We start from the raw sequence: 57,671 nt of genomic DNA, 5'->3' as shown, positions 1-57,671 counted from the left end.
ACGTCGGTCCGCATCCCCTTGCTCACGGCGATCACCGCGTCGGCGGCCTCCATCGCGGTCCGCTCGATCCAGGACGAGAGTGCGTACCCGCCACCGAGCTGCTCGGCCTTCCACGGCCGCAGCGGCTCCAGGCTGTGCGCGGTCACCACGTGCGGCACCCCGTGCAGCAGTTTCGCGGTGTGTCCGGCCAGGTTCGCGTACCAGGTGTGGCTGTGCACCACGTCGGTGCCCGCCGTTCCGGCGGCCATCTCCAGGTCGACGCCCATCGTCCGCAGCGCGGCGTTCGCGCCGGTCAGGCCGGGCGGTTCGGGGTACGCGGTGACGCCCGGCTCGGTGCGCGGTCGGCCGAAGCAGTGCACCCGGACGTCGGTGCGGCGGCGCAACTCCCGGGCCAGGTACTCGACGTGCACGCCCGCCCCGCCGTAGACCTCCGGCGGGTACTCGCGGGTGAGCAGATCGACGCGCAGCGGGGTGGGTTCCGTCATGACCCCGCACCCTAGTGCAGAAGACTCCCCGTACGAGTGGTGAAGTGCGACGCGGGTGGATAGCGTCGGGGCATGGCTGCCAAGGTGCTCGCGATCGTCCTGGCGGGTGGGGAGGGCAAGCGCCTGATGCCACTCACCACGGACCGGGCCAAGCCGGCCGTCCCGTTCGGCGGGATGTACCGCATGGTCGACTTCGTCCTCTCCAACCTGGCCAACGCCGGCTATCTCAAGATCGTCGTGTTGACCCAGTACAAGTCCCACTCCCTCGACCGGCACATCACCAAGACCTGGCGGATGTCCACGCTGCTCGGCAACTACGTGACCCCGGTGCCCGCGCAGCAGCGTCGCGGCCCGTGGTGGTTCGCCGGCTCGGCCGACGCCATCTACCAGAGCTTCAACCTCATCAACGACGAGCAGCCCGACTACGTGATCGTCTTCGGCGCCGACCACATCTACCGGATGGACCCCCGGCAGATGGTGGAGGACCACATCGCCTCCGGCGCCGCGGTGACCGTCGCCGGCATCCGCCAGCCGCTGTCGATGGCCGACCAGTTCGGCGTCATCGAGGTCGGCGAGGACGGCAAGCGCATCCGGGCGTTCCGCGAGAAGCCGACCGACGCGGTCGGTCTGCCCGACGCGCCGGACGAGATCTACGCCTCGATGGGCAACTACGTCTTCACCACCCGCGCCCTCTGCGAGGCGGTCGAGCGCGACGCGGAGGACAAGACCAGCAAGCACGACATGGGCGGCAGCATCATCCCGATGCTCGTCGAGCGGGGTGAGGCGAACGTCTACGACTTCCGCGACAACGAGGTGCCGGGCAGCACCGACCGGGATCGCGGCTACTGGCGCGACGTGGGGACGCTCGACTCGTTCTACGACGCGCACATGGATCTGATCAACGTGCACCCGGTCTTCAACATGTACAACTTCGACTGGCCGATCTACACCGAGCAGCCGCCGTGGCCGCCGGCGAAGTTCGTCCACCAGTGGGGTGAGCGGGTCGGCCGCGCGGTCGGCTCGATGGTCTCCCCGGGCGTGGTCATCTCCGGTTCGCTGGTGGAGAACTCGATCGTGTCGCCGAAGGTGCGGGTGCACTCCTGGGCGCACGTCGAGGGCTCGGTGCTGATGGAGGGTGTGGAGATCGGCCGGCACGCGGTGGTCCGGCGGGCCATCCTGGACAAGAACGTGTTCGTCCCGGAGGGCGTCGAGATCGGCGTCGACCTGGAGAAGGACCGGCAGCGCTACACCGTCTCCGACAACGGCATCGTGGTGATCGGCAAGGGCCAGAAGGTCGAGCCGTGACCGGCCCGTACTTCCCGAGGAGGATCCCGCAGTGACCCACCCCCGTGCCGGCCGGCCCGCCGAGCCCGCCGACCTGGTCGACGTGCCGCGCCTGGTCACCGCCTACTACGCCGAACACCCGGATCCCTCGGACCCGGCGCAGCAGGTCTCCTTCGGCACCTCCGGCCACCGCGGCTCCAGCCTGCGCAACGCGTTCAACTCCGACCACATCCTGGCGGTCACCCAGGCGCTCTGCGACTACCGGCGGGAGCAGGGCCTCGACGGCCCGCTGTTCCTCGCCCGCGACACCCACGCGCTCTCCGCCCCGGCCGCCGTGGACGCGCTGGAGGTGCTCGCCGCCAACGGGGTCACCGTGTTGGTGGACAGCCGCGACGGCTACACCCCGACGCCGGCGCTGTCGCACGCGATCCTCACCCACAACCGGGGGCGGACCAGCGGGCTCGCCGACGGCATCGTGATCACCCCGTCGCACAACCCGCCAGACGACGGCGGCTTCAAGTACAACCCCACCAACGGCGGGCCGGCCGACACCGACGTGACCCGGTGGATCCAGGACCGCGCCAACGCGATCCTGGCCGCCGGGCTCAAGGAGGTCCGCCGGATCACCTACGCGCGGGCTCGGGCCGCCGACACCACCGGGGAGTACGACTTCCTCGCCCACTACGTCGACGACCTGCCCGCGGCGATCGACATCGACGCGATCCGCGACGCCGGGGTGCGGATCGGAGCGGACCCGCTCGGTGGGGCGAGCGTGGCGTACTGGGGCGAGATCGCCGAGCGGCACCGACTCGACCTGACCGTGGTCAACCCGACGGTCGACCCGACCTGGCGGTTCATGACCCTGGACGGCGACGGCAAGATCCGGATGGACTGCTCCTCGCCGAACGCCATGGCGTCGCTGATCGCCGCCCGTGCGGATTACCAGATCTCCACCGGCAACGACGCGGACGCCGACCGGCACGGCATCGTCACCCCGGACGCCGGCCTGATGAACCCCAACCACTTCCTGGCGGTGGCGATCGGTCACCTGTTCCGTACCCGTACCGAATGGGGTCCGGCCGCCGCCGTGGGCAAGACGCTGGTCTCCTCGTCGATGATCGACCGGGTCGCCGCGGACCTGGGCCGACCGCTGCTGGAGGTGCCGGTCGGCTTCAAGTGGTTCGTGCCCGGCCTGCTCGACGGGGCGGTCGGCTTCGGCGGTGAGGAGAGCGCCGGGGCGTCGTTCCTGCGCCGCGACGGCTCCACCTGGACCACCGACAAGGACGGCATCCTGCTCTGCCTGCTCGCCTCGGAGATCCTGGCCACCACCGGGCGCAGCCCGAGCGAACACTGGGCGGAGCTGGCCGAGCGCTTCGGCGCCCCCGCGTACGCCCGGATCGACGCCCCGGCCAGCCGAGAGCAGAAGGCGGTGCTCGGCAAGCTCTCCCCGGAGCAGGTGACCGCCACCGAGCTGGCCGGTGAGCCGATCACCGCGACGCTGACGACGGCACCCGGCAACGGCGCGCCCATCGGCGGGCTGAAGGTCAGCACCGAGTCCGGCTGGTTCGCCGCGAGGCCCTCCGGCACGGAGGACGTCTACAAGATCTACGCCGAGTCCTTCCAGGGCCCCGACCACCTGAAGAAGATCCAGGAAGAGGCCAAGAACCTGGTAGACCAGGCCCTGACCCAGGCCTGACCCCCTGCGTCCGGCGGTGCCCACGCCCGGGTGTGCCCGGCCATCCCGCGGCGCCCAAGATCCGCGCAACTTCCCCGATCCTGCTGCCTCCCGGCTGTCGCAGGCAGCAGGATCCCCGATGTTGCGCGGATCTCGGTGACGAGCGCCCGGCGCCGTCGCCTCCGCGCCTCCCGCGCCTCCGCGCCTCGGTGATCAAGAGGTTTGCGTCATGCCCACCGGCGTGTCGTGACGCAAACCTCTTGATCAACCGCAGTGGCGCGGCGAAGCGGGGCCGGGCAGCGCAGGGGTGGGGTGGGTCAGCAGGGTGGGGGGTCGGCGGGTGGGGGGAGTTCCTGGCTGCGTCGGCGTAGCTCTTCGGGGAGCAGTTCGCGGAGCTGCTCGGGCAGGAACGGCAGGTCGAGCAGCGTCATCTTCAACTGGTTGCGCTCCTGGTAGCGCAACGGGTCGAAGCGGACCACCAGACCGGCGTCGCGGCGGTACGAGATGTCCACCGCCCCCTCCGTCGCCGCGTCGCGGAACACCAACCCGTCCATCTCCACGACGACCGGCGACGAGTTGGGCTGTAGCTCCAACCGGATCTTCTCGTCCGGTGAGAGCACGACCGCCCGGGAGATGCCGGCCATCGGCGCCGCCGGCGTGATCACGACCGAGTCCGCCGCCGGGGAGATCAGTGGACCACCGGCCGCGTAGCTGTACGCCGTCGAACCGATCGGGGTGCTGACCACCACGGCGTCGCTGCGGTAGTAGCCGTACTGCTGGCCGTCGATGGCGAGCGTGACGCTGACGAAGCCGGCGCCCGGCTGGCGGACCAGGGCGATGTCGTTGAACGCCACGACGTCGTCACCGCACACGTCGCAGGCGAGGCAGGCGTGCGATTCGACGGTGAAGTCCTTCGACAGCAGTCGGCTCAGCGCGTCGGGCAACTCCGGCGGCTCGACCTCGACAAGGAAACCCAGCCGACCCAGGTGTACGCCGAGCACCGGCTTCGGGTCGCGGACGGCGGAGCGCAGCGCGCCCAGCATGGTGCCGTCGCCGCCGATGCTGATCAACGCGTCGGCGCGGCTGGCGACCTCGCCGTCCGGCACCGGTTCGACGCTGGACGGGACGCGGTGCTGGTCCTCCTCGCGCACGAACAGCGTCTTGTGGTGGCGGGTGGCCCACCGTTCGATGATTTCGACCACCTCGGTGACATCCCGGGTGGGGTGCAGCACAAGTCCCAGCCCCGACACCCGTACAGCTCATCACATCGGTGGCCGGCGCACCCGCCGTACGCCGAAGGTGCGCCGGCGGCCCATGCGGCGTACGCCCGAGGTGCGCCGACGGCCCACGGACCGCCGGCGCACCTCCCCGCCGTCAGGGGCGGGGTTGACCGGTGAGGTGGGTCAACGACCGGGCGACCAGGTCATCGCGGGCCGCCGGAGGGAGACCCTCCAACCCGAAGCCCAGGTACACGGTGTCCCCGGTGACCACCACCGAGCCCTCCTCGAACGCCTGCTGGCTGCGTGACCAGTCGTTGGCGTTGCCACCGGAGCCGTCCGGAGGCCCGGCCACCGTCCAACCGCCCAGGTCGGCGGACTCGAACGAGGTCTCCGCCACGGTCGACCCGTCGACCACCACCCGGGTGTCGTCCAGGAAGACGCCGAGGCCCTGGGAGCCCCAGTCCGAGGCGTACGTGATCGACACCTCGACCTGCTTGCCGGCGTACGGGGTCAGGTCGACGACGAACTCCTTCCAGCCGCTCGACGTCCCGGTCGCCGCGTTCCAGCTTCCGGTGCTTCCGGTGGGGGAGCACCCGGGCCCTTGGTAGTGGGCGATGAACGGGTGCAGCTCGTCCCAACCCGAGGCGCAGCTCTCCCCGGTGACCGAGCTGGTCTTGCCGTTGACGTCCGGCAGGGTGGTCCAGTCGTCGCTGCCGACCTCGTGCGCCTCGACGAAGAGGAAGTCCCAGTTCTGCTCGATCTCATAGGAGGTGAAGAAGCGCAACTCTCCGCTGGTCGCCCCGCTGAGGTCCACAGTGCGGGTGAGCCGCTTGTACGACTCGTCGGCCTGCCCGCTGTGCAGATACCACTCACCCGTACGCGGGTCGAACGGCGCGCCACCCGGTCGGGTCCAGCCCACCGGCGCGGAGCTGGCGAACTGCGGGAACTCGTCCGGCGGCAGGAAACTCGACGTGGTCAGGAACGACGCGGTGTGCCCCTGATTCTGCGCCGAGCCGTCCGCGTTGAGCTGCCCCGCGAAACCGGTGAACGCGTCGTCGCGGCCGGCGACCGGGAACGGCTCTCCCTCCGGCGAGGTGCCGCCGTCACTGACGTAGGTGTGCGCCCCCAACCAGTACTGCTGGAAGTCGTTCAGCAGCGGCAGGCAGGTGGGGTCGTCGGCGTCGGTGCACTCCGGCGGCGCGTCCGGGTGGTAGACGTACGAGCCGTTGGCGCCCTGGGCGAACAACGCGTACTGGCCGCTGACCAGGAGCTTGCCACCCTCGTTGAGGTAGTCCCGGACGGCCAGCTCGGTCTCCAGCGCGGCCTTGGCCGCGGTGCCGGCGACCTGGCCGGGGGAGCGCATGATGATGTCGTCGCCGGTCTCCCACACCACGGCCGTGTAGTGCGACAGCACCCCGAGCGGGTGCGGCGCCGTGCGGCCCATCGCGTCGAAGTCGTACACGTCGCTGCTGCGCCCGGCGGCGCTCAGCGACGCCGCGACCTCGTCGGCGTACTTCGCGGTGGTGCCGGTCTGCGCCGGGCTGAGGCCGGTGACGTCCTCCGCGGCGAGGATCAGCACGTCTCCGCCGACGTCGGTGTGCACCCGGTAGGTGAAGTGGTCGCTGGCGACCACCCCGGTCCGGGGTTTGTTGCCGGTGAACCAGACCTCCACCCGGTCGCCCGGTTTCGTGCCGCCGACCGTGCCACGCAACTCCGCGTAGTAGTCGTCGTGTGTGCCGCCGTACCGCTCGCCGCCGCGCCACTCGCGGACCGCGACGGTCTTCGGTCGCCCGCCGTTGACCGTGTAGTGCATCTTCACGTTCTTCAGCGCCCGCCTGGTGATCGCGGCGACCTGCTGGGTGCGCCCGTACGACGTGTCGAAGGAGTCCACCACGAAGTCCGGGGTGCTCCGTCCGACCACCGAGACGGGCTCGTCCGGGTCCGCCGCCGACTTGGCCACGGCCAGCGCGAACGGCAGATTCTTGTTCACCTCGCCGGCGATCAACGTCTCGTCGTCGGGGAAGATGAAGCCGCTGACGCAGTCCTCCGGGCGCCACTCGTCGTCCGGGTCGACCGCCGAGGCGGCCTCACAGGTGGACATCTCCGGGGTGAAGCCCAGCGTGCCGTACCGGACGGTGGCGTGGCTGTCGGTGTCACCGTTGGTGGTGTACAGCTCGGCGGAGATGTCCGGGTCGTAACCGGGCACCGCCGGGTGCGCGTCGTCCCCGGCCATCGCCTTGTAGATCTCGTCATCCGGGGTGGGAGTGCTGACCTGCCAGCCGAGGCCGTAGAGCAGCAGCTCGGCCGCCGAGTGGTAGTTGACGAAGAACTCGAACCCGACCCGCTTGAACAGCTGGTCCAGGGCCTTGGTCTCCGGCTCCGAGTTGGGGCCCGGGCCCCGGTAGGTCTCGCTGTTCGTCTCCGGTGACGAGCCCTCGTTGTCGTACCCCCACTTGTAGCTGAAGTTGCGGTTGAGGTCCACGCCGTCGCCGGAGGTGATCTGTCCGTCGCCGTTGTTGTCCCGCAGGTTCTTGCGCCACAGCCGGTTGCCGGGGGTGAAGGTGAAGTCGTAACCGTCCGGGTTGGCCACCGGCAGGAACCACAGCTCGGTCGTGTCCAGGAGTTTCGTGATCTCCTGGTCGGTGCCGTAGCTGTCCAGGACGTGGTGCATCAACCGGCGGGTCATCTCCGGTGTGATCCACTCGCGGGCGTGCTGCGCGCCGGCGTAGAGCACGGCGGGCCGCTTCCCGTCGGCGACGGTCCGCGCGTTCTTCGTGACCTTCACGGCGACGATCGGCTGACCCTGCTGGGTGCGGCCGATCGTCTCCACCTTGGTCAGCTTGGGATAGCGGGCCGCCGTGGCGTTCAGTTCGTCGCGCAGACCGCCCGGCTCCCCGTAGGGCCGGAACGCCGTCCAGCCCGCCGCCGCCTGCTCCCGCAGCGCCTGCGACGCGTCCTTGCCGCGCACCTTCTTCACCGACAACGGGACGCCCTGGTCGGTCAGCCGCTTCGCCTGCCGGCGGCTGAGCACCGTCTCGACTGTCGTCTTGCCGGACGAGTCCGTCTTCGCGTCGTGGCCGAGGTCGACCCCCGCCGCGCGCAGCTGGTCCCGCTGTTTCGCGTCGACCGTTCCGACGTAGACCTCCAGGCCGTCGCGGGCGCCCGGTTCGGACGGTGGCTTCGCGCTCGCCGGCGGGGTCAACGCCAGTGCGCCGAGCAGGGTGACCACGCTGGCGATCGCCAGTCGTCTCGGTCTCATCGCGCCTCCTTGGGTGAAGGACCTGTAGGCGCGAGCCTTCTGGTGGAGGGTGATCGCTGTCAATCGGTCGATGGGCGAGAGGTTGCTGACCGTGTCGACGCAACGCCCTCGCGTGATGGCCGGGTGGCGTTGAGCGGGGTGCTGTGTCCTGTCCGGCGCCTGGCGATATCGCGCAGCGCAATTGGGCATTTCGGCCTTGAAGCGGCAATTCGCACGTACGCTCGCTCATGTCCGCAGCGGTGGTGACGAAGGTTGATGGGGAGAGTTGTCGATGCGTCGGATCTTCGGTCTGGCTCAGCGGTGCACGGTCGGCGCGGGGTGGTGTGACGCCTGATGCGGGTCTCGTCGCGCGGCCCGGGGCGCGTGATCGTGCGGATCGCCCGCCTGCTGAATCTGGTCTGGGTCAACGGCACGCGGGCTGGCAGAGCCGTCCGGGGTGTGGCGAGCGTCGGCCGCTTCGCCGCCCACGGGGACAACTTCACCTTTGACCCGGACGGCGTCTACACCTACGAGACGATCGAGGTCGGCCGCAACGTCGATCTCGGCTACCGTCCGGTTCTCATGGCGGCTCGATCCCGGATCAAGCTCGGTGACAACGTCATGTTCGGACCCGAGGTGACCATCCGGGGTGGCAACCACCGGATCGACCGCGTCGGCGTGCCGATGATCGCCGTCGAGAAGTGTCCTACCGACGGGGCCCTCGATCGGGGGGTGACGATTGGCGACGACGTGTGGGTGGGCACCCGTGCCGTCATCCTGCACGGGGTGACGATCGGTCGGGGCGCGGTGATCGGGGCGGGCGCCGTGGTGACCCGTCCGGTACCGCCCTACGCGGTGGCCGCCGGCAACCCGGCCCGAGTGATCCGGTTGCGCTGGCCGGTGGAGACGATCGTCTCGCACGAACAGCAGCTCTACCCGCCGGAACGCCGACTGACCGCCGACGAGTTGGCGGAGCTCGCTGCGCTCTCCATGCCGGAGCCGCGCGCCGCGGCGTCGCCACCGCCGATGACGAAGGCACTTACGACCGGGGTCCACACCCGATAGTCGAAGTCGTCGGCCCGCTCGCGGGCGCAGTGGCTCATCCGTCGCCACCCCTCGTCATCCATCGTGAGCGCCCGCAGCAGGGCCGTCCGGACATCCTCAGGGGTCGGACAGGGGAGCACCAACCCCTCTCGGCCGTCGGTGACGTAGCGCGCGAGGTCGGAGGTGTGGTTCAGCAGCACGGGACACCCGGCGGCCAGACTCTCCGGCACTTTGGAGGGGAAGCCCGCCCGGGAGTAGCCGACGTCGGGCCGGACCAGGATCGAGAAGTGTGCGCGCCGCAGCTCGGCGAGGACCTGCTCGCGCGGCACCCGGCCCAGGAAGGTCACCTGTTCGTCAAGACCGTCCAGGCTGGAGCTGTCCAGATCGGAGCTGCTAATGGCCTGGTCGCGGGTCATGCCGGCAATGGTCAACCGCACCCGGCTCCGCGGCGCCTCGGGTAGCCGGCGGATCCCCTCCGCCACCACGGAGAGCAGGTCCTTCGCGCTGGCGGTGCCGGCATAGAGCAGGCGGACGCCGTCGTCGAGCGAGGGCGGCGCGGGTGGTTCGTACGCGGCGCGGTCGACCTGGGGTGGGACCAGCAGGGTCGGCCGACGGTAGGCGAAATCGTGGTGCAGCGCGCTGGAGATGGCGATGATCCGGTCGGCCAGCCGGAGCGCGAGGAACATGCCCCACCGGTGGCGAATGAAATAGGGGGTGAGTCGTCCTCGGCCAAACTGCTGGGGGTCGTGCCGCTCCACTATGTCGACCGTCACCGGGCGGCGTACCGCGAGTCGGAGCACGGCCCAGGTGGTGAGGTTCCACAGCCCGAGCGGCAGGCAGATCGCGCTCAGCTGACGCCGGTCGATGCCAGCCCGACGTAGCGCCGCGAGCACCCGCAGCGGCCGCCACTGCCGGTGCCACCAGCGGGCCAGCTTGCCCATTCGCGCGCCGGCCAGGGTCAAGACCTGCACCTCGGCCGGCAGCGCCAGCTGGGTCGGCGGCCGGGTCCCGTCGGCGGGCCAATCGTTGACCACGATGACGCTGCCGCCCGGTGGGGTCGCCGAGCGGACCAGGTGCAGCAGCCGGTTGGACATCGCGTCGCCGTGCGGAAACCGGTAAGCCGCGAGGGCGAGAAGGCGCGGGGCATCAGGACCGACCGGTGCGGGTCGACTCCCACCCGCCGATGGCTGGGGCATAGTCCACCTCGTCCGAGTGAATTACGGCTTTCATTGACAATTGCCCGGCTAGTCTAGGTCACCGATGCCCACCCGCCGGCATCTGTGCCGCCCGCGTCGAAGTGGAGTTTTCGTGGAGCAGAACCTCGCCGTTGTCGGCTATCAAGACCCGCCGCCTCGTGTACGGACCCGGCCTGTCGTCGTCCAACATTCGGCGGGGCGCCCCGGGGCCAACGGTCCGCTGACCGTTCTCGAACGGGTCCTCGCCTCCCGGCTCGCCAACGAGTACGACTTCGTGCGGATGCACCAGGACCGAGGTAACGGTGCGATCGACAGGTCACTGCTTCGCGGCTGGGTGTCCCTGCTCCGCCGGATCCGGCCGGACCTGGTCCACGTACGCGGCCTGCAGAACGAGGGCTTCCTCGGAGTGCTCGCTGCCCGGCTGGCCGGCTGTCCACGAATCTTGGTCACGGTCCACGGCACTGTCCGCGACCTGCATCGCGGTGGTCGATCACTGCGCCGTCGCCTGCTCGTGCACGGCGCCGAGCCGATGACGCTGCGGGCTGCCACCCACGTGGCGACGGTCTGCGAGTACGCGGCCGGACGGGACTTCCTGACGGGCTGCCGCGACCGGTTCGTGGGGGTCATCCCAAATGGAGTGCTGGTGCCGGAGCACCCCGGGCCGCGTGAACAGGTCCGGGCGGCTCTCGACCTGCAGGCCGATGACGTCGTGATGATCACGGTAGGCAGGATGACCTGGGAGAAGGGATACGGCGTGCTCGCCGACGCGCTCCGCCGGCTGCCCGTCGGCGGTGGCCGCCACGTGCTGCTGGTGGTGGGCGACGGGCCGGATGCTCCGGCGATCGCGACGGCGTTGCATGCCGCTGCCGACGCCGCCAGCCCGGGCTCGCTCGACGTGCGGCTGCTCGGTGCCCGGGCCGACGTCCCGGAGTTGCTCGCCGCCGCCGACCTGTTCGTCTTCCCAACGCTGCACGAGAACCTCTCGAACGCGTTGCTGGAGGCGATGGCCCAGCGGCTACCCGTGGTGGCGAGCGCGGTTGGCGGGAACGTGGAGGTTCTCCGCGACGGCGCCGGCCTGCTCGTACCTGCCGCTGACCCGGGGGCGCTCGCCGCCGCGATCGCACCCCTGTTGAACAGCTCGACCACTCGCGCCGACCTCGCCGACCGGGCGTACCGCCGGGTTCGCGACCGGTACAGCCTCGACGCCATGCTCGACCGCCTGGACGCGGTCTACCGTCAGATCCTGGCGGCGTAGCAGTGAGCTCCGCCGACGATCTCGAAGTCGCCCTGCTCGGCTTCACCGTGCCGGACAGCATCCTCGCCGACGCGATGGCGCGGGACCGCGCCCACGCCACGCAGACGCACGCTTTCGCCTGGGGGCTGGTCGCCGCAGCGCGGGCGGCCGACTGCCGTGTGCGGCTATTCTCCGCCGTGCCGGTCTCCAGCTGGCCAGGCAACGATCGCCTGTTGTTCCGCGGCGGAGGCTTCCACCAGGACGGAGTGGACGGCCAACTGCTGGGCTTCGTCAACCTGCTCGGCCTGAAGCATGTGACCCGCTTCGTCAGCGCCCGCTGTCGGCTGGCTCGTAACCTTCGGACCGGCGATGTACTGCTGGTGCATGGCGTGCACACGCCGTTTCTGTGGGCCGCCGTGACGCTGTCCCGGCGTCGCGGGGTGCTGGTGGTGCCGGTGCTCACCGACCCGCCCGGTCTCGCCCTGCCGACCGACGGTCGGCTGGTGCGGTTGCTGCGCCGGCTCGATGTCGCCCTGGTCCGGGCCGCGCTACGCCGGTGTGCCGGAGTCATCGCGTTGACCCGGCCGCTGGCCGACGACTTCGCGCCCGGGCGACCCCACCTGGTCATGGAGGGGATCTTCCATCCGCCAGCCACAGCGTCCGCTCAGGATGCGCCCACCCCCGGGACTCGCGAGGTGGTGTATGCCGGCGGCCTCACCCGCGCGTACGGGGTGGACCGACTGGTCGAGGCGTTCCGCGGGCTCCCCGACCCGAATCTGCGGCTGGTGCTCTTCGGCCGGGGGGAGCTGACCCGGTGGTTGCGGGAGCAGGCTGCCGACGATTCAAGGATCGCCCCACCGGAGCTGCTCGACCGTGCGGTGCTCGCGGGGCGCCTGGCGCGGGCCGCCGTGCTGATCAACCCCCGCCCCGTCGAGGAGGAATTCGTCCGCTACTCCTTCCCGTCCAAGACAATCGAGTACCTGTCGGCTGGCCCGCCCGTGGTCAGTACACGGCTACCGGGCATTCCCGCCGACTACCTACCGCACCTCGAGATCGCCACCCCGGACACGGTGGTCGGGCTCCGGGCCGCCCTCGCCCGCGCGTTGGCGCTGCCGCCGGAGGAGGTATCGCGGCGCGGCGTGGCGGCGCGGGAGTTCGTCCACCGGACCCGAGGGCCGGTGGCCCAGGGGCGGCGGATGCGCGACTTCCTCGTGTCGTTGACCGGACGCGGCTGCGGTCCTGTCGTGGGGCAGCGCGGCGGAACCCCGACTACCGCTGACCGACCATCGACCGTCCCGCTACCGTGACCGATGGTGTGCTCTCTTCGTTGACCTTGTGGTTAGTCGCGCCGGCCATCGGGCCGTCGCACCGACGACGGGGCGGGCGGGCATGAAGGTAGTGGTGACGGGTGGTGCCGGGTTCATCGGAGCCAACCTGGTCCGGGCGCTGCTGGCGGAGCCGGGCATTACCTCGGTCGTCGCGGTCGACGACCTTTCCACCGGGCTACTGGAGAACCTGGACGGCTTGCCCGTCCCGCTGCTGCGCGGCACGATCCTTGACCCCGACCTGCTCGACGAGGCTGTCGCTGGCGCCGCCAGTGTCGTGCACCTGGGCGCGCTTGGTTCCGTGCCCCGATCGGTCGACCGGCCACTGCCGAGCCACCACGCGAACGCGACTGGGACGCTGAGCGTGCTGGAGGCGGCCCGCCGACATGACGTCGGGCAGGTGATTGTCGCCTCGTCTTCCTCGGTCTACGGCGCGAACCCGGTGCTGCCCCGACAGGAAGGGCTGCGGCCGGTACCGGTCAGCCCATACGCCGTGTCGAAGCTCGCCGCCGAGGCGTACACGATCGCGTACGCCGCCTGCTACGGCATGCAGGTGCTGCCGTTCCGCTTTTTCAACGTCTTCGGTCCTCGGCAGGCCGCTCACCACGCGTACGCCGCAGTGGTGCCCCGGTTCGTCAGCGCGGCCCTCGCCGGACAGCCGCTACAGGTGCACGGCGACGGCCGACAGACCCGAGACTTCACCTATGTCGGCTCGGTCACCGACACTCTCGTCGACGCGGTGCTCCGCCGGGTCGGCGTGACGGACGTGGTCAACCTCGCCTTCGGGGCCCGTGTCTCCCTGCTTGAGCTGATCGCCGAGTTGGAGGAGATCATGGGGCGACGGTTGGACGTGGTTCACGCGCCGGCCCGACCGGGCGACGTCCGGGACTCACAGGCCAACAGCGACCGACTGCGTGAACTCTTCCCGACGGTGCGGCCGACCCCGCTGCGGGCCGGTCTGGAGCAGACCGTGGCCTGGATGTCCGGGCGTGTGCTGGCCGGTCAGTAACGGCCCGTCCGGGTGAACGAGGCACACCATCGGGAGGCCCGGCGCGTCCGCAGCCGTGCGCTGATCGCCGGCATCACATCCTCGCTCGGCGGCAAGGCCGTCGGGCTGGTCGCACCGTTGTTGATCACACCGCTCGCGTTTGGTTACCTCGGTGCTGAGCGCTACGGCATGTGGATGGCGGTCACCTCGCTGACCAGCATGGCGCTCTTCGCCGACTTCGGCCTCGGCAACGGGCTGCTGACCCGACTCGCCCGGCTGCAAGCGGCCGGCGACCGCACCGCTGCGGCTCGGGAAATCGCGAGCGCCTACGCCCTGCTCGGGTGCCTCGCCGCGGTGCTGCTCGCGGTGCTGACCGCGACCGTTGCGCTGGTCCCGTGGCCAGCCGTGCTGAACGTCACCGATCCCGAGGTGGCCGGCGACGCGCGGGCGGTGGCCCTGCTCTGCTTCGGGTCGTTCCTGTTGAACATCCCGCTGGCGCTGATCCAACGCGTGCAGTACGCGTACCAGGAGGTGGCGCAGAGCAACCTGTGGCAGGCCGGTGGCAGCCTGATCTCGGCGGCGCTTGTGGTCTGCGGCGTCGTCGTCGGGGTGCAGCCGGTCCTGCTGATCGCGGCGGCGGTGCTCTCCGTGCCAGTGATGAACGCGGCCAACACGATCTGCTACTTCGGCTGGCAGAACCCCAAGCTGCGGCCGCGACCGCAGCATGTACGAATACCGACCGCACGAGGGTTGCTCCGGCTGGGGCTCCGGTTTTTCGTCGTTGCCGTACTCAGCTCCGTCGTGCTCAACATGGACGGGTTCCTGGTGGGCCGGGTGCTCGGACTGACCGAGGCCGCGAACTACGCGGTGGTGCTGCGGATCTTCGGCGTGCTCGCGCTCTTCATCACGCTGGTCGGTCTGCCCCTCTGGCCGGCCAACGGTGAGGCGTTGGTACGCGGCGACGTCACTTGGGTCCAGCGCAACACCCGTCGCATGTCGTACCTGTGCGCCGGGGTGGTGACCCTGCCCGGGGTGGCCCTGGTGTTCTTCGGCAACGACTTATTCCGACTCTGGATCCGGTCGGCGGAGCTGGCGCACGCGCCGACCCTGCTGTTGGTCGCGCTCGCTACGCATACCGCGTTGGTCGGCGTCGCGTCGCCGATGTTCATGGTCCAGAACAGCATCGGGCTACTTCGCCCCCAACTCTTCGGGTGGCTGGCGTGCTTCGTCGTCGCGGTGCCGCTCAAGGTCTACCTTGCCGGCCGCATTGGACTCTCCGGCATCGCCGTCGCCTCGGCTGTGTCGTACGGCGTGACCGTCCTGCCGTCGGCCGTTGTCGGCTACCGCCGGTCACTGAAGGCGGTGTCGAGGCGACCGATCGAGTCGGACGTGACTGCCGGCGGCGAGGTGCAGGCGTTGCGCCTGGCGGCCTCCGGGGCCCGCGCCAACGGAGGCGACGAACGGTGAGCCGCGGTACGCGCGTCGGTGCCGCCGTGTCGGCCGTGGGTTGACCAGCGCCAGCGGAAGACGGGACCAGATGGCCAGGACCGACCATACCGCCGGCGAGGTCTCCCAGTGCCCGCTGAGCCAGATCGGCGTCGAGACCACGATGAGCGCCCCGACGAGCATCCGGTGCCGCCGTCCGTCGGTCGGTGCGGCATCGCGGAGCACGCAGCTGACCAGGGCCACGAACATCGCGATCCCCACCAGGCCGATGTCATTGCCGAGGGTGAGCATCAGAGAGTGGGCGCCGATACCGAAGTAGGGGTTTGTGCTCGGAAAGGCGCCCACCCCGATGCCCAGCATCGGTGACTTCCAGAAGGACGCCTCCGCGATGGGCCAGACGGCCAATCGGCCGGAGAGATCGTCCAGCGGGCGGGAGAAGGCATGCTCCAACCACTCCGGCCGGAACTGGCTCAGGTCGCCGAAGGGCACCACGAATAGGAGGACCAGCGAGACCGCAGCCGCCAGGACCCAGGCCTGCTTGATAGCGCCGTCCAGGAGCAGATAGAGGGCGACGGCGGCGAGGGCCACCAGGCTGGCACGTGTGCCGGTGAGGACGGTGGCGTAGAGAAGGATCGGGGCGGTCAGCAGAAGCGCGATCCGGGCCAGCCGGTTGCGAACGGCGACCAGTAGTAGCAGGCCAACGACGACTCCGGTGGACAGGGAGTACGCCGTGTAGTTGACCCCGACGCCCTCAATCCCGACCCGTAGGCCGGGGATCTGGTTCTCGTCTCCCACGAGGATCATCTTGACCCCCGCCCACGTCGAGCCCACCAGGAACGCGAGCGCGATCAGGAGCAGCCGCGGCCGCGTATGGATCACGTGTCGAGCCGCGAGAAAGACCAGGATCACCGTCCACCAAACGCGAACAGCGATCGCGGTGGCGGCCGGGTCGCGCGTCCAGATGGACGTGCTGGTGACCCAAGCGCCGAGCAGTACGGCCAAGACGTCGACCGCCCCGACCCGGGGCACCCGGCCGTTGATCAGCAACGCTAGCCCGGCGAGCCAGAGGCCGTACTGGTACGCGAGTTGTGGGTCGAGCGGCGCCAGTCCGGCGACCAGGCAGAGTGGCGCGATGCTCAACTGGCCGAGCCACTGGCCGCCGTGGGGGACGGCCTCGGCCGGACTCAGTTGCGCGGGAACCGCCCCGTTGGTGCCCACTCCGGTCGGCGATGGCCGGGCTCGTGCCGATGCTGATTGAGCCACGTCGGCGTCCTCCGTTGGTAGCGTCGGGCAACGGTGGATATCAGGTACAGCACGAGGAGGGTGATGAGACCGATCATCCCTGGTCGGGACATGCCGAGTTGGTTGTTCGCGGGAATGTAACCAACGAGGATCACCAACTGCACGAAGATTGCGCTGGGCAGGATCCGCTGGGACACGACCGATGTGCGCCACATCCGGGCGAACAGGCACCCCAGCAGAGCCATGAAGAAGATGGTGCCGGGGAAGGTGAGATCGGAGGCGAGCCAGGGGTAGATGGTGGCCCAGTTCAGCCCGGCGGGCCAACCGGTTCGCTCCTCGGTGCGTTGCGGATACGTCGGGTGACGACTGCTGTCGATGTCCAGGTACTGGCTGGCGTAGGAGGCAAGCGCGGGCGTACTCCCCAACCCCCGTGACCAGGTGAACGGCGTCCCCAGGTTGTAGGCCAGGCCGAGGTAGCCGTGTGTCGGGTAGTGCACCAGTGCGGCAACGCCACCTGCCAGGTGTGGTCCGACGTATCGTTCTACGACTGGGCTGGCGCGGACGCGGTCCTGTGTGCCGAACAAGGCAGCTCGATCGGCCTGGTTGTTCACCATGTAGCCGCAGAAGAGCACGCCGACGACCGCCGCCACCACGGTGGCCCGTCGGCGGCGAGCTCGTCGGCGGGCCGGATCACCCTCCCGTGCCCAGCCGATGACGAGCCCGGCCGCGATCATCAACACGAAGTCGCCGAGGCCCTTCAGTGTTCCGATGTAGAGGAAGAAGAGCGAGTAGGTGCAGACTCCGGTGACCCCGACGAGACGCACCCCCATGCTGAGCCACCGCCAGTGAATGACAAGCACCGGAACGAGCACGGTGCCGAGCACGCCGAGCAGCGTCAGGACCTGAATCGCGAGGTTGGTTCGCCCGCTGTCCTGCTGGGCTTGGTACACGGCGAACTTGTTGGCGTACGCCCCGGCCGGATCGTGGAGGCTGGCCATGATGTCGGCCGGCCCGGTGGCCCCGTACTCGCCGAGCAGCGCCACGCCGAGAACGATGTAATAGAGCCCACCGGCGACGACCAGTCGCTGCACCCAGACCGAGCGTTGGCGGCGGGAGACGGCGGCAGTCTCGACGACAGGCGGCCGGCGGGACCGGATGCTGACCGCATAGCCGGCGGCGAACGCGGCGGTGGCGGCGAGGACGAAGCGGCAGAGCTGACCTGGATCGGGCACCTGCTGCGCCAACGCCCCGGTCCAGAAGAGGCCGAAGGTGCCGAGCATCCATCCGGCGGAGAGCAAGAGTGGCAACCAGGCCCGTGCCGTCCGGTGGAACGGTGGCGGCGCCCCAACGTGCGGCACGGGAGACGACGTCAGGTCGTGGGCTTTCAGTGCTGCTGCCGACACCGTCATTCGATCATTGCCCCCGCATCGATGTCCACCAGCCGGTCGACCCTTCGTCCTGCTTCGATGGCCTGTATAGCAATTCGTACGTAGCGATCTGGTCGGTTTCGTCGAATCCGGGCCGAAATTCGGCCGGATGGTCGGCATCGACGTGCTGTTGGCTCGGCAAGATTCGACTGGCCGGTGTATCGCCCTATGTCATCGTTTCCTGGGGCATCTCCTGATCGTTGTCTGACATGCGCACCTACCCCAGGACGAGGCGTTCGGCGGCGCGACCTGCCTAGACGAGACGGGGAATCAACTGTGACTATCTCGACCACCGACCGCCGCGTGCTCATCACCGGCGGCACTGGTTCCTTCGGCCAGACCATGGTTCGCCGGCTGCTCGCCCGGGGCGTCGGCGAGGTCCGGGTGCTCAGCCGAGACGAGGCCAAGCAGGACGCGATGCGTCGGCAACTCGGCGACGAGCGGGTCCGCTACTACGTCGGGGACATCCGGGACTACGACTCGGTGCTCAAGGCCAGCCGGGGCATCGACTACATCTTTCACGCGGCCGCGCTCAAGCAGGTGCCGTCGTGCGAGTTCTTTCCGCTTGAGGCAGTACGGACGAACGTTTTGGGCAGCAGCAATGTCGTCGAGGCCGCCGAACGCAACGGTGTCGGCTCGGTGGTGGCGCTCAGCACCGACAAGGCCGTCTACCCGGTGAACGCGATGGGCATGAGCAAGGCGATGATGGAGAAGGTCATCCAGGCGCACGCCCGCAACAACCCGAACAGCGCCACCACCGTGTCCTGCGTGCGCTACGGCAATGTCATGTACTCGCGCGGGTCGGTGATCCCGCTCTTCATCGAGCAGATCAAGGCCGGTCGGGCGCCTACCGTGACCGACCCGGGGATGACCCGGTTCGTGATGTCGCTGGCTGATTCCGTCGAACTGGTCGAGCACGCGTTCCAGAACGCCCGCGCCGGTGACATCTTCATTCGTAAGGCCGCGGCCTGCACCGTCGGCGACCTGGCCGAGGCGGTGTGCCAGCTCTTCGACGTGCCCGCGAAGCTCGACGTGATCGGCATCCGGCACGGCGAGAAGCAGGCCGAGACGCTGGCCAGTCGGGAGGAACTCGTCCAGGCCGAGGACTTCGGGGACTTCCTCCGGGTGCCGCTGGACGGCCGCGACCTCAACTACTCGCTCTACGTCTCCGAGGGCGAGTTCGGCGATGGGCTGACCGAGGACTTCAACTCGTCGAACGCGCCGCAGCTCGGCGTACCCGAGATCGTCGAATTGCTGAAGACGCTGCCTGAGGTGCGGGCGGAGCTGGCCCTGCGGGATCCGGTGTTGGCGTGCTGAGGCTCGCCGTCACCGGCGGCGGCGGGTTCCTCGGCTGGCACGTCCGGGTGCTGCTGCGCGCGCTGGGGTGGCCGGAGCCGACCATGCTCAACCGCTCCGACCTGGCCGACCCCGGGGTGATCGCGGCGAAGATCGCCGGTCACGATCGCCTGCTGCACCTGGCCGGTGTCAACCGTGGCGATCCGGCCGACGTCGCCGCTGGCAACATCCAACTCGCCACCCAGCTCGCCGACGGGCTCAAGCACTGCGCGGACCCGCCGGCGCGGGTGGTCTACGCCAACTCGGTGCAGGCCGGCAACGGCACACCGTACGGCGACGCCAAGGCCGCCGCGGCGCGGGTGCTGGCGGACACCGGGGTCGACCTCGACGACGTGTTGCTGCCGAACCTGTACGGCGAGCACGGCCGGCCGTACTACAACTCGGCGGTGGCGACCTTCTGCCGGCTGCTCGCCGAGGGTGGGCGGCCTGAGGTAGACGGCGACCGCGAATTGAGCCTGGTGCACGTCACCGACGCCGCCGCCCGGCTCATCGGGGTTTCCGACGGTGGATCGTGGGATCCGGCGATGCCAGCGCTGCGCATCGGCGTCCAGGCTCTGGCGGACCGGCTCACCGGGATGGCCGCGACGTACCGGACCGGGGAGATCCCGTCCCTGTCGAGCTGGCACGACGTGCGGCTGTTCAATACCTACCGGTCGCACTGCTTCCCGGCGCACTACCCGATCACGCTGCCCCGGCGGACCGATGCCCGTGGTGAACTGGTCGAGACGGTCAAGGCACACGGTGGTGCGGGGCAGACGTTCTGCTCCACCACCCGTCCCGGGATCACCCGGGGAGAGCACTTCCACCTAGCGAAGGTGGAGCGGTTCGTGGTGTTGCGTGGCTCGGCCGAGATCAGCCTGCGCCGGGTCGGCGACTCAGAGGTGCTGCGGTTTCCGGTGAGCGGCGCCGAGCCTGCACTCATCGACATGCCCACCATGTGGGTGCACAAGTTGGTGAACACCGGTGCGGACGAACTGGTGACGATGTTCTGGACCAACGAACTCTTCGACCCGGACCGGCCGGACACCTGGGCCGAACCGGTGGAGGCGGCCCGGTCGGAGCCGCTGCTGGCAGCAGAGAGAGGACGGGCATGACCCGGATCATGACCGTGGTCGGCACCCGACCCGAGATCATCAGGCTCTCCCGGGTGATCGCTCGACTCGACGACACGGTGGAACACACGCTGGTGCACACCGGCCAGAATTGGGACACCGCCCTGTCGGACGTGTTCTTCAAAGAATTGTGCATGCGGGAACCCGACCGGTTCCTCCGCGTCGACACGTCATCGCTGGGGCGGGTCCTCGGCGGGGTCCTCGTCGGCATGGAGGCGGTGATCGCCGAGGAGCAGCCCGACGCGCTGCTGGTGCTCGGTGACACCAACAGTTGCATCGCCGCACTGATGGCCCGCCGGATGCGGGTGCCGGTCTACCACATGGAGGCCGGCAACCGGTGCTTCGACCTGAACGTGCCGGAGGAGACCAACCGGCGCCTGGTCGACCACGTGGCCGACTTCAACCTCGTCTACACCGAACACGCCCGGCGCAACCTGCTCGCCGAGGGCCTGCACCCCCGCCGGATCCTGCACACCGGCTCGCCCATGCGGGAGGTGCTGGAGCACTACCGGACACCGATCGCCAACTCGACCATCCTGCGGCAGCTGGAACTCGACCGGGATCGGTACTTCCTGGTCAGCGCGCACCGGGAGGAGAACGTGGACCGCCCTGAGCGGCTCCAGCGGTTGTTGGACTGTCTGGTCGCGGTGCGCGACCGGTGGGGCTTCCCGGTGCTGGTCTCCACCCACCCGCGCACCCGTAAGCGGCTGGAGGCGCTGGCCCCGGACGCCACCGCACTGGACGGCATCGCCTTCCACGACCCGTTCGGCCTGCTCGACTACGTCCACCTGCAGACCAAGGCGTTTTGCACCCTGTCGGACAGCGGGACGATCAGCGAGGAGGCCGCCATCCTCAACTTCCCCGCGGTGACGCTGCGGGAGTCGATCGAACGCCCCGAGGCGCTCGACGCGGGCGGCATCATCATGACCGGTCTCGACCCGCAGGGCGTGGTCGAGGCGGTCGAGGTGACGGTGGCGCAGGTCGCCGCGCAGGGCGTGCCCTGCCCGGTCGACTACCAGGTGCCCGACACCTCCCGACGGGTGGTGGATTTCATCCTCTCCACCGTGCGCCGGCACCACGACTGGGCGGGCATCCGCCGCTGACCAGCTCGGCACCAGGGCTGGCAATCACGGACCCGTGATCGCCAGCCCTGGTCTCTGTGTGCCTGGCCCGTGCCGGACTCCCGGCCCTGGGGCCTCGCGCACCGGTGCACCGGGACAGCGGGACGCGTCTGCGGGCGAACGGAACGGGGTGACGCCTGCGTGGCGTCACCCCGTTCAGCCCCGCCGTGGCGGCGGGGTCGATCAAATCAGTGCGACTGGAGGGGTACGCCCCGCAGGCCCTTCACCACCGGGCCGACCGGCTGGGCGCAGAGCAGCGCGAGGTGCTCGACGATCTTCGCCGAATCGTCGTACGGGTCGAGCCCTCTCACCTCCATCGGGTCGAGCGCCGGCACGGCCACGTGGGAAACCAGGGGATGGAACGGTCGGGTGTCGACCTCACCGATCCCGAACAGGTTCTCGTGCAGCTTCTCGCCGGGCCGCAGTCCGGTGTAGACGATGGGCACGGAGCTGGCGGCCTGCTCGGCCATCTGACGCGCCAGGTCGACGATCCGTACCGGTTCGCCCATGTCGAGCACCAGCGCTTCGCCGTCTCGGCCGATCTCGGCGGCCTGGAGTACCAGGTGGACGGCCTCTTGAATGGTCATCAGATAGCGGGTGACGTCCGGGTGGGTGACGGTCAGCGGCTTCCCGTCCTCGATCTGCCGCTGGAAGGCCGTCACCACCGAGCCGCGGCTGCTCAGCACGTTGCCGAAGCGAACGCTGAGGAACGTGCCCGGGAATCGGGAGGCGGCGTGCGCGGTCAACTGTTCGGTGATGCGCTTCGAGTAGCCGAGGACGCTGATCGGGTTGGCTGCCTTGTCGGTGGAGATGTTGACGAACTTCGCCACATCCTGGCAGGCATCCAGCACCGACAGGGTGCCCCAGACGTTGGTCTTGACCGCCTCGCCCGGGTGCCGCTGCAGCAGGGTCAGGTGTTTGAGCGCCGCCGCATGAAAGATGATCTCAGGGCGGCGTTCTCGGATGATCCGCCGGATGCCCTCGTCGTCGCGCAGGTCGGCGAGGAGCAGCTCGGGGCCGTCCAGCATGGCCCGTCCGGCGAGGGACATCTGCAGGCCGTGCAGGGCCGACTCGTCCCGATCCAGCATCATCAGCTCACCCGGGTTAGCCTTCATCACCTGACGGCAGAGCTCGGATCCGATCGACCCGCCGGCGCCGGTCACCAGGACCCGTCGGCCGGTCAGGCTGTTGGTGCTCAGCGGCAGGTCGCCGACCACCTGCCGGCGGCCGAGCAGGTCGCTGACCTGCACGTCCCGGACGTCGGTGACGGTGATTCGGTGGTCGACCAGGTCCCGCACCGGGGGCAGCACCTTGAAGACCGCGCCGGCATCGAGGGTGGCCTCGCGGATCTGGCGGATCAGCGCGGCGTCCGCGTTGGCCACCGAGAAGATGACGGTGGTGGCACCGGTACGCCGGACCGAGGCGACGACATCGTTGCGACCGCCCAGCACGCGTACCCGGCCGATGCGCAGGTCACGCTTGTCCGGGTCGTCGTCCAGCGCGCCGACCGGCAGGTACCGGCCGCGCGGGTCGCTGAGCATGGCCCGGAGCAGTCCTTGACCCGCGTCGCCCATCCCGAACAGCAACACCGGAGTCGACGACCGGACATCGGGGCGCATGGCGAGGTCACGTCGGTGCCGGTACGCGAACCGGGTGCCGAGCATGAGCAGCAGGGCGAGCGCACCGCCGACCATCGGGGTGCTCGCCGGAACCGGCCGGTCGCTGGACGGCAGCAGGCCGAGCAGCACGATGCCGGCCGTGGTGAGGGTCGTGCCGGCGACGCCCTGGACCTCCTGGAGGCTGCCCAGCGGGTGTCGTCCGGAGTAGAGGCGGCGCAACGCGGCCACCGCCACGTGCATGATCGCCGCAGCCATTCCGATCGCTGCGGCTCGACCGAGTTGGCCCGGAGGGAGCTGGAACTCGAATCGGGTCCAGACGGCCGCGACCAGACCGCCGACCCAAGCAGTGGTGTCGGCCGCGAGAAATCCGACGGCGCGCCGGCGAGCCCTGGCCCGTCGGGTCCGCTGGTCCGAACGGTCCGTGTGCTCCGTGTCCTGGGGCATGTACTGGCTCCCTGTCCCGACTAACGACTGCTTCCGCCGCCCGGCAGAAGGGGCTTTTGTGGCTCCTTGTCCTTGTTACAGGTTGAAGCAGCATTATTGGCCGTTTTCGGGTTATCTGAGCTTAAGATCCGGCTATCCTGTCGGCCGCCCAGAGCGTCGGGCTGCTGTCCGGCTCAAGGCCGCCGCCAACCGGCTCCGTTCACCGCTGCCACCACCTGAGCTGCCGCCTACGGCAGTGGTCAGCGAGCGGCCGGAACCTGGTCTTGGACCGCCTTTTCCAGGTGCCGGGCCAGCGCAACGCTGCCGACCCGCTCCGAGAGCCGTTCCAGGTAGAACTGCCGTCCGCTGCGGCCCAGCTCTTCACGTTTCTCGGCGCCCAACTCGTACATCCGACGGATCGCGTCGGCGAGTGCGTAGGGGTCACCGGGAGGAGCGACGAATCCGGCACCGGACTCGTCGACGAGCCGGGCCGCATCGCCCGCCAGGGCGGCCACGATGGGACGTCCGCACGCCAGGGTGCTCTGCACCTTGCTGGGCATGATCGACCGGAGGAAGGGCTGGTCGCGAAGGGAGATCAACTGGACGTCCCCGAGTGGCATCAGTTCGACCATCCGCTCGATCGGCTGCTGGCCGAGGAAGACCACCCGGCCGGGGGCGTACCGTGCGGCAGACTCGCGAAGCCGTCGTTCTTCAACGCCACTGCCGGCGAATACGAGCCTCAGGTCCGGGATGTCGGCGAGATGCTCCAGCGCGTCGACGGCGACATCGAGCCCTTGGAGGTTGCCCATGCTCCCGGCGTACATGACGACGAAACCCTCCAGCCCGAGGGTTGCCATCAACTGCGGATCAGGTGTCCGCGGGCGGAAGAGACGCTCGTCGACCCAGTTGTAGACGACCGAGATCTTGTCCCGAGGAACTCCGCGGCTGGTCAGGATGTCGGCCATGCCGGGGGCGGTGACGGCCACCGATGATGCGCCCCGGTGCGCCGCGTCGCAGAACCGGTTGAGCATCCGGACGATCAGGTCGGTGCGGCGTCCGGGACGGACGTAGTCGCTCTCCGCCAGGGTGTCCGGCCAGAGGTCCTCCATGAGGATCACGTACGGGCGTCCGTGCAACCGGCGGGCCATCATCGCGGGCAGCGTCACCGTCGCCGGTGACGAGTAGACGAGCCACACGTCGACCTTGCGGAGTAGGTCCAGCCGGGCCGCCGCGGAGGCCGCGAAGCTGAGATAGTTGGCAGCTCGTCCGACAGCCGACCGGTCGTGGCTGGGCACCAGCGGCACCCGGTGCACCGAGACGCCGTTCATCATCTCGAACCGGTACGGGCGCACGCGGTAGCCCGGAGACAGTCGACCGGAGGGATAGTTGGGGAAGCCGGTGAGCACGTGCACCTCGTGGCCGAGTGCGACGAGCGATCGGCTGATGATTCCCGGGAGGACGGCGGAGCCCCCCTCCGGGTCGTACCACTGGGTGATGATCCCGATTCTCACCGCGCTGTCACCGCAGCCGGAGCAGCCAAGGAACCGATCAGGCCAGTCGAGCCTGACACGGGGGCGAGAGTCATGGAGAGCCTTCCTGTTAGGTGCGGAGCTACTTCGTCAGGAACCGGTGGGCCGCGTCCACTCCGCTCGTCTCGACCGGTTGCGGGTCACCTGTTCGTGGCCGCGCCACAGCTTCGACGTTCGGCGTCGATGCGGATGTCGGGTGGGCGCCGGCCGTTCTCAGCCGCTCCCACGCCTCGGGGCGCAGTCTGGGCACCAGCCCTTGTTCGGCCAGCCAGCCCGGCGTCTGCCGCTTGCCGAACAGCAGCATGTCCACCCGACGGGCGTGTGCATTGGCGGTCAGACTCGTCCGCCCGTACGCGGTGACGCAGCGCGTCGCATACCGCGCCATCAGTGGTGGGAGGTGCAGTGGCTCGCGGCCACCGAGCAGGCGCAGCAGCAGCCCTGTCGTCATCCCGTTGTGGGGCTGGAGCACGATGGGCGGCACCGGGCCGTCGACGAGCCCGAGGTGGGTGATTGCCGCGGCGACGTCGTCGATGAGGACCTGAGGTGTCGGCGCGGTGCCGTCCCCGGCGACGCAGCTCATCCGCGACTGTGCGAGCCGGATGAGCGCCCGGGTATTCGGCCGAGCAACGTCGTGGACCCAGGTCGACCGGTAGATGACCGTGTCGATGCAGTCCTCGCGCTGCAGCAGGCGTTCGCCGACCGCCTTCGAGCGGGAGTACGGCGAGAAGGGCATCGTCCGCGATGTCTCGTCGAGATCCATCGCTCCCTGCGCTGCCGCCGAGCTGACGTGGACCAGCCGGTCGGCGTTGACCAGGGCGCTGGCTCGGGCGACGAGGGTGGGCAGCAGCGCGTTTCCTCCGTACAGCTCCGCGCTGTCCGGTGCGGATCCGTTCGGCAGCCCGGCCGTGTTGATCACGACGTGAGCGCCGTCGAGCTGCGCGGCGAGGGCGTCGACGACGTTCCGCTGGAGATCCGCCGGCACCGAATTGCTCCGGAGTGACTCGGTTACTGGCCACGACAGGCGCGGTGCGGAGACGAGGTGAACCTCGGCCTCCCTGCTGCGCAGCTCGGCGACAACCGCGCGGCCGACGAAGCCGCTGCTGCCCAGCACCGCGACCTTCTTCACCGGCCGGTCCCCGGGGCCGGTCGGCTCACCGGCTAGTTGAGCTGACAGTTCTGGCATGGATCGTTCTTCCTTCTGGCGATGGCTTGGCCCGCTGAACGGCGAGCCAGGCGGGGGCAGCGAGGTAGGCGGCGAGTATGGCGAGGGCCGTGGCATCCAGCGCGGCGCGGGCGAGCGGTCCGTTGAAGGACGCGGCGACCAGGCAGCCGGCCACGGCTGCCCCGGTCACGGCGGTGACCACGGTGACCCGCTGATGTGACCACCCGGCGTCCGTCAGTCGCTGATAGGCATGGTTCCGGTGGGGGCGATACCAGGCTTCGCCCTTGCTGATGCGGCGCAGGAGCGTCCAACCCGTGTCGGCGAGATAAAGGGCCAGTGGCGCCGCGGCTGCCTCCGGCGGCGTGCCGCGAACGATGGCGTACGCGGCGATCGTGCTGAGCGCGCCGCCCAGGGCGTACGACCCGACATCACCGAGGAAGACCTTGGCGACCCAGGCGTTCCAGGGCAGGAACGTCAGGGACGCGGCGGCGATCAGGGTGCCGGCCGCGGTGAGGAGCGGAAGGTCCATGAGTACGCCGAGCACCGCGTACACCGCTCCGCCGAGGATCGCGTGCACGGCCGAGATGCCGTTGATGCCGTCCATGAAGTTGAAGGCGTTTACGTACGCGGCAAGCCACGTGGCCAGCGCGAGGACGAGAAGCACGTGGACGGACGTCGCCTGCCCGCCGGGCACCAGGACCAGCCCCGTGGCCACGCCGGCGAGCAACTGCAGGAGCAGACGGAGGCGGATCGGCGCACCCCGGAGGTCTTCCAAAAGCCCGATCGCCCCGAAGAAGAGCAGCGGTACGGCGATGGATCGCGCGTGCTCGTTCAGCACGAGTGCGAGCCCTGCCGCCACGGCGACGCCCACGCCACCGCCCCGCGGGATCGGTGTGCTGTGCGAGGAACGCTCGGACGGTACGTCGAGAACGGCGGCCGCTCTCAGTAGGCGAAGGATCAATGGCTGCAGCAGGCTGCCGACCACGAGCGCGAGCAGGATGCCTCCGGCGAGCGGAAGGCTCGTCATGCTGCGGTTCCGGCCGGGTCGAGGCGGGTGCGGGTGACGCTGAAGGGTGCCGTCCCCGGTCGGGTGCTGCCCGCCACGCGCCGAGGATTCTCTTCAATGTGTACGAGATTCACCACTCGAACCTTCGGGTTGAACCGGTCATACCGGGATGAATCAATCATATGAGGTCGCTACTATGGACAAACGACTGTTACCCATATTCGGTGTGCAGCGCGCAGCGCCAAGTGCCTTCACTGCCGTCGAGGCAGTTCGGCAGCCCTGGTCCCAGGACCACCCAGGCACTCGTGCAGGGCGGGGCGGATCCAGGGGTGGCCGCCCGCCGGCGGCCTGATCGTCCTGGCCGAGCTACTCACCCGCGCAGTGCGGTGGACCCGTTGGTGGGGCCTGTCAAGCCTCGTCGTCTAACAGGCGGCTGAGCAGCGTCCGCAACGGGATCGACTCTCCGTCGCGGCCACCCGCCCCGACGACCAACGGCGCCGGGCTGGGCTGCGGATCGACGCCGAACAGGCGGGCCCGCAGGCCGCCCGAGACGTTCAACAGGTGGAACCGGCCGTCCACATCCACCGCCCGGGTCTCGGCCCGGTCGACGTACCACCCGGTCAGCCTGGTCCGGTAGCGCCCACGGCCGTCGTAACCGCGCGCGACCAGGCGGGTGGGAGGCAGCCCGCGCCGGGTGGCCTCGGCCACGAACCAGGCCACCAGCTTCGCCGCCTCGGCCTGCTCGACGGCCCGCCGCCGCGCGTCGGCGTCGGCGTGCGCGCGCACCGCCTGCCGCTGCTGGTCCCGCCACGTCCGGCCGTCGGGCTCACTCACGGCGTCGACGGTACGCGACGGGCCTACTCGAGTACGGCCCGCAGTGTGCGCCGGGCGATCGCGGCCATCACCGGATTTGTCTGGACGTAGTACGGAAGCGCGTTGATCGCCTGCCCCAGCGCCCAGCCGCGCCCGCGCTCCCAGGTCGCGTCGTCCACGTCCAACGCCCGCCGGTACGTCTCCCGTGACCCGGCGTCGAACAAGTTCCACGCCGGCATCAGGTCCACCGCCGGGTCGCCCACCGTGACCGTCTCCAGGTCGATGACGGCAGCCAGTCGACCGTCCCGGACCAATAGGTTGCCCGGCATCAGGTCAGCGTGGATCCACCCGTCGGTGTCGTGGCGCGGGACGTCGCGGCAGCGGTCCCACACCTGGGTCAGCCGAGCGGTGTCGGTGAGCGCGCCGCTGACGGAGAGGGCCATCCGCACCCCGGCGTCCTGCGTGGCCAGCGGGCCACCCCGACCCGACCCGTACCAGACCCAACCGTCGGTGTCGATTGTCCGCAGGGCGGTCACGACGCCGGCCAGGTCACGCGCGAAGCCGTCCAGGTCGTCGATCCGGCCGGGGTGGATCGGCTCGCCGGCGATCCAGCGGTACACCGTCCACGGTCCGGGGTAACCCCCGCCCGGGCCGCCGAGGCCGAGCGGTTCGGGCACGGCGACCGGTAGACGCGTGGCGAGCATCCTCGCGTGCTCCTGCTCCCGTTCGAGCTCGGCGCGCACTGCCGGATCGGCGCTGGGCCGCAGGGGAAAGCGCAGCACGATCTCCGTGCCGAGCCGGAACAGGGCGTTCACCGTGCCGGTCGAGGCGAGTGGACGCAGCGGCAGACCCCGCCACCGGGGAAACTGCTCGGCCACCAGCGCGGCGACCACGTCCACCGCCACGTCGACCTGATCCGCGTGCATCTTCACCCCGAGATCATCGCCCCGAACCCCGCGAGCACGCGAGCCGATTTCACCCGCCCGCCCCACTGGTCGCCTTCGCCCCCCGGGGTCGCTGCGGCCGCCGTATGGAGCTGAATCGTCTGCGACATCAACCGGCGATCACCCCGCGATGAACCGCGACCAAACCGACGAACACACTGCGATTCGTTTACGACATCAGCTCCACAGGGCCCGCCACCCCCGTGGACCACTCGGCCCCGGCCACGCGGCCCCTCGACCACGCAACCACGTGATCGAGGGGCGAGGCGTCGGAGGGCCGAGGCGTCGGAGAGGGCTGACCAGTCAGGCCAGCCCGGCGCGGCGTAGGGCCTCTGCCATCGCGTCGTTGGCCGGCGCCGGACCGCCGCCGCGACCCTGCTGCTGACCGCCACCGCGACCCTGCTGCTGGCCGCCGCGTCGACCCTGGCCGCCGCGCTGGTCCTGCGGGCCACGTCCGCCCTGCTGACCGCCACGACCGCCCTGCGGTCCGCGCTGCGCCGGGCCGCCGCGACCTTCCTGGCTCGTCCGGCCACCACCGGCGACGCCGGGCTCGTCCTCCAGGCGCAGGGTCAACGAGATGCGCTTGCGGGGTACGTCCACGTCGAGCACCCGGACCTTGACCACGTCACCGGACTTCACCACCTCACGGGGGTCCTTAACGAAGGTCCGGGACATGGCCGAGACGTGCACGAGCCCGTCCTGGTGCACCCCGACGTCGACGAACGCGCCGAACGCGGCCACGTTGGTGACGACGCCTTCGAGCACCATGCCCGGCGTCAGGTCGCTGATCTTCTCCACGCCCTCGACGAAGGTGGCGGTGCGGAACTCGGGCCGAGGGTCGCGGCCCGGCTTCTCCAACTCGGCGAGGATGTCGGTGACGGTGGGCAGGCCGAACCGCTCGTCGACGAAGTCGGTGGCCCGAAGCCCGCGCAGGATCCCGCTCTTGCCGATCACCGAGCGGAGGTCCTGACCGGTGCTGGCGAGGATCCGGCGCACCACCGGGTACGCCTCCGGGTGCACGCTCGACGAATCCAGCGGGTCGTCGCCGTCGGGGATGCGCAGGAAGCCGGCGCACTGCTCGAACGCCTTCGGGCCGAGCCGTGCCACCTTCTTCAGCTCGGAACGCGACCGGAACGGCCCGTTGGCGTCCCGGTGCAGGACGATGTTCTCCGCGAGCCCGGCCCCGATCCCGGAGACCCGGGTCAACAGCGGCGCGGACGCGGTGTTGACGTCCACGCCGACGGCGTTCACGCAGTCCTCCACGACCGCGTCGAGCGACCGGGACAGCTTCACCTCGGACAGGTCGTGCTGGTACTGCCCCACCCCGATCGACCGTGGGTCGATCTTCACCAGCTCGGCGAGCGGGTCCTGGAGCCGCCGGGCGATGGAGACCGCGCCGCGCAGCGACACGTCCATGCCGGGCAGCTCCTGCGAGGCGTACGCGGACGCGGAGTAGACCGACGCGCCCGCCTCGGAGACCATCACCTTGGTCAGGTTCAGCTGCGGATACTTCTTGATCAGGTCGCCGGCCAGCTTGTCGGTCTCCCGCGAGGCGGTGCCGTTGCCGATCGCCACCAGCTCCACCCCGTGCGTGCCGGCCAGCCGGGCCAGGGTCTCGATCGACGCGTCCCACTGCCGACGGGGCTCGTGCGGGTAGATGGTGTCGGTGGCGAGCACCTTGCCGGTGGCGTCCACCACGGCCACCTTCACACCGGTCCGCAGGCCCGGGTCCAGACCCATCGTGGGCCGGGTGCCGGCCGGCGCGGCCAGCAGCAGGTCCCGCAGGTTCGTCGCGAAGACCCGCACCGCCTCCTCCTCGGCCGCCTGCCACAACCGCAACCGCAGGTCCGCGCCGAGGTGGATGAGGATCCGGGTGCGCCACGCCCACCGCACGGTGTCGGTCAACCAGCGGTCGGCCGGTCGCCCGGCGTCGGACACCCCGAACCGTCCGGCGATGGCCGCCTCGTACCGGCTGGGTCCGGTCGGTACGGCGTCCGCGTCGCCGGCCTCCTCCGGATCCATGGTCAGGTCGAGCACACCCTCCTTCTCGCCCCGGAACATGGCCAGGATCCGGTGCGAGGGCAACGTCGGGTACGGCTCGGAGAAGTCGAAGTAGTCGGCGAACTTGGCACCGGCGGTCTCCTGGCCGTCGCGTACCCGGGAAACCAGACGACCCCGCGACCACATCTGCTCACGCAGCGTGCCGATGAGGTCGGCGTCCTCCGCGAAGGTCTCGATGAGGATCGCCCGCGCGCCCTCCAGCGCGGCGGCGGCGTCCGCGACGCCCTTGTCCTCGTCGACGAACCCGGCGGCGGTGGCGCGCGGGTCCTGGGTGGGGTCGGCCAGCAGCGACTCGGCCAGCGGGGCCAACCCGGCCTCGCGGGCGATCTGCGCCCGCGTCCGCCGCTTGGGCTTGTACGGCAGGTAGATGTCCTCCAGCCGGGACTTCGAGTCGGCGGCCATGATCTGCGCTTCCAGGGCCTCGTCGAGCTTGCCCTGGGTGCGGATCGACTCCAGCACGGCGGCCCGCCGCTCGTCCAGCTCGCGCAGGTAGCGCAGCCGCTCCTCCAGGGTGCGCAGCTGGGTGTCGTCGAGCAGGCCGGTGGCCTCCTTGCGGTAGCGGGCGATGAACGGCACGGTGGCGCCGCCGTCGAGCAGCTCGACGGCCGCCCGCACCTGACGCTCGGCCACGCCGAGCTCGTCGGCGATCCGCTGATGAACAGACTGGGTCACGATCTCGATCCGCCTTCGGGAGTGGGTACGGCCTGCATTCTGCCGGGCGGCCCCGGCCGCTGTCGCCGCGCCCGGCCGGGGCGGCAGACCGAACCGCCGTGCCCGGCCGGGTGACCCGGCGGCGGTCCCGCCCGGCCTGCGCTAGCGTGGCGATCATGGAAACACCTGCGGAGCCGCGCGCCCGGCGGCTCTTCGGCGGCAGCGCCCGGGCCCTCGGCGACCTGACGGCCAACCCGTTCCGTGCCGACCGGGACCGGATCGTCGGCTCACCGTTCTTCGCCCGCCTGGGCGGTGTGACCCAGGTGATCAGCCCGGTCGGCTCCGGGCTGCTGGTGCACAACCGCCTCACCCACAGCCTGAAGGTCGCCCAGGTGGCCCGGGCGATCGCCGAGCGGTTGACGGCCGACGACCGGTGGTGTGACCTGCTGGACAAGCTCGGTGGCCTCGACCCCGACGTGGTGGAGGCCGCAGCCCTCGCCCACGACCTCGGCCACCCGCCGTTCGGGCACCTGGGGGAGCGGGTGCTGGACCGGCTGGCCCGCCAGCGGCTCGGCCTGGCCGACGGTTTCGAGGGCAACGCCCAGTCGTACCGGATCGTCACCAGCACCGAGATCCGCGGCGCGGCCACCACCGGGCTGGACCTGACCGCCGCCGTCCGCGCGGCGATGCTCAAGTACCCGTGGACCCGGCTGGACCACCCGGACCCGCACCCGCGCACGATGGACCCGCCGCCACGCGGGGCCACACCGCCACCGGACGACCCGGAGAGCGGCTCGTCGAAGTTCGGCGCGTACCGGACGGAACTCGACGACCTGCGCCAGGCCCGGGAGCCGTTCGCCGGCCGCATCCCGGACTGGCAGCAGACCGTCGAGGCGTCGGTGATGGACACCGCCGACGACATCGCGTACGCCATCCACGACGTCGAGGACTTCTACCGGGTCGGTGTGCTCCAACAGGGCTCGGTCTCCGCCGAGCTGATGGCGTGGCAGCGCGAGAGTGGGCACTTCCGGGCGATCACCGACGCGGCGCTGGCCACGTCGGCGCGGCGGCCCGGGGCGGCGATCGAGCGGTTGCGGCGACAACTGCACCGCAAGGACGCCTGGATCGCCGACGACGACGCGTTCGCCGCCGCCGTCGAGCACGTCCGCGAGGAGTTGGTCGACGGGCTGCTGGCGATGCCGTTCGACGGCTCGATCGAGGCCGAGCAGTACGTGGCGCGGTTCTCCGCCCGCTGGTCCACCCGTTTCGTCGAGGCCATCACCGTGACCGACCAGCCGTCGGTGCGCTCCGGGTACGTGCTGCTGGGCTGCGCGCAGTGGCACGAGGTGCAGGTGCTCAAGTTCGTCCACCACCGGTTCGTGCTGGCCCGCCCGGATCTCGCCCTGCACCAGCGCGGCCAGGCCCGGCTGCTGGGCACCCTGGTCGAGGCGCTCTGGGAGTGGCTGCTCGACCCGGCGGAGGAGTCCCGGCTGCCCCGCCGACTGCACGACCTGGTCGAGTTGGCCGAGGCCGAGCTGCACCCGCGCATCCCGGACCGGATCGGTCGCGCCCGCGGGCGGGCCATCGTGGACTTCGTCGCGCAGCTCACCGACGGGCAGGCGGTGGCCATGCTGGACGCGCTCTCCGGCCGCTCCGGCGCCCTCTGGACCGACGCCTTCGTGCTCTGACCCGACGGGCTCAGGCCGGCCCGCTCTGACCAGACCAGGCCGGAGGGCCGCACCGCGGGCCGGGACCGTCAGGCGACGGCCTGCCACCAGCCGTCGACGGCGGGCGGCTCGTCGACCACGACCCGCTCGCCGGGGCGGGGCACGGCCAGCCGTACGTCGCGGGCCTTCGCCTCGGCCCACAGCCGGTCGACCGGCTCGGACCAGTCGTGCAGGGCCAGGTTGAACGTCGCCCAGTGCACCGGGACGAACAGCCCGCCGCGCAGGTCGAGGTGGGCGTCGACCGCCTCCTCGGGGAACATGTGGATGGTCGGCCAGGCCCGGTCGTACGCGCCGATCTGCATCAGCGTCACGTCGAACGGCCCGTGGGCGGCGCCGATCGCCGCGTACCCGTCGAAGTAGCCCGAGTCGCCGGTGTAGAAGACCTTGCGGCGGGCCCCGGCCACCACCCAGGAACTCCAGAGCGTGCCGTCGCGGCGCAGCCCCCGACCGGAGAAGTGCTGGGCGGCGGTCGCGGTGATCTCCAGCCCGGCGACCCGGTGCGACTCGGACCAGTCCAGTTCGATGATCCGTTCGGTGGGTACGCCCCAGCGGTCCAGGTGTGCTCCCACCCCGAGCGGCACCAGGAACGGCGCGGACTGCCCGGCGAGCAGCGCCCGCACGGTGGCCATGTCGAGGTGGTCGTAGTGGTCGTGCGAGATCAGGATGGCGTCCAGCGGGGGCAGCTCGTCGATGCCCACCGGTGGCTCGTGCAGACGGCGGGGGCCGACCAGACCGGAGGGGGAGCATCGTTCGCTCCACACCGGGTCGAGCAGCACCCGTCGGCCCTCGATCTCGATCAGCGTCGAGGCGTGCCCGTACCAGACGATGTTCAGCTCGTCGGCGGCGTCGACGGGCCCGGGCGGGGTGCTCGGGCGCAGCAGCGGCACGGGTGTGGTCGGGCGCCGCTTCTGCTTGCCGAAGATCAGCTCGCGGACCAGGTTGCGGCCCGGCTCGGCGACCATCGTGCGGGTGCCGGCCTGGTTGTGGAAGGTGCCGTCGCGGAACTGGGGCGAGCGGGCCGCGCGTTCGGCTCGGGCCCCGCTGAGCCGGCCGCCGAGCGCCGCCGGCACATCCCGGGCCACCCAGGCCAGGCCGGCCAGCGCGGCCAGCCCGGCCACGCCCCGCATCCGCCGTCCGAGCGACCGTTCGACGTCAGTGCTCTGCGTTCGTGCCATTGCCGTCCCTCCGACGTGTCCGCCCTACACGGTAGCCACCCGAACGGACCCGTGCCCCGGCGGTCGCCGGGCCGGGTCGGTCACCGTCAGTGGCGACCGACCCGCAACCCCGGTCAGCCGCCGTTGCTGGGCCGCCGGGCGGTGATCCGGAACGTCCTGCCCACGCCCGCGATCCGGTCCACCGCGGCCAGGAACTTGGGGCCCATCGCGGCCCGGGCCTGCACCGCCGGGTGGGTGGCGCCGAAGTCATCCGGGTCGGCCTGCCCGTCGGCGAAGAGCGCGTAGGTGAGCACCGCCGCCCCGGCGCGGTCGAAGATCACTCCGGCCTCGTGGCGGGCGTCGGCGAACCAGCCGGCCTTGGTGGCGATCCGCGCCCGGTCGTCCGACGACATGGTGCGCCGGATGCCGTCGGTGAACGCCACCGGGGAACGCAGGAGCCCCAACAGGTAGGTCGTCGAGGCGGGGGAGAGCAGCGTGCCGGCGACCAGGGCGCGCAGCAGGTCGTGCGTCTCGCGCGGGGTGCTGGTGCCGAGGAAGAACCGGTTCGGGTTGGCCACCGGCTGGACCTGGGTGTTCGGGAAACCCTTGGCGACCAGGATGGAGTTGATCTCGGCGGCGGGCGCGACCAGCCCGCACAGCCGCACCGCCGTGTCGTCCGAGACGGTCAACAGGTTGGCCAGCACGTGCCCGAGGGTCACCAGGCTCGGGTACGCGCCGTCCAGGCTGAAGATGCCGTCACCGCCCGGCACGACGATCGCCGCGGACACCTCGACCTGCTGGTCCAGGGTGAGCAGCCCCCGGTCGACCTTGTCCAGCACCGCCGTGGCGACCGCGATCTTGTTGACGCTGTACGCCTCGATCCGCCGGTCCGCGTCGGCCTGCACCGCCACCACCGGCGACCCGGCCGGGTCGGCCACGCTGACGTACGCCTGCCAGTTGCCACCGGCCTCGACGCTGTGCTTGGCGAAGACGGTGGCCACCCGGCGGGCGGCCCGGGCGGGAGTGGTCGGGGAGACCTCGGTGCTCTCGGCGGCGCCGGCCGGGGCGGCGGTGCCCAACACCGTGCCGGCGGTGGCCACCGTGCCCAGGCCGAGTGCGGTCCTGCGGTTCAGTCGCATGGTCGATCGTCTCCCCCATCGTGGTGCGCCAGAGCGCTTGCTGGCCCACCACACTAGGCGAGTTGATCGATGCATGATGCCCCCGATCGTGGTCCCGAACAGTCCCGAACAGGTCAGCTGAACCGTCTCCGTAGCACCGCGCCGACCGGGCCGGGCAGGTGGCGGGCGAGCTGCCGCAGGTCAGGCAGGTGACCGCCGCGTACCGCCTCGCCGTCCGCGTTCGGCGCGAAGACCGAGCCGTCGTGCGCGGCGACCGGCCGTCCACTCAGGCCCGCCGCCCGCATCAACGGCCCGACCAGAACGTCGTAAACCCCCGGGAGTACGGTGAAACCGGCTCGCAGCAGCACGTTGAGCCGGCCCACGGAGACCTCCCGGCGGGGCCGGTCCACACAGTGCACGATGGCCCGGGCCACCCGCTGCGGGCTCGCCACCGGCGGGGGCGGTCGCCCGATCCGGCCCAGATAGTTCGCCGCCTGCTGGTACACGGGAGTGTCCACGCTGCCGGGGTTGACCAGACTGAGCCGGATGCGGGGGCTGTCCCGCAACTCCTGCTGCACCGTCCGAAGCAGACCCTGCAACCCCCACTTGCTCGCCACGTACGCGCTCATGTACGGCGCGGTGATGTGCCCGAGCACCGAACCGGTGACGACCACGGTGCCCGCCCCGACCGCCCGGAAGTGCCGCAGCGCCACCCGCACCGACTCGGCGGCGCCGAGCAGGTCGGTCCGCACCACCTGGTCGAAGACCCGCCCGGGCAGCTCGTCGAAGCGCCCGTACGCCATCACCGCGGCCGTGTGCACCCACACGTCGACGCGACCGAAGCGGTCCAGTGCCGCGTCCGCGAGAGCGTCCAGGGCACCCGGCTCGGTGACGTCGGTCGGCACGGTCAGCACCTCGACGGCTGCGCACTCCGCGCGTACCTCCGTCAGGGTCGTGGTGGCGCGGGCGGCCAGGACCAGGCGGTCGCCGCGCTCGGCGAACGCCCGGGCCGTCGCCCGGCCGATCCCGCTGGTCGCGCCGACGACCACCACCACCCGGCTCACGGCACCGGCTGCGTTCGTGACTGCGGGGCTCGCAACCCCGGCTCACTCCTGGCACTCACGGTTCGAGCACGACCTTGATGCAGCCGTCCTCCTTCTTCTGGAACATCTCGTACGCCTGCGGCGCCCGAGCCAGCGGCACCCGATGGGTACGCAGGTCCTCGACGCCCAGCGGATCGTCGTCGCGGGCGAGCAGCGGCAGGATCTCGTCGGTCCAGCGGCGCACGTGGCACTGCCCCATCCGCAGTTGGACGCCCCGGTCGAACATCTCCATCAGCGGCATCGGGTCCGCCTCCCCGCCGTACACCCCGGAGACCGACACGGTGCCGCCGCGCCGCACCCCCTTGACCGCCGCGTGCAGGACGGACAGCCGGTCCATGCCCGCCCGGTCGGTCATCGTCTGCGCCACCTTGTCCGGCAGCAGACCGACGGCGGCGTGGGCCAGCTTGCCCACCGGCGAACCGTGCGCCTCCATCCCGACCGCGTCGATCACCGCGTCCGGGCCCCGCCCGTCCACCAGGTCGATCAGCGCGCCCGGCACGTCGGACAGCTCACGCACGTCCAGCACCTCGATGCCGTGCCGACGGGCCAACTCCAGCCGCTCCGGCACCAGGTCCAACCCGATCACCCGGCCCGCGCCGAGGTGACGACCGATTCGCGCGCAGAACTGCCCCACCGGGCCCAACCCGAAGACGGCCAGGGTGCCGCCGGGTGGGGTGTCGGCGTACTTCACCGCCTGCCAGGCGGTCGGCAGGATGTCGGACAGGTACAGGTAGCGCTCGTCGGCGCCGGTCTCAGGGATCTTGATCGGCCCGAAGTGGGCCTGCGGTACGCGCAGGTACTCGGCCTGCCCGCCCGGCACCGAACCGTAGAGCGAGGTGTAACCGAACAGGGCCGCACCCTTGCCCTCGCTGGTGACCTGGGTGGTCTCGCACTGCGCGTAGAGCTGGCGCGAACACATCCAGCAACTGCCGCAGGCGATGTTGAACGGCACCACCACCCGGTCGCCCGGCTTGAGCCCGGTCACCTCCGACCCGACCTCCTCGACGATGCCCATCGGCTCGTGGCCCAGCACGTCACCGGGCTTCAGGTACGGCCCGAGAACCTCGTACAGGTGCAGGTCGGAACCGCAGATCGCGGTCGAGGTGATCTTCACGATCGCGTCGGTCGGGGCCTCGATCCGAGGATCCGGCACCTCCTCGACCCGTACGTCCCGCTTGCCCTGCCAGGTCAGTGCCTTCATGTCCCTCGTCCCCTCGTCAGCGCCGTCTCGAAGGACTGCTACCCGGCGTCGGGCGCTTGAACCGGACTACGAGTGCTGTCTGCGTGATCCACTCCGGGTCGTCGATGTGGCGGCATCACCGCCGCCGGAAACCCCCAGATCGGCGAGACGGAGTCGATCACGACGACGCCGTCCCCGCGACGGCCGAACGGCAGACCTCATGACCGCATCAGCGAGTCGTACTGCGAGGCGAACCGGCATGATCGACTCGCGTTCCTTGAAGTCGCGGTATCCGAGCGCATTGACAGGCCGACTTCCTGAAATCCGAGTGGACCATGAAGCGCGCGGTGCGGATCAGGAGATGCGGCGTACTCCATCGGGACTGGACTGGAACCTGCGGGCGAGCCGTGACCGGGGGGCTGGGGCGACCGTGCCCGGCGGAGGGATCAAGCCTGACCGCCCGGAGCCGGGGGCGGTCGCCCCAGCCCCACCACCGCAACCCCGCGAGGGCCGAACAGCAGACCGCCGCACCCCGGCAAAGGCCCGGGGTACGGCGGTCTGGTGAGGTTCAGGAGCCGGGGGTGTTGTCGGCTCCGCCCTTGGCGGTGGCCGTGAGGTAGTCACGGTTGAGCCGACCGATGGTGTTCAGCGGGATGCCCTTCGGACAGGCCGGGGTGCATTCGCCCGCGTTGGTGCAGCCGCCGAAGCCGGCCTCGTCGTGCGCGTCGACCATGCCGATCACCCGGGTGTAGCGCTCCGGCTGGCCCTGCGGGAGCAGCGAGAGCTGGGTGAGCTTGGCGGCGGTGAACAGCATGCCGGAGCCGTTCGGGCAGGCCGCGACGCAGGCGCCGCAGCCGATGCAGGCGGCCGACTCGAAGGCGGCGTCGGCGTTGGCCTTCGCCACCGGGGTGGAGTGGGCCTCGGGCGCGCTGCCGGTCGGCGCGGTGACGTAACCACCGGCCGCGATGATCTTGTCGAAGGCGCTGCGGTTGACGACCAGGTCCTTCACGACCGGGAAGGCGCTCGCCCGCCACGGCTCGATGTCGATCGTCTCGCCGTCCTTGAACTGCCGCATGTGCAGTTGGCAGGCCGTGGTGCCGCGCTGCGGCCCGTGCGCGTCACCGTTGATCATGAGGCCGCACATGCCGCAGATGCCTTCGCGGCAGTCGTGGTCGAACGCCACCGGGTCCTCGCCGGCGAGGATCAGCCGCTCGTTGAGCACGTCGAGCATCTCCAGGAACGACATGTCCGGGGACACGTCGTCGACCGGGTAGGTCACCATCCGACCCTTGTCCTCAGGGCCCTTCTGGCGCCAGATGCGCAGGGTCAGGTTCACTTGTAGCTCCGCTGCGTGGGGTGGACGTATTCGAACTTCAGGTCTTCCTTGTGCAGCACCGAGGGAGCACCGTCGGCGGTGAACTCCCAGGCCGCCACGTACGCGAACCGGTCGTCGTCGCGCTGCGCCTCACCGTCGGGCGTCTGGTGCTCGGCCCGGAAGTGGCCGCCGCAGGACTCCTCGCGGTGCAGGGCGTCGATGCACATCAGCTCGGCCAGCTCGAAGAAGTCGGCCACCCGGCCGGCCTTCTCCAGCGACTGGTTGAGTTCCTCGCCGGTGCCGGACACCTTGACCCGCTGCCAGAACGCCTCGCGCAGGTCGCGGATCTCGCCGATCGCCTTGCGCAGCCCGGCCTCGCTGCGCTCCATGCCGCAGTGCTCCCACATGATCTGGCCCAGCTCACGGTGGAACGAGTCGACGGTCCGGTCGCCGTTGACGGCCAGCAGTCGCCGGACGCGGTCCTCGACGTCGGTGCGTGCCTCGATCGCCGCCGGGTGGCTGGCGTCGACCTTCTCGAGAGGGCCGGAGGCCAGGTAGTTGGCGATGGTGGTGGGCAGCACGAAGTACCCGTCGGCGAGACCCTGCATCAGCGCCGAGGCGCCGAGCCGGTTCGCGCCGTGGTCGGAGAAGTTGGCCTCACCGATCACGAACAGGCCGGGGATGTTCGACTGGAGGTCGTAGTCGACCCAGAGGCCGCCCATCGTGTAGTGCACGGCGGGGTAGATGCGCATCGGCACCTCGTACGGGTCCTCGCCGGTGATGCGTTCGTACATCTCGAAGAGGTTGCCGTACTTGGCCTCGATGGCCTTGCGGCCCAGCCGGTCGATGGCGTCGGCGAAGTCGAGGTAGACGCCGAGCTTGGTCGGACCGACGCCGCGGCCCTCGTCGCAGACGTTCTTCGCGGCGCGGGAGGCGATGTCGCGGGGGACCAGGTTGCCGAAGGAGGGGTAGATCCGCTCCAGGTAGTAGTCCCGCTCGTCCTCGGGGATGTCCTTCGGGCTGCGGTCGTCGCCCTTGGTCTTGGGCACCCACACCCGGCCGTCGTTGCGCAGCGACTCGCTCATCAGGGTCAGCTTCGACTGGTGGTCGCCGGAGACCGGGATGCAGGTCGGGTGGATCTGCGTGTAGCAGGGGTTGGCGAAGTACGCGCCCTTGCGGTGTGCCCGCCAGGTGGCGGTGACGTTGCAGCCCTTGGCGTTGGTGGAGAGGTAGAAGACGTTGCCGTAGCCGCCGGAGGCGAGCACCACGGCGTCCGCCATCTCGGTGCTGATCTCGCCGGTGACCAGGTCCCGGACCACGATGCCGCGGGCCTTGCCGTCGACCAGGACCAGCTCCAGCATCTCGTGCCGGGCGTTCATCTCCACGTTGCCCAGGCCGATCTGCCGCTCCAGCGCCTGGTACGCGCCGAGGAGCAACTGCTGGCCCGTCTGGCCCCGGGCGTAGAAGGTGCGCTGCACCTGCGCGCCGCCGAAGGAGCGGGTGTCCAGCAATCCGCCGTACTCGCGGGCGAACGGCACGCCCTGGGCGACGCACTGGTCGATGATGTTGACCGAGACCTCGGCCAGCCGGTGCACGTTCGACTCCCGGGAGCGGAAGTCGCCGCCCTTGACGGTGTCGTAGAACAGCCGGTGCACGGAGTCGCCGTCGTTGCGGTAGTTCTTCGCCGCGTTGATGCCGCCCTGTGCCGCGATGGAGTGCGCGCGGCGCGGGCTGTCCTGGTAGCAGTAGGACTTGACGTGGTAGCCCTGCTCGGCCAGGGTCGCCGCGGCGGAGCCGCCGGCCAGGCCGGTGCCGACCACGATCACCGTCATCTTGCGGCGGTTGGCCGGGTTGACCAGCTTGGCCTCGAAGCGCCGGGTCTCCCAGCGCTTCTCGACCGGGCCGGCGGGAGCCTTGGTGTCGGCGATCGGGTCGCCCTCGGTGAAGAGTTCCATGTCAGGACACCAATCCGGTGAGTACGGCGAACGGGACCACCAGGTATCCGGCGCAGAGCGCCACGGCGAAGACGAGTGCCGCGGCGCGGGCCCGACGCTCGCCGCGCGGCGTCTGCTGGCCGAGGCTGCGGAACGCGCTGAACGCGCCGTGGCGCAGGTGGAAGCCGACCGTGACGATGGCGAGCGTGTAGAAGAGCGTGACGTACCAGCGTTCCGGCGCGAAGTCGGCGACGACGTTGCCGTAGGGCTTGCTCTCGTCGCCGACCGGGTTGAGCGTGCCGGTGGTCAGGTCCAGGATGTGGTAGATCACGAAGAGCAGGATGATCACTCCACCCCAGCGCATCGTGCGGGCCGCGTAGCTGCCGTTGACCTTCTTGCGGTGGGCGTACTTGACCGGGCGGGCGGCGCGAGCGCGACGGGCCAGCACGGTGGCGGCGACGATGTGGGCGACCACCGCGACCACCAGTACGGTGCGCAGGATCCAGAGGAACCAGACCCCGGGCAGCAGTGGCTTGCCGATGTCGCGCAGCCAGTGGGCGTAGTGGTCGAACGAGGTCTCCCCCGTGAACACCTTGAGGTTCCCGAGCATGTGGGCGATCAGGAACAGCGCCAGCAGGATGCCCGTCACCGCCATGACGGCCTTGAGGCCGACGTTGGAGCGGATGGGCGACCGAGTTTTCGTGATTACCACGAGACCGACGCTAGGAGCACTTCGATCAGTCGTCCAATGCATCAAACTCGTAGTGTTGATAGCCGTAAGCTATGTAGATGCAGCTCCATCAGCTTCGGTACTTCGTTGCGGTGGCCGAAGTACGACATTTCACCCAAGCCGCCGACATCGTGGGCATCACCCAGCCTTCTCTCAGTAAGCAAATTCACGCTCTGGAGGCCGACCTCGGGGCGCCGCTGTTCGAGCGGGTAAGGGGCAACATCGCACTCACCGCGGCGGGCGAGGTGCTGTTGCCGTTGGCGACCCGGATCCTCGCCGACGTGGAGACGGCGACCCGGGAGGTGCAGGAGTTGGCCGGGTTGCGTCGGGGTCGGGTGCGCCTCGGGGCCACCCCGAGTCTGGCGACCTCGCTCGCCCCGCCGGTGCTGCGCCGGTTCCGCGACGCCCACCCCACCATCGACCTCCGGGTGGAGGAGGGCGGCTCCCAGGACCTGGTGCGGGACCTGCTCCGCGGCGACCTCGACCTGGCGCTGATCATCATGCCCGCGCAGGGGCCCGACCCCGGGCTGCGGGTCGACCCGATCCTGCGGGAGAGCCTGGTGGTGGCGTCCGTGGACGAGGTGCCGACCGCCGCGGCGACCGGCGAGCTGCGCATCACCGATCTGCGCGACCAGCCGATGGTCATGTTCCGGGAGGGCTACGACCTGCGCGACGCCACCATCCAGGCGTGCCGGGAGGCGGGGTTCGAACCGAGTTTCGCGGTGGACGGCGGCGAGATGGACGCCGTGCTCAGCTTCGTCGAGGCGGGGCTGGGCATCGCGCTGGTGCCGGGCATCGTGCTGGCCCGCCGCCCGGGCGTGCGGATCACCCCGCTCGCCCCGCCCGGGGTGCGGCGGACCATCGCGGTGGCCCGCCGTCGCGACATCGTGCCCACCCACGCCGGACGGGAACTCCGGCGCATCCTGCTGGACTACATCCAGTCCGCGATCGACCGGGGCGAGCTGCCGCCCGGCGTCGAGCCACTGACCTGACGAGACCGGCCCGCCGGCCGCCGCCGCGCAAGCCCAGCCGGGCTCGTCAGCGACCCTCCGCGTCGTCCATCGCCCGGTAGATCCGCTGCTCCGAGACGGGGTACGGGGTGCCGAGCGCCTGGGCGAACACGTTCACCCGCAACTCCTCAATCATCCAGCGGATCTGCCGGACGGCGGTCTCCTGTCGGCGGGCCGGCGGCAGGTTGGCGAGCAGGTCCGCGTACTCCCTCTGCACCGTCGCGATGCGCTCCTGCTGCTGGCGGTCGCGCTGCGGGTTGCCGCCCAGCCGCTCCATCCGGCGCTCGATGGCGCTGAGGTAGCGCAGCAGGTCGGGCAGCCGCGCGTACCCGGTCTCGGTGACGAACCCGGCGTGCACCAGCCCGGCGAGCTGGTTGCGGATGTCGGCCAGCGCGGCGACCACGGCGAGGTTGCGGGTGGCGCCGAGGCGCTGCTCGACGGCGTACCAGGCGGCGAGGACCCGGCGGACCCGATCCATCACCTCGACGACCGTGTCGACCAGGTCGGCGCGGACCTTCTCGCGCAGCGCCGCGAACCCGTCGGCGTCCCAGGCCGGGCCACCGGCCGCCTCGATCAGCCGGTCGATCGCCGCGCCCGCCGCGTCCTCGATCAGCTCCTGCACGCCGCCGTGCGGGTTACGGCTCAGCGCCAGCTTCGCCGCGTTGTCGAGCCGGCCCTGAAGGAACCGCGCCGGGGACGGCACGGTGAGCCGCAGCAGCCGGCGGGTGCCGGCCCAGTGCGCCGCCTCGGCCTCGGCGGGGGAGTCGAACACCTTCACCCCGACCGTGGCGCCCTCGTCGACGAGCGCCGGGTACGCGGTCACCGCGTAGCCCGCGCGGACCTGCTCGATGGTCCGGGGCAGGGTGCCGATGCTCCACTCCCGCAGCCCGGTCCGGGCCACCTCCGGCGCGGCGGCCGCCACCACCTGGCGTACCTCCTGGCGGAGTTGACGTTGCAGGGCCGGCAGGTCCTTGCCCTCGGCGACCGGCTTCTCGTCGGCGTCGAGCACCCGGAAGGTGACCCGCAGGTGCGCGGGGAGCTTGCCCGGCTCCCAGGCGTCGCGGGGGACGGTGACGCCGGTCATCCGGCGCAGTTGCCGGGTGAGCGCGTCCAGCAGCGGCTCCTCGCCCGGGGTGATCGCCGCGAGGGCGGCGCGGGCGTAGTCCGGCACCGGGACGAAGTTGCGGCGGATCGCCTTGGGCAGCGAACGGATCAGCGCGATCACCGTCTCCTCGCGCAGCCCCGGCACCTGCCAGTCGAAGCTCTCCGCCGGCACCTGGTTGAGCAGCGGCAGGGGGATGTCGACGGTGACGCCGTCGGTCGGCGTGCCCGGCTCGAAGCGGTACGTCAGCGGCAGGCTCACCCCCTGGGTCTGCCACTCGTCCGGGTAGTCGCCCTCGTCCACCCCGGAGCGGCCGTCGTTGACCAGCAGGTCGCGGGTGAAGGTGAGCAGGTCGGGCTGCTCCCGGCGGGCCTTCTTCCACCAGCTGTCGAAGTGCCGGCCGGAGGACACGTCGGCCGGGATCCGCTGGTCGTAGAAGCCGAAGATGGTCTCGTCGTCGACCAGGATGTCGCGGCGTCGAGCCCGGCTCTCCAGCTCCTCGATCTCGGCGAGGAGCCGCTTGTTGTCCGCCCAGAACTGGTGGTGGGTCTGCCAGTCGCCCTCGACGAGGGCGTGCCTGATGAACAGCTCACGGCTCAACGTCGGGTCGATCCGCCCGAAGTTGACCTTGCGGGAGCTGACCAGCGGGACGCCGTACAGGGTGACCTTCTCGTAGGCCATCACCGCGGCCTGCTTCTTCTCCCAGTGCGGCTCGCTGTAGCTGCGCTTGACCAGGTGCTGCGCCAGCGGTTCGACCCACTCCGGCTCGACCCGGCCGGCGATGCGGGCCCACAGGCGGGAGGTCTCCACCAGTTCGGCGGCCATCACCCAGCGCGGCGGCTTCTTGAACAGCGCCGACCCGGGGAAGACGGCGAACTTCGCGCCGCGCGCGCCCAGGTACTCGTGCTTCTGGGCGTCCTTGAGGCCGATGTGCGACAGCAGGCCGGGCAGCAGCGACTGGTGCACCTTCGGGGTGTCGATCTCCTCCGGCAGGTCCGCGCCGCCGCGCCGGCCCGCACCCCGGCCGGCGTCCGCGCCGTCGGAGGTGTCCCGCGCCGGCCGTCCACCGCGCCGGTCACCCTCGGCCGGGGTACGCAGCACCTGCCGCAGTTGACCGACGATGTCCTGCCACTCGCGCACCCGCAGGTAGTTCAGATACTCCGCCTTGCACATCCGGCGGAACGCGCTGGAGGACAGCTCGCGCTGCTGCTCGCGCAGGTAGCGCCACAGGTTGAGGTAGGCGACGAAGTCGGACTCCTTGTCGGCGAACCGGGCGTGCGCCTGGTCGGCCTGGGCCTGCTTCTCCGCCGGCCGTTCGCGTGGGTCCTGAATGGAGAGCGCGGCGGCGATCACCAAAACCTCGGTGGCGCAGCCGTTGCGTTCACCCTCGACCACCATCCGGGCCAGCCGCGGGTCGACCGGGAGTTGGGCGAGGCGACGGCCCAACGCGGTGAGCCGCTTCGCCGGGTCGGCCTCGGTCGGGTTCAACGCGCCCAGCTCGTGCAGCAGGTTGACGCCGTCGGTGATGTTGCGCTTGTCCGGTGGGTCGATGAACGGGAACGCGGCGAGGTCGCCGAGCCCGATCGCGGTCATCTGGAGGATGACCGACGCCAGGTTGGTCCGCAGGATCTCCGGGTCGGTGAACTCGGGTCGGGACAGGAAGTCCTGCTCGTCGTAGAGGCGGATGCAGATGCCGTCCGACGTACGACCGCAGCGGCCCTTGCGCTGGTTGGCCGACGCCTGCGAGATCGGCTCGATGGGCAGCCGCTGCACCTTGAGCCGGCTGGAGTAGCGGGAGATGCGGGCGGTGCCCGGGTCGACCACGTACTTGATGCCGGGCACCGTCAGCGACGTCTCCGCGACGTTGGTGGCGAGCACCACCCGGCGTGAGCTGTGCGCGGCGAAGACGCGGTGCTGCTCGGCGGCGGACAGCCGGGCGTACAGCGGCAGGATCTCGGTGCCGAGCAGCGAGCGTTTCTTCTGCACCAGCTTGCCCAGCGCGTCGGCGGTGTCCCGGATCTCCCGCTCACCGCTGAGGAACACCAGGATGTCGCCGGGGCCCTCGGCGGCCAACTCCTCGACGGCGTCGCCGATCGCCTGGATCTGGTCGCGGACGTTCTCCTCGTCGCCGTCGCCGTCCTCCTCGCCCTCGGCGATCTCCAGCAGCGGGCGGTAGCGCACCTCCACCGGATAGGTGCGCCCGGAGACCTCGACCACCGGCGCCGGCACCCCGTCCGGCTCGTCGGCGGTGGGCGGCCCGGCGAAGTGCCGGGCGAACCGGTCGGTCTCGATCGTCGCCGAGGTGATGATCACTTTGAGGTCGGGTCGTCGGGGGAGCAGCTCCCGCAGGTACCCGAGGATGAAGTCGATGTTGAGGCTGCGCTCGTGCGCCTCGTCGATGATCAGCGTGTCGTACTGGCGCAGCATCCGGTCGGTCTGCAACTCGGCCAGCAGGATGCCGTCGGTCATCAGCTTCACCAGGCTGCGTTCGCTGACCTGGTCGGTGAAGCGCACCTTGTAGCCGACCACGTCACCCAGCTCGGTGCCCAGCTCGTCGGCGATCCGGTCGGCCACCGTCCGGGCGGCCAGCCGCCGGGGTTGGGTGTGCCCGATCAGGCCGTGCACCCCGCGGCCCAGCTCCAGGCAGATCTTCGGTAGCTGGGTGGTCTTGCCGGAGCCCGTCTCACCGGCCACGATCACCACCTGGTGATCGCGGATGGCGGCGGCGATGTCGTCCTTGCGCTCACTGACCGGCAACCCCGCCGGGTACGTGATCACCGGCACCGCCGCTCGCCGGGTGGCGAGTCGCTGTTCGGCCCGGGTCACCTCCTCGGCGATCTCCGCGAGGGCCGCGTCCCGGCGCTGCGGGTCGCGCAGCTTCCGGGCACCGTCGAGGCGCCGCTGGAGCCGGCGCTGGTCGCGGAACATCAGAGGAGTGAGGCGGCGGTGCAGCTCGCGGACCGGGTCGGTCGCGACGGAGGCGATTGGATTCTGCATGTCGTGCCCAAGGATAGGCAGCCCGGCGGCGCACCGCCCCTGGGTTACCGCGCTGCCGGCTCTCCGACCGTCACCTCCCGTCCCCGGACGGCCAGGAGCGGGCCCTAGAGTTGGCGGCCGACGTCGAGCCCTGGGGGAGCCGGATGGACATGCGGGACACCGACCGTGCGTTGGTGCAGGCCGCCACGGCGGTCGCCAAGCTGCGCTGCCGCAGCCCACGGCACACCGTCGCCTCGGCCGCCCGTGATGCCGACGGGCGGGTGTTCACGGGCGTGAACGTCCACCACGTGACCGGAGACGTCTGCGCCGAGCTGGTCGTGATCGGCACGGCCGCCACGCAGGGCGTCACCGAGCTGGAGACGATCGTCACGGTCGCCGACCGGGGCCGCGAGGTCACCGCGCCGTGTGACAGGTGTGTACGGGTCCTGCGGGACCACTTCCCGGCCCTGCGGGTGATCGTCGGCCCGGTGGACGATCTGCGGGTGGTCCCGCTGGTGGACCTGGGCACGGCGGCCGGGAACGGCACGGCCGGCTGATCGCTGCGGCGTCAGTCGCCGGAGGCCGCCTCCATCATCGATCGGGGCACCGGCACGCTCTCGAACCGCAGGTTGCCCTCCGGAAGCAGCCACGTCGTGACCCGGGCGACCAGGCGGCCGGCACGCACCGCCGGGTCGTCGGCGTAGAGGGCGCGCGCCTCGTCCGGCCCGATGGACAGCACGACGAAGCCTCGTAGGTGCTCGTCGTCGCCGTGCAGGAACGGCCCGGCGGCGAGCACCAGGCCCTGCTCGACGAGCCCCGCCTGGTGGGCCAGGTGCGCGTCCTGAATCCGATCGATCGCGTCCTGCGGCAGTTCCGGTGGATCCGACGGTCGGGCCAGGAGCACGACCGTGTGCTGATCGAATCGCATGGTCACACCCTATGACTCGAATGTCCCTCTTATGCGTCCGCCTCGCCGAGCGTGCCGGTGGACCCCGGTGCGGCATCGACGCCTACCGGTTAGGTCCCTTTCCGCAGGTCGGCTAAGGTTAGGCGAACCTAAGCCCGATCGTGCAGGAGATTCGTGACCGCCCTCGCCAGCCGGCCGACCCGGAGTCGGGCCAGCACTCGTACCGGGCGTCGGGTGGCCGTCACCGCCGGGGCAGCGCTGGTCCTGCTGCTCACCGTGCTGGCCAGTTTCGCGTTCGGCAGTCGGCAACTCGGCGTCGACCAGGTCTGGCACGCCCTCGTCGCACCCGACGGCGGAGACGCCAGCACCATCGTCCGGGAGCTGCGGATGCCGCGTACCGCCCTCGGCCTCGCCGTCGGGCTCGCGCTCGCCGTCGCCGGCGTGCTGTTCCAGGCGCTCACCCGCAACCCCCTCGCCGAGCCGCGCATCCTCGGTATCAGCGCCGGCGCGTCGTTCGGGGTGGTCCTCGCCATCTCCGTCTTCGGCATCAGCACGCTCGCCGGGTACGTCTGGTTCGGCATCGCCGGCGCGCTCGTCGCCGGGCTGCTGGTCTTCGCCATCGCCACCCGGGCCCGCGACGGTGCCAGCCCGGTCACCCTCGCGCTCGTCGGCGCGGCGCTCGACGCCAGTCTCGCCTCCGGGGTGTACGCGCTGCTCAGCATCGACGCCCGCACCTTCGAGGAGTACCGGTTCTGGGTGGTCGGCGGGCTCTCCGGCCGGGACCTGTCGGTCAGCGCGCAGGTGCTGCCCTTCGTCCTCGCCGGGCTGGTGCTGGCCGCCCTGGTGGCCCGAGGTCTGGACGCGCTGGCCCTCGGCGACGACGTCGCCCGAGGTCTCGGCCACCGGATCGGCCTGGTCCGCCTCGGCGGTGGCATCGCCGCCGTGCTGTTGACCGGAGCAGCGGTGGCCGCCGCCGGGCCGGTCGCCTTCGTCGGGCTGGCCGTGCCGCACCTCGCCCGTGCCCTGGTCGGCGCGGACCACCGCTGGACCCTCGCCGTCTCCGCCCTGCTCGGGCCCGCGCTGCTGCTCGGCGCCGACATCGTCGGCCGGGTCGTCGCCCCACCCGGCGAGATACCGGCCGGGATCGTCACCGCCCTGATCGGCGCGCCGCTGCTGGCGGTGCTGGTCCGCCGCGCCCGGGTGGTGACCGCGTGACCGCCACCCAGCGCCCGTCCGCCACCGCCGGTCCGTCGCACCCCTCCGCCTCGAGCGGCCCCGCGGACGGGCAGGCCCGGCTGGCCGGGCGGTCGCTGCTGCGGATCGGCCCGGTCAGCCTGCTGATCCGCCGCCGCGCGGTGCTGGTGGCCGCCGTGCTGACCGTGCTGCTCCTGCTGGCCGTCGTGCTCAGCCTCGCACTGGGCACCCCGTACGTCGCCCCGGCCGACGTGCTGCGTGCCCTCTCCGGGGCCGGCACGCCGTACGACCTCGTGGTCTTCGATCTTCGGCTCCCCCGGGTCGTGCTGGCGGCGGCGGCCGGAGCGGCCTTCGGCGTGGCCGGCACGCTCATCCAGAGCGTGGCCCGTAACCCGCTGGCCAGCCCGGACGTCATCGGCATCACCCAGGGCGCCGGCCTCGCCGCGACGGTGGCCCTGACCAGCGGCATGGCGGCGGTGCTGGTGGCACCCACCGCGCTGCTGGGCGGGTTGCTCGCGGCGGTGCTGCTGTTCGCCCTCGGTGCCCGGCACGGGCTGGCCGCACAGCGGTTCGTGCTCGCCGGGGTGGCTGTCGCGTTCGCCTTCCGGGCGCTCACCGAGGTCGTCATGCTCACCGCCGACCCGATCGACGGTCTGCGCGCGCAGATCTGGCTGATCGGCACCCTGGCCGGCAAGGGCTGGACCGAGGCGGCCTGGATCGCCGGCACACTGCTGGTGCTGCTGCCGGTGCTCGCCTGGGCCGGCTGGGCGTTGAACAGCACCGCCCTGGACGACGACACCGCCCGGGGCGTCGGGCTGCGCCCGGTGGCCCGCCGGATCGGCCTGGCCGGCACCGGCGTGCTCGTCGCCGCGATGGTCACCGCCCAGGTCGGTGCCGTCGACTTCGTGGCGCTGGTCGCACCCCAGCTGGCCCGCCGGTTGGTACGCGCCGAACGGCCACCGCTGGTCTGCGCCGCGCTGCTCGGCGCGTTGCTGCTGGTGCTGGCCGACCTGGCCGGCCGACGCCTGTTCGCGCCCACCCAACTGCCCGCCGGAGTACTGACCGCCGCGATCGGCGGCCCGTACCTGATCTTCCTGTTGCTGCGCGGCCGGCGGCGGTCGTCGTGACGCCTCAAGGAGTCGTGTGATGCTGTCCACCCGCGACCTGGTCGCCGGCTACGACGAGCGGACCGTGCTCGACGGGCTCGATTTGGACCTGCCGACCGACGCGTTCACCGTGATCGTCGGCCCGAACGCGTGCGGCAAGTCCACCCTGCTGCGCACCATGGCCCGGCTGCTCAACCCGCGCCGGGGCACCGTGCTGCTGGACGGCACCGCGATCCGCGACCTGCCGACCCGGGAGGTGGCCTGCCGCCTCGGTGTCCTGCCGCAGAGCCCGCTGGTGCCCGAGGGCGTCACGGTGGCGGACCTGGTCGGGCGCGGTCGGCAGCCCTACCAGCGCTGGTGGCGGCAGTGGTCGTCGGAGGACGGCGCGGCCGTCGACCAGGCGATGGCCCTGGCCGACGTGACCGACCTGGCCGACCGGCCGGTGGACAGCCTCTCCGGCGGTCAGCGGCAACGCGTCTGGATCGCCATGACGCTCGCCCAGGACACCGACGCCCTGCTGCTGGACGAACCGACCACCTTCCTCGACCTGGCCCACCAGGTCGAGGTCCTCGACCTCCTGCACCGGCTGCGCGTCGAGCGGGGCCGCACCGTGGTCGCCGTGCTGCACGACCTCAACCAGGCCGCCCGCTACGCCGACCACCTCGTCGCGATGCGCGCCGGAGCCGTGGTCGCCGCCGGACCTCCCCGGGAGATCCTCACCGCCGACCTGGTCCGTGACGTCTTCGGGCTGGCCTGCGTCGTCGTGCCCTGCCCGGTGACCGGCGCACCGCTCGTCGTGCCCGCCTACACCGGCGGCCCGGTGCTCCCCGCCGCTGCCGGTTCCGTCGCCGGGGCCGCTGCCGTGGGCGGCGCTGCCGCCGGGGCCGCTGCCGTCGGGGCCGCTGGCGCTGCTGGCGCTGGCGCTGCTGGCGCTGGCGCTGCTGGCGCGGGCGCTGCTGGCGCTGGCGCTGGCGCTGCTGGCGCGGGCGCTGGCGCTGCTGGCGCGGGAGACCCTGATTCGTCGACGGCGACCTTGCCGGACGCCCGACCCGCAATCGGTGACGCGGCCACCCCGCTCGCCGACTCGTACCCCTCGAAAGGACTCTGATGCGTCGTCTCGTCGCCGCTCTCGCCGCGGCCGCCGCCCTCGGCGTCGGACTCACCGCCTGCGGTGAGAGCGACCCGGTCGCCGGCTCCACCGCCGGGGAGACCCGGGAGATCACCCACGCCATGGGCACCACCAAGGTCCCGGCCGAGCCCAAGCGTGTCGTCGTGCTCGACACCGACAAGATCGACACGGCGCTCTCGTTGGGCATCACACCGGTCGGGGCCGCCACGGCCGGTGAGGCCAAGAGCTGGCCGACGTACTTCGGCGCGGACAAGCTCGCCGGCATCAAGGAGGTCGGGGTGCTCGCCGAGCCCGACCTGGAGGCGATCAACGCGCTGGAGCCGGACCTCATCCTCGGCAGCAAGTTCCGCCAGGAGAAGTTCTACGACGAGTTGGCCGCCATCGCGCCGACCGTGTTCACCGACAAGGTGGGCATCACCTGGAAGGAGAACCTCCTCCTCGACGGCAAGGCGCTCGGCCGCGAGCAGCAGGCCAAGGACCTGCTCAGCGCGTACGAGAAGCGGGCCAAGGACTTCGGCGCGACCCTCGGCGACGCCGCCGCCCGCAAGGTGTCGATCGTGCGGTTCCTGCCCGGCAACATCCGGGTGTACGGCCCGGACTCGTTCTCCGGCATCGTCATCGGCGACACCGGCCTGGGCCGCCCCGACCGGCAGCTGCTCGCCGACAAGGAGGACAAGCGCTTCGACCTGGTCAGCCCCGAGCGGGTCGACGAGGTCGACGGTGACGTCATCTTCGTGACCGCGTACGGCGACAAGGCCGCGGCCGAGCAGAGCAAGGTCACCGGCGGGACCCTCTGGAAGGGCCTCAACGCCGTCAAGGCCGGCAAGGCGTACCCCGTCTCCGACGAGGTCTGGATGACCGGCATCGGCGTCGGCGCCGCCAACAAGATCCTCGACGACCTGGCCAAGTACCTCCCCGCCGCCTAACCCGCCCATCGCCCCGGGTCACCCCGGCCGTGCCCCTCCGGGTCACCCCGGCCGTGCCCCTCCGGGTCACCCCGGCCGTGCCCCTCCGGGTCACCCCGGCCGTGCCCCTCCGGGTCACCCCGCGGGTTCCAAGATCCGCGCAAGTTCGGGGAAACTGCTGCCTCATCTGCTCCCGAGGCAGCAGGATCCCTGAAGTTGCGCGGATCTTGGCTTGTCCGGGGTGGTCAGCGGGAGCGGGACCGTAAGGCTTGACGGAGTTCGGCCAGGAAGCCGTCGAAATCCTCCCGGAACCGCTTCGCGGTGACGTGAAGGACCAGCCAGTCCTCACCCAGCAGGCGGTTGAGGCGGCGTCGGTCCCGGTGGAACTGCTCGGGGTCGTCGTGCCACAAGCCGTCGTACTCGACGGCGACCTTGAGGCGTGGCCACGCGAGATCGAGGCGGGCCACGAACCTCCCGTCGCGTTCGACCACGAACTGGGTCACGGGAACGGGCACTCCGGCGAGCACGATCCGCACCCGCAACCGCGACTCCGGGGCGGATTCCGCGCCCGCGTCGGCCAGCTCGGCGACCTGCCTCATCCGTTTTCAACCCCGCTTGCCGACCCGCGCCTTACTCGATTCGCGCAGGTCAGGGACCGCAACCAGTCGGTGGTGGACGAGGCGATCCACGATCGCGACGGCCTCCTCGGTCGGTAGCCATTGGGCCACATCCCAGCATGTGCGCGTTGGTGTGGTCAGTGGAATGCCGTTACGCAGCGCGGTGTCGGTCGCGGCCAACTCGCTGCGGTGCACGGTGAGCCCCTTGACCGGACCGAACCGCTGACCGGTGGGCACGAGCACGTCGAGTGGCTCGTGACTGGCGATCGATGCCGCGTCGTAGAGTGCCGCCGCGCTGCGACCGGCGATCACCACACCCGCTGGGAGGACCCACTGCGCCACGGCGGCGCAGCGAACGCGATGGGTGACCGCAAGCCGGGCATCCGCGTAGACGTCCCGGAACAGGGGACGCCACGCCGCGCTTCGCAACTCCGTCCGAGTCAGCAGGCCTTCGGTGACGACGTCGGAACCGCGAAACACGCGTCCCTGCAAACTCGCCGGCCGTCGAGGGGGAACAGACATGACGAAACCTTGACCGGCGCAGGCGCTCGCGCGCAGCCCCTGTGGATAACCCCGACGGGTGCCGGAACGCCATGATCCGCGCACCTTCGGTGTTCTTGCTGCCTCCCGGCGACGCGAGACAGCAGTATCACCGAAGTTGCGCGGATCTTGGGGCGTGGAGAGGGAGGTGGTGGGCGGGTGGGTTGTCAGGCGGCGGTGGACCAGATGGCTTGGAAGGCGGCGGCTTCGCCGGACAGCCATCGTTCGATCTGGTCGGGCTTGGCGTCCGCGGGCATGTGGTGGGCCCGGCCGCGGCGGACGTCGACCAGGACGGGCTCGGCGTGTGGGAGCACCGCGTCCATGTGGCGGGCCATCAGGTGCAGGGTGGCGAGCACCGACTCCTCGCTCGGCGGGGTCTCGTCGAAGTGCAGGCGGACGGCTTCGGCGCGGCCGTCGGAGTGGCGTACCCCGAAATGGGGGTTGATCTTGACGGGGAGGTCGCCCAGCATGGCCAGGGCGTCGCGGGTCTGGGCCAGGTCGATGGCGGCCGGCTCGCCGAGCGAGTGCAGCCAGGCCGTGGCGCCGGGGACGAGCGCCTGGTAGAGCGGGCGCCACCGGGGCTTGACCACGTCGACCACCCCGGTCAGGTGGGTGCCGCCGGTGTGGAAGGCGATGTCGGCCTTGAGCGCCTTGACGAACTGGCCGTGCGGGTTGAAGCCGGACCGGCTCGCGCGCTGCTTGCGCAGCCCTCCCACGAAGGTCGCCTTGGTGGGGCCGGTGCGGTCGACGTAGCGGGTGAAACCGAGCAGGGTGGCGTAGGGAGTGAGGGGGGCGGAGGTGGGCGCGGTCATGGGCGTCCTCCCAGGTCAAGAACTCGATTAGTACATACATTCTAATCGACACCCCTGACATCGCCCAGCGATTCCGGACGCCGGAAGTGTCCGGTCCGGCTGAAGGTGGCCAGCGGTACGGTGCCGCGACGCTTCGCGCGGCGCCTGGCTCCGGTGGACCGCTGACGGCTGAGTTCGAGATCGGCTACGTCGGCGCCAACGGGACCGAGGCTCGTGCCGTCTTGATCAACTCGGCTGAGGTGCGGTTCGAACTCGGCAAGCCGGTACGGACCTTCTCGTCGCGCAAGCGGTGCCGACGGGTACGTCGCGTTGGCCGGAGTCCGGGTGAAGGTGGCCGGTCGGCGAACCCTACCTGGTCGCGCGGCGATGGGTGGCCTTGGAGACCTGGCTCCGCAGGTGCATGGCGAGCAGGGTGAGCCAGAGCAAGCCGATGATGACGGTGATGCGCTGATACAGCCCGGCGAGGTCGACCAAGCCGGCGGTCTGGCTGAAGCCGGCGCCGGCGAGGATGTCTCCGGCCAGAAAGGCGAGACCGGTAAGCGCGGAATAGATCGCCCACCCGTGCTGACGTTGCCCGGCGAACCTGCGGGTGAAGACAAAGCAGGCGGCCACCAGCGCGGGGAACGCGAACAGGGCAAACCCGTCGTGTAGCGCGCCGGAGGTGGTGTACTGGGGCAGCGTATCCGGAGTCCCGGGCGGATAGCCGCTGACTGGGTCGGCGACGAATGCGCCCGCGCCGAGCAGGCCGATCGCCCAGACTCCGATCAGCAACGGCCCCCAGGTCGCCGCCCGGCCTGGCCGGAGTGCCCGCCGTACCCCGACGGCGAAGGCCAGGGTGAGCAGGCCGCACAGGAGGAAGTTGGCCGTCTGGGTCCAACCGTAGGCGCCGATGGCGAGTGAACTGACCGGATGCCGCAACGGGTCGTAACCGTCGCGGGATGCGCCCTCGATCAGGAACGCCAGGGTGAACAGCGGACCGGCGGCGGCGCCGCAGAGGAGCAGAGCCTTCGTCGTCCGGCTCGGCTGCCGCGAGGGAGGTGTGGCTGCGGGGATGAGGGTGGTCGTGCTCATCGGCGGATTCCTCTTGGTAGATCGACGACAAGTCCACTGTGCCGGGTCGTGACCGGTGGCCGAAGCCTCGTCGGCCGCACCGGCGGATCGCCGCCCCGGGGGTCCTGTCAACCTACATTGACAAGACCGGCACTGTCAACCACGATTGACAGCCGGTGGCTCCACCGTCACCCGTCCGCGTCTAGCTGTCCCGCTACCGGTCACGGGCTTGAACGAGTGCCACCTTGAGCCGGACCGGACAGACGTCGTCTCTCGGAGGGGTCAGCGGGCGGGGGTCGGATCGAGCACGACGACGCCCGTCAGGTCGTCCACGACCCAGTCGGCGTCGAGGGCGTCCAGCGCGTCCGGGGCGAAGGTCGTGGCCACCGCGACGACCCGCATGCCCGCCCGGCGACCCGACTCGATGCCCGCCGGGCTGTCCTCGACCACGACGCAGTCCGCCGGCGGACAGCCCAGGCGTGCCGCCGCCAGCAGGTAGCCGTCCGGGGCGGGCTTGCCGTGGGCCGTGTCGTCGGCGGTGATCAGGACCTGGGGGACCGGCAGGTCCAGATGCCGCATCCGGATCTCGGCCAGCCGCTGCCAGGCCGACGTCACCACCGCCCACCGTCGCGGGGGCAGCGCGGCCAACAGCCGCGCTGCCCCGGCGACCGGCCGGAGGCCGTCGGTGTCCTGCTCCTCGCGCCGGATCAGGTCCGCCACCTCCGCCGCCAGGTCGAGGTGGGGAGCCGTCAACCGGACGGTGTCGGCCAACTGGAGGCCGTGGGAGACGCGCAGCAACTCGTCGGCGTCCAGCCCGTGCCGGCGGCACCAGTCGCGCCACTTGCGCTCCACGCAGACCTGGGAGTCGACGAGCGTGCCGTCCATGTCCAGCAGCAGGGCGCCGCAGGCGATGGTCGCCGTCCGGCCGGCCGTGATGATTCCGAGCTGCACCGTCGTGTCGATCCCGGCGGTCAGCGCTCGGCGCCGACGAACCGTTGACCCATTCCCCGGGTCTGGACCAGCTCGGGGTACGCCCGGCTCGGGTCGCCGTACGTGTTGCCGGCGCGGTCCTCACCCCGGGCCAGGAAGATCTGGTGCTTGTGCCCCACCCCCTCGTGGTTGAACCGGACACTCGTGCTGATGTAGCGCATGGTGAACCCACACCGTCGCAGCGCGCTGCGGTTGACCTCGCTGCTGTGCACGAGGCCCCCGGAGTGGATGCTGAACTGGTTGGGTTGCAGCTGCACCGGGACGGCCCGTCCGGCGTCGACGCGGCTCTGGTCCAGCTCCTCGTCGAAGACGCTGGTGTCGTCGGTGACGCGCCGGTAGCTGCCCGTGCCGTCGACGTGGCTGCCGGGGATGACCTTCATGCAGCCGTTCTCCAGTGTGGACGGGTCGATCGCCAGCCAGATCGTCATGGCCTGGCCGGCGGGTTCGATCATCTCCCGCCAGAAGTAGCCGTCGGTGTGCCACGGAACGCTCTTGCCGTCGCCCGCCGGCTTGCAGAAGAAGTGGGACGTGAACAGGGCGATGTCCGGGCCCACCACGCTCTCGACCACGTCGAGCACGTCCGGGTCGAGCAACCACCGGAACAGCTCCGGGTCGGTGAAGTGGGGGACGTCCATGTCCTCCGGTCGCTCCCCCTCGGGCAGAGCGGCGAGCTTGCGTTCGAAGTGGTTCTTCAGGCCGAGAAAGGTGTCCGGCTTGAGCAGTCCGTCGCCGATGACGTATCCGTCGGTGCGGTACGCCGCCACCTGTTCCGGGTTGAGCCCTCGCTTGCTGGTGCTCATCGCGTTGCCATCCTCTCTGGCGCCAGCATCGACGCCGTCGTCGTCACCTCCCGGTCCGGGAGGAAGTCGTCGCGCACCCGTCGGTGCGCGCGTTCCCCGATCTCCTGGCGATCCGTCGCGTCGCTCAGGGCGGCGGCGACGATCCGGCCCAGGCCGCGCAGGTCCGCCGGGTCGGCCAGCAGGAAACCGTCGACCCCGTCGGTGATCTGCGCGCGGATACCGCCCACGGCACTGCCCACCACCAGCCGTGACTTCCACATGGCCTCCGCCACGGTGAGGCCGAAGCCCTCGGCGAGGCTCTTCTGCACGACCACGTCGGACGCCCGCTGAACCGCGTTGACCAGCACCGCGTTCTCCGTCGGGTCGGCCATCGGCAGGCTGACCAGGCTCACCCGTCGCCGCTGCGCCGGCGGCAGCCGCCGCCAGTGGTCGAGGCAGTCCGCGTACCAGAAACCCTGCTCGACGTCGTCGGCGATCGCGGCCGGATCCGGGCCGACCAGGGCGAGGTGCCCGACGGGTACGTGGTCGGTGACCGCGGTGAGCACACCGGCCATGTCCTTGAGCCGGTCCCACCGCGACACCTGGGTGATCAGCGGCTCGCCGAGCCGACGGCCGCCGTCGGAGATCACGGTCGGCGTGGACTGGAGTCGGACGTCCCCCGCCGCGGTACG

At 70.8% G+C, this 57,671-nt stretch carries 44 protein-coding genes and 2 pseudogenes (2 of these 46 cut by a window edge); 17 read left to right on the top strand and 29 right to left on the bottom strand.

Annotated features, from left to right (window positions below; genetic code table 11):
* Window positions 1-485, bottom strand: the 5' end (the start) of a protein-coding gene (gene glgA / locus O7617_RS02290; protein ID WP_282261162.1) for a glycogen synthase. It extends 721 nt beyond the left edge of the window; the window shows 485 of its 1,206 coding nt (coding positions 1-485); it begins with the start codon at window positions 483-485; its stop codon lies off the left edge, out of view.
* Between the two features lie 72 nt (window positions 486-557).
* Between glgA and glgC the strand changes: the two genes are divergently transcribed.
* Together glgC and pgm are read left to right on the top strand one after the other, a co-directional pair.
* Window positions 558-1,790: a glucose-1-phosphate adenylyltransferase gene (gene glgC, locus O7617_RS02285; protein ID WP_282261160.1), complete on the top strand. Its 1,233-nt coding sequence runs from the start codon at window positions 558-560 to the stop codon at window positions 1,788-1,790.
* 31 nt (window positions 1,791-1,821) lie between these two features.
* Entirely contained in the window at window positions 1,822-3,465 is a 1,644-nt protein-coding gene (pgm, locus tag O7617_RS02280) for a phosphoglucomutase (alpha-D-glucose-1,6-bisphosphate-dependent) (RefSeq protein WP_282261159.1), read from the top strand.
* A 296-nt stretch (window positions 3,466-3,761) separates the two neighbouring features.
* Here the strand turns inward: pgm and O7617_RS02275 are convergent, their stop codons facing one another.
* Complete coding sequence (locus O7617_RS02275) at window positions 3,762-4,694, bottom strand: NAD(+)/NADH kinase (protein WP_282261158.1); 933 nt, start codon at window positions 4,692-4,694, stop codon at window positions 3,762-3,764.
* Window positions 4,695-4,818: 124 nt separating this feature from the next.
* The gene (locus O7617_RS02270) at window positions 4,819-7,923 is read right to left on the bottom strand and encodes a M14 family metallopeptidase (protein ID WP_282261157.1); all 3,105 of its coding nucleotides are present in this window, start codon (window positions 7,921-7,923) and stop codon (window positions 4,819-4,821) included.
* Window positions 7,924-8,256: 333 nt separating this feature from the next.
* Here O7617_RS02270 and O7617_RS02265 point away from each other — a divergent pair, with 333 nt between their 5' ends.
* Window positions 8,257-8,967, top strand: coding sequence for an acyltransferase (locus tag O7617_RS02265; protein ID WP_282261156.1), 711 nt, complete (start codon window positions 8,257-8,259; stop codon window positions 8,965-8,967).
* A gap of 20 nt (window positions 8,968-8,987) precedes the next feature.
* Here O7617_RS02265 and O7617_RS02260 read toward each other — a convergent pair.
* Window positions 8,988-9,632: pseudogene (locus O7617_RS02260) on the bottom strand (glycosyltransferase); the annotation flags it as partial.
* 622 nt (window positions 9,633-10,254) lie between these two features.
* On the opposite strand from O7617_RS02260, the gene O7617_RS02255 reads away from it, so the two are divergent.
* The 4 genes from O7617_RS02255 (at window position 10,255) to O7617_RS02240 (ending at window position 15,156) form a co-directional block, all read left to right on the top strand.
* On the top strand, window positions 10,255-11,397 hold the full coding sequence (locus tag O7617_RS02255) for a glycosyltransferase (protein WP_282261155.1): 1,143 nt from the start codon (window positions 10,255-10,257) through the stop codon (window positions 11,395-11,397).
* A 2-nt stretch (window positions 11,398-11,399) separates the two neighbouring features.
* Window positions 11,400-12,683, top strand: a complete 1,284-nt coding sequence (locus O7617_RS02250; protein ID WP_282261154.1) for a glycosyltransferase — start codon at window positions 11,400-11,402, stop codon at window positions 12,681-12,683.
* Between the two features lie 82 nt (window positions 12,684-12,765).
* Window positions 12,766-13,710 (top strand): NAD-dependent epimerase/dehydratase family protein, encoded by a 945-nt coding sequence (locus O7617_RS02245; RefSeq protein ID WP_282261153.1) that lies wholly within the window; start codon window positions 12,766-12,768, stop codon window positions 13,708-13,710.
* Window positions 13,711-13,722: 12 nt separating this feature from the next.
* A complete protein-coding gene (locus tag O7617_RS02240) occupies window positions 13,723-15,156 on the top strand; it encodes a lipopolysaccharide biosynthesis protein (protein WP_282261151.1) in 1,434 nt (477 codons plus the stop codon).
* Here O7617_RS02240 and O7617_RS02235 read toward each other — a convergent pair.
* Window positions 15,040-16,353, bottom strand: a complete 1,314-nt coding sequence (locus tag O7617_RS02235; RefSeq protein ID WP_282261149.1) for an O-antigen ligase family protein — start codon at window positions 16,351-16,353, stop codon at window positions 15,040-15,042. The two genes, O7617_RS02240 and O7617_RS02235, sit on opposite strands and share 117 nt — an antisense overlap.
* Entirely contained in the window at window positions 16,320-17,675 is a 1,356-nt protein-coding gene (locus tag O7617_RS02230) for a hypothetical protein (RefSeq protein WP_282261147.1), read from the bottom strand. Before O7617_RS02230 ends, O7617_RS02235 begins: the two co-directional genes overlap by 34 nt.
* 405 nt (window positions 17,676-18,080) lie before the next feature.
* On the opposite strand from O7617_RS02230, the gene O7617_RS02225 reads away from it, so the two are divergent.
* The 3 genes from O7617_RS02225 to wecB are packed head-to-tail and all read left to right on the top strand — an operon-like array spanning window position 18,081 to window position 21,375.
* The gene (locus O7617_RS02225; protein WP_282261145.1) at window positions 18,081-19,121 is read left to right on the top strand and encodes an SDR family NAD(P)-dependent oxidoreductase; all 1,041 of its coding nucleotides are present in this window, start codon (window positions 18,081-18,083) and stop codon (window positions 19,119-19,121) included.
* On the top strand, window positions 19,115-20,254 hold the full coding sequence (locus O7617_RS02220) for an NAD-dependent epimerase/dehydratase family protein (protein WP_282261142.1): 1,140 nt from the start codon (window positions 19,115-19,117) through the stop codon (window positions 20,252-20,254). The genes O7617_RS02225 and O7617_RS02220 overlap by 7 nt, the downstream gene beginning before the upstream one ends.
* Window positions 20,251-21,375, top strand: coding sequence for a UDP-N-acetylglucosamine 2-epimerase (non-hydrolyzing) (gene wecB / locus O7617_RS02215; RefSeq protein WP_282261139.1), 1,125 nt, complete (start codon window positions 20,251-20,253; stop codon window positions 21,373-21,375). Before O7617_RS02220 ends, wecB begins: the two co-directional genes overlap by 4 nt.
* Window positions 21,376-21,581: 206 nt before the next feature.
* Here wecB and O7617_RS02210 read toward each other — a convergent pair whose 3' ends face one another.
* The 7 genes from O7617_RS02210 to O7617_RS02180 form a co-directional block, all read right to left on the bottom strand.
* Window positions 21,582-23,456, bottom strand: a complete 1,875-nt coding sequence (locus tag O7617_RS02210; RefSeq protein ID WP_282261136.1) for a polysaccharide biosynthesis protein — start codon at window positions 23,454-23,456, stop codon at window positions 21,582-21,584.
* Window positions 23,457-23,695: 239 nt separating this feature from the next.
* The gene (locus O7617_RS02205; protein WP_282261134.1) at window positions 23,696-24,946 is read right to left on the bottom strand and encodes a glycosyltransferase family 4 protein; all 1,251 of its coding nucleotides are present in this window, start codon (window positions 24,944-24,946) and stop codon (window positions 23,696-23,698) included.
* 100 nt (window positions 24,947-25,046) lie between these two features.
* On the bottom strand, window positions 25,047-26,147 hold the full coding sequence (locus O7617_RS02200) for an NAD-dependent epimerase/dehydratase family protein (RefSeq protein WP_282261133.1): 1,101 nt from the start codon (window positions 26,145-26,147) through the stop codon (window positions 25,047-25,049).
* Window positions 26,116-27,111 carry a hypothetical protein gene (locus O7617_RS02195; protein ID WP_282261132.1) on the bottom strand — a complete coding sequence of 332 codons (996 nt, stop codon included), beginning with the start codon at window positions 27,109-27,111 and terminating at the stop codon, window positions 26,116-26,118. The genes O7617_RS02200 and O7617_RS02195 overlap by 32 nt, the downstream gene beginning before the upstream one ends.
* Before the next feature lie 429 nt (window positions 27,112-27,540).
* Window positions 27,541-27,966 carry a hypothetical protein gene (locus O7617_RS02190; RefSeq protein WP_282261131.1) on the bottom strand — a complete coding sequence of 142 codons (426 nt, stop codon included), beginning with the start codon at window positions 27,964-27,966 and terminating at the stop codon, window positions 27,541-27,543.
* A 23-nt stretch (window positions 27,967-27,989) separates the two neighbouring features.
* Window positions 27,990-28,871 (bottom strand): aminoglycoside phosphotransferase family protein, encoded by an 882-nt coding sequence (locus O7617_RS02185; protein ID WP_282264613.1) that lies wholly within the window; start codon window positions 28,869-28,871, stop codon window positions 27,990-27,992.
* Window positions 28,872-29,192: 321 nt separating this feature from the next.
* Window positions 29,193-31,622 (bottom strand): Tex family protein, encoded by a 2,430-nt coding sequence (locus O7617_RS02180; protein ID WP_282261130.1) that lies wholly within the window; start codon window positions 31,620-31,622, stop codon window positions 29,193-29,195.
* 155 nt (window positions 31,623-31,777) lie between these two features.
* Between O7617_RS02180 and dgt the strand changes: the two genes are divergently transcribed.
* The gene (dgt, locus tag O7617_RS02175) at window positions 31,778-33,289 is read left to right on the top strand and encodes a dGTP triphosphohydrolase (RefSeq protein ID WP_282261129.1); all 1,512 of its coding nucleotides are present in this window, start codon (window positions 31,778-31,780) and stop codon (window positions 33,287-33,289) included.
* A 68-nt stretch (window positions 33,290-33,357) separates the two neighbouring features.
* Here the strand turns inward: dgt and O7617_RS02170 are convergent, their stop codons facing one another.
* The 7 genes from O7617_RS02170 to O7617_RS02140 form a co-directional block, all read right to left on the bottom strand.
* Entirely contained in the window at window positions 33,358-34,503 is a 1,146-nt protein-coding gene (locus O7617_RS02170) for an MBL fold metallo-hydrolase (protein ID WP_282261127.1), read from the bottom strand.
* Window positions 34,504-34,616: 113 nt separating this feature from the next.
* A complete protein-coding gene (locus tag O7617_RS02165) occupies window positions 34,617-35,621 on the bottom strand; it encodes a serine hydrolase (RefSeq protein WP_282261125.1) in 1,005 nt (334 codons plus the stop codon).
* Window positions 35,622-35,734: 113 nt separating this feature from the next.
* Window positions 35,735-36,664 (bottom strand): SDR family NAD(P)-dependent oxidoreductase, encoded by a 930-nt coding sequence (locus O7617_RS02160; RefSeq protein WP_282261123.1) that lies wholly within the window; start codon window positions 36,662-36,664, stop codon window positions 35,735-35,737.
* Window positions 36,665-36,719: 55 nt separating this feature from the next.
* Complete coding sequence (locus O7617_RS02155; RefSeq protein ID WP_282261120.1) at window positions 36,720-37,904, bottom strand: zinc-dependent alcohol dehydrogenase; 1,185 nt, start codon at window positions 37,902-37,904, stop codon at window positions 36,720-36,722.
* 547 nt (window positions 37,905-38,451) lie between these two features.
* On the bottom strand, window positions 38,452-39,219 hold the full coding sequence (locus O7617_RS02150; RefSeq protein ID WP_145784182.1) for a succinate dehydrogenase/fumarate reductase iron-sulfur subunit: 768 nt from the start codon (window positions 39,217-39,219) through the stop codon (window positions 38,452-38,454).
* On the bottom strand, window positions 39,216-41,153 hold the full coding sequence (locus O7617_RS02145; RefSeq protein WP_282261115.1) for a fumarate reductase/succinate dehydrogenase flavoprotein subunit: 1,938 nt from the start codon (window positions 41,151-41,153) through the stop codon (window positions 39,216-39,218). The genes O7617_RS02150 and O7617_RS02145 overlap by 4 nt, the downstream gene beginning before the upstream one ends.
* 1 nt (window position 41,154) lies before the next feature.
* On the bottom strand, window positions 41,155-41,886 hold the full coding sequence (locus tag O7617_RS02140) for a succinate dehydrogenase cytochrome b subunit (RefSeq protein WP_282261113.1): 732 nt from the start codon (window positions 41,884-41,886) through the stop codon (window positions 41,155-41,157).
* A gap of 35 nt (window positions 41,887-41,921) precedes the next feature.
* On the opposite strand from O7617_RS02140, the gene O7617_RS02135 reads away from it, so the two are divergent.
* On the top strand, window positions 41,922-42,854 hold the full coding sequence (locus tag O7617_RS02135) for a LysR family transcriptional regulator (RefSeq protein WP_282261111.1): 933 nt from the start codon (window positions 41,922-41,924) through the stop codon (window positions 42,852-42,854).
* 46 nt (window positions 42,855-42,900) lie between these two features.
* Here O7617_RS02135 and hrpA read toward each other — a convergent pair whose 3' ends face one another.
* Complete coding sequence (gene hrpA / locus O7617_RS02130; protein ID WP_282261110.1) at window positions 42,901-46,971, bottom strand: ATP-dependent RNA helicase HrpA; 4,071 nt, start codon at window positions 46,969-46,971, stop codon at window positions 42,901-42,903.
* Between the two features lie 143 nt (window positions 46,972-47,114).
* Here hrpA and O7617_RS02125 point away from each other — a divergent pair, with 143 nt between their 5' ends.
* Complete coding sequence (locus O7617_RS02125) at window positions 47,115-47,507, top strand: cytidine deaminase (protein WP_282261108.1); 393 nt, start codon at window positions 47,115-47,117, stop codon at window positions 47,505-47,507.
* A gap of 11 nt (window positions 47,508-47,518) precedes the next feature.
* Here O7617_RS02125 and O7617_RS02120 read toward each other — a convergent pair whose 3' ends face one another.
* Window positions 47,519-47,878 carry a YciI family protein gene (locus O7617_RS02120; RefSeq protein WP_282261107.1) on the bottom strand — a complete coding sequence of 120 codons (360 nt, stop codon included), beginning with the start codon at window positions 47,876-47,878 and terminating at the stop codon, window positions 47,519-47,521.
* A gap of 153 nt (window positions 47,879-48,031) precedes the next feature.
* Here O7617_RS02120 and O7617_RS02115 point away from each other — a divergent pair, with 153 nt between their 5' ends.
* The 4 genes and pseudogenes from O7617_RS02115 (at window position 48,032) to O7617_RS02100 (ending at window position 52,212) form a co-directional block, all read left to right on the top strand.
* Window positions 48,032-49,072 carry an iron ABC transporter permease gene (locus O7617_RS02115; RefSeq protein WP_282261105.1) on the top strand — a complete coding sequence of 347 codons (1,041 nt, stop codon included), beginning with the start codon at window positions 48,032-48,034 and terminating at the stop codon, window positions 49,070-49,072.
* Complete coding sequence (locus O7617_RS02110) at window positions 49,069-50,178, top strand: iron ABC transporter permease (protein ID WP_282261104.1); 1,110 nt, start codon at window positions 49,069-49,071, stop codon at window positions 50,176-50,178. Before O7617_RS02115 ends, O7617_RS02110 begins: the two co-directional genes overlap by 4 nt.
* 19 nt (window positions 50,179-50,197) lie before the next feature.
* Window positions 50,198-50,962: pseudogene (locus O7617_RS02105) on the top strand (ABC transporter ATP-binding protein); the annotation flags it as partial.
* A gap of 302 nt (window positions 50,963-51,264) precedes the next feature.
* On the top strand, window positions 51,265-52,212 hold the full coding sequence (locus O7617_RS02100) for an iron-siderophore ABC transporter substrate-binding protein (RefSeq protein WP_282261103.1): 948 nt from the start codon (window positions 51,265-51,267) through the stop codon (window positions 52,210-52,212).
* A gap of 224 nt (window positions 52,213-52,436) precedes the next feature.
* Here O7617_RS02100 and O7617_RS02095 read toward each other — a convergent pair whose 3' ends face one another.
* The 7 genes from O7617_RS02095 to O7617_RS02065 all read right to left on the bottom strand — a co-directional run.
* A complete protein-coding gene (locus O7617_RS02095) occupies window positions 52,437-52,790 on the bottom strand; it encodes a hypothetical protein (RefSeq protein WP_282261102.1) in 354 nt (117 codons plus the stop codon).
* 6 nt (window positions 52,791-52,796) lie between these two features.
* Complete coding sequence (locus O7617_RS02090; protein ID WP_282261101.1) at window positions 52,797-53,288, bottom strand: hypothetical protein; 492 nt, start codon at window positions 53,286-53,288, stop codon at window positions 52,797-52,799.
* Window positions 53,289-53,515: 227 nt separating this feature from the next.
* A complete protein-coding gene (locus O7617_RS02085; RefSeq protein WP_282261100.1) occupies window positions 53,516-54,160 on the bottom strand; it encodes a hypothetical protein in 645 nt (214 codons plus the stop codon).
* 348 nt (window positions 54,161-54,508) lie between these two features.
* Window positions 54,509-55,231 (bottom strand): DUF998 domain-containing protein, encoded by a 723-nt coding sequence (locus O7617_RS02080; protein ID WP_282261098.1) that lies wholly within the window; start codon window positions 55,229-55,231, stop codon window positions 54,509-54,511.
* Window positions 55,232-55,492: 261 nt separating this feature from the next.
* A complete protein-coding gene (locus tag O7617_RS02075) occupies window positions 55,493-56,161 on the bottom strand; it encodes an HAD-IA family hydrolase (RefSeq protein ID WP_282261097.1) in 669 nt (222 codons plus the stop codon).
* A 20-nt stretch (window positions 56,162-56,181) separates the two neighbouring features.
* Window positions 56,182-57,000 (bottom strand): phytanoyl-CoA dioxygenase family protein, encoded by an 819-nt coding sequence (locus O7617_RS02070; RefSeq protein WP_282261096.1) that lies wholly within the window; start codon window positions 56,998-57,000, stop codon window positions 56,182-56,184.
* A protein-coding gene (locus O7617_RS02065; protein ID WP_282261095.1) for a glycosyltransferase crosses the window boundary here: on the bottom strand, window positions 56,997-57,671 show its 3' portion. 747 nt of this gene lie beyond the right edge of the window; 675 of the gene's 1,422 nt are visible here — the last part of the coding sequence; its start codon lies beyond the right edge, outside the window; the stop codon is at window positions 56,997-56,999. Before O7617_RS02065 ends, O7617_RS02070 begins: the two co-directional genes overlap by 4 nt.

This window comes from Micromonospora sp. WMMD1155 (genome assembly GCF_029581275.1).
In the GTDB taxonomy this organism is placed as follows: Bacteria; Actinomycetota; Actinomycetes; order Mycobacteriales; family Micromonosporaceae; genus Micromonospora.
This window is presented reverse-complemented; position numbering and strand designations above follow the sequence as displayed.

Excerpts from the sequence above, each read along its gene's own strand:
- O7617_RS02070 (WP_282261096.1), bottom strand. The coding sequence starts at position 57,000 with ATGAGCACCAGCAAGCGAGGGCTCAACCCGGAACAGGTGGCGGCGTAC.
- O7617_RS02145 (WP_282261115.1), bottom strand. The coding sequence starts at position 41,153 with ATGGAACTCTTCACCGAGGGCGACCCGATCGCCGACACCAAGGCTCCC.
- O7617_RS02155 (WP_282261120.1), bottom strand. The coding sequence starts at position 37,904 with ATGAAGGCACTGACCTGGCAGGGCAAGCGGGACGTACGGGTCGAGGAG.
- O7617_RS02095 (WP_282261102.1), bottom strand. The coding sequence starts at position 52,790 with ATGAGGCAGGTCGCCGAGCTGGCCGACGCGGGCGCGGAATCCGCCCCG.
- O7617_RS02140 (WP_282261113.1), bottom strand. The coding sequence starts at position 41,886 with ATGCATTGGACGACTGATCGAAGTGCTCCTAGCGTCGGTCTCGTGGTA.
- O7617_RS02200 (WP_282261133.1), bottom strand. The coding sequence starts at position 26,147 with ATGCCAGAACTGTCAGCTCAACTAGCCGGTGAGCCGACCGGCCCCGGG.
- O7617_RS02185 (WP_282264613.1), bottom strand. The coding sequence starts at position 28,871 with ATGCACGCGGATCAGGTCGACGTGGCGGTGGACGTGGTCGCCGCGCTG.
- O7617_RS02165 (WP_282261125.1), bottom strand. The coding sequence starts at position 35,621 with ATGCGACTGAACCGCAGGACCGCACTCGGCCTGGGCACGGTGGCCACC.
- O7617_RS02120 (WP_282261107.1), bottom strand. The coding sequence starts at position 47,878 with ATGCGATTCGATCAGCACACGGTCGTGCTCCTGGCCCGACCGTCGGAT.
- O7617_RS02080 (WP_282261098.1), bottom strand. The coding sequence starts at position 55,231 with ATGAGCACGACCACCCTCATCCCCGCAGCCACACCTCCCTCGCGGCAG.
- dgt (WP_282261129.1), top strand. The coding sequence starts at position 31,778 with ATGGAAACACCTGCGGAGCCGCGCGCCCGGCGGCTCTTCGGCGGCAGC.
- O7617_RS02125 (WP_282261108.1), top strand. The coding sequence starts at position 47,115 with ATGGACATGCGGGACACCGACCGTGCGTTGGTGCAGGCCGCCACGGCG.
- O7617_RS02270 (WP_282261157.1), bottom strand. The coding sequence starts at position 7,923 with ATGAGACCGAGACGACTGGCGATCGCCAGCGTGGTCACCCTGCTCGGC.
- O7617_RS02245 (WP_282261153.1), top strand. The coding sequence starts at position 12,766 with ATGAAGGTAGTGGTGACGGGTGGTGCCGGGTTCATCGGAGCCAACCTG.
- O7617_RS02210 (WP_282261136.1), bottom strand. The coding sequence starts at position 23,456 with ATGCCCCAGGACACGGAGCACACGGACCGTTCGGACCAGCGGACCCGA.
- O7617_RS02085 (WP_282261100.1), bottom strand. The coding sequence starts at position 54,160 with ATGACCGCGCCCACCTCCGCCCCCCTCACTCCCTACGCCACCCTGCTC.
- glgC (WP_282261160.1), top strand. The coding sequence starts at position 558 with ATGGCTGCCAAGGTGCTCGCGATCGTCCTGGCGGGTGGGGAGGGCAAG.
- O7617_RS02135 (WP_282261111.1), top strand. The coding sequence starts at position 41,922 with ATGCAGCTCCATCAGCTTCGGTACTTCGTTGCGGTGGCCGAAGTACGA.
- O7617_RS02170 (WP_282261127.1), bottom strand. The coding sequence starts at position 34,503 with ATGGCACGAACGCAGAGCACTGACGTCGAACGGTCGCTCGGACGGCGG.
- O7617_RS02265 (WP_282261156.1), top strand. The coding sequence starts at position 8,257 with ATGCGGGTCTCGTCGCGCGGCCCGGGGCGCGTGATCGTGCGGATCGCC.
- wecB (WP_282261139.1), top strand. The coding sequence starts at position 20,251 with ATGACCCGGATCATGACCGTGGTCGGCACCCGACCCGAGATCATCAGG.
- hrpA (WP_282261110.1), bottom strand. The coding sequence starts at position 46,971 with ATGCAGAATCCAATCGCCTCCGTCGCGACCGACCCGGTCCGCGAGCTG.
- O7617_RS02100 (WP_282261103.1), top strand. The coding sequence starts at position 51,265 with ATGCGTCGTCTCGTCGCCGCTCTCGCCGCGGCCGCCGCCCTCGGCGTC.